The 55,484-nt window shown below is 69.6% G+C and carries 55 protein-coding genes and 2 pseudogenes (2 of these 57 cut by a window edge); 30 read left to right on the forward strand and 27 right to left on the reverse strand.

Going from position 1 to position 55,484, the window contains the following annotated elements; translation table 11 throughout:
* The 4 genes in view from IH68_RS0100480 to IH68_RS0100495 are tightly spaced (each overlapping or abutting the next) and all read right to left on the reverse strand, a layout consistent with a single transcriptional unit that may run on beyond the window.
* A protein-coding gene (locus IH68_RS0100480; RefSeq protein ID WP_030926712.1) for a LacI family DNA-binding transcriptional regulator crosses the window boundary here: on the reverse strand, positions 1 to 194 show its start. The gene continues 838 nt to the left of window position 1, outside the view; 194 of the gene's 1,032 nt are visible here — the first part of the coding sequence; the start codon lies at positions 192 to 194; its stop codon lies beyond the left edge, outside the window.
* Complete coding sequence (locus tag IH68_RS0100485) at positions 191 to 1,096, reverse strand: carbohydrate ABC transporter permease (RefSeq protein WP_030926714.1); 906 nt, start codon at positions 1,094 to 1,096, stop codon at positions 191 to 193. Before IH68_RS0100485 ends, IH68_RS0100480 begins: the two co-directional genes overlap by 4 nt.
* Positions 1,093 to 2,016: a carbohydrate ABC transporter permease gene (locus IH68_RS0100490; protein WP_030926716.1), complete on the reverse strand. Its 924-nt coding sequence runs from the start codon at positions 2,014 to 2,016 to the stop codon at positions 1,093 to 1,095. Before IH68_RS0100490 ends, IH68_RS0100485 begins: the two co-directional genes overlap by 4 nt.
* Complete coding sequence (locus tag IH68_RS0100495) at positions 2,013 to 3,332, reverse strand: ABC transporter substrate-binding protein (RefSeq protein WP_030926718.1); 1,320 nt, start codon at positions 3,330 to 3,332, stop codon at positions 2,013 to 2,015. Before IH68_RS0100495 ends, IH68_RS0100490 begins: the two co-directional genes overlap by 4 nt.
* Before the next feature lie 229 nt (positions 3,333 to 3,561).
* Here IH68_RS0100495 and IH68_RS0100500 point away from each other — a divergent pair, with 229 nt between their 5' ends.
* Complete coding sequence (locus IH68_RS0100500) at positions 3,562 to 5,583, forward strand: beta-galactosidase (protein WP_030926721.1); 2,022 nt, start codon at positions 3,562 to 3,564, stop codon at positions 5,581 to 5,583.
* 130 nt (positions 5,584 to 5,713) lie between these two features.
* Positions 5,714 to 7,282, forward strand: a complete 1,569-nt coding sequence (locus tag IH68_RS0100505; protein ID WP_030926723.1) for a glycosyl hydrolase 53 family protein — start codon at positions 5,714 to 5,716, stop codon at positions 7,280 to 7,282.
* Between the two features lie 60 nt (positions 7,283 to 7,342).
* Here IH68_RS0100505 and IH68_RS0100510 read toward each other — a convergent pair whose 3' ends face one another.
* Positions 7,343 to 8,185, reverse strand: a complete 843-nt coding sequence (locus tag IH68_RS0100510) for a hypothetical protein (protein WP_030926725.1) — start codon at positions 8,183 to 8,185, stop codon at positions 7,343 to 7,345.
* 154 nt (positions 8,186 to 8,339) lie between these two features.
* Between IH68_RS0100510 and IH68_RS0100515 the strand changes: the two genes are divergently transcribed.
* The 6 genes from IH68_RS0100515 (at position 8,340) to IH68_RS0100540 (ending at position 12,426) form a co-directional block, all read left to right on the forward strand.
* The gene (locus tag IH68_RS0100515) at positions 8,340 to 9,302 is read left to right on the forward strand and encodes an SMP-30/gluconolactonase/LRE family protein (RefSeq protein ID WP_030926727.1); all 963 of its coding nucleotides are present in this window, start codon (positions 8,340 to 8,342) and stop codon (positions 9,300 to 9,302) included.
* Between the two features lie 170 nt (positions 9,303 to 9,472).
* The gene (crcB, locus tag IH68_RS0100520) at positions 9,473 to 9,934 is read left to right on the forward strand and encodes a fluoride efflux transporter CrcB (RefSeq protein WP_030926729.1); all 462 of its coding nucleotides are present in this window, start codon (positions 9,473 to 9,475) and stop codon (positions 9,932 to 9,934) included.
* Complete coding sequence (locus IH68_RS0100525) at positions 9,931 to 10,311, forward strand: DUF190 domain-containing protein (protein ID WP_030926731.1); 381 nt, start codon at positions 9,931 to 9,933, stop codon at positions 10,309 to 10,311. Before crcB (IH68_RS0100520) ends, IH68_RS0100525 begins: the two co-directional genes overlap by 4 nt.
* Positions 10,308 to 10,682: a fluoride efflux transporter CrcB gene (crcB, locus tag IH68_RS0100530; RefSeq protein WP_030926733.1), complete on the forward strand. Its 375-nt coding sequence runs from the start codon at positions 10,308 to 10,310 to the stop codon at positions 10,680 to 10,682. The genes IH68_RS0100525 and crcB (IH68_RS0100530) overlap by 4 nt, the downstream gene beginning before the upstream one ends.
* Positions 10,683 to 10,754: 72 nt before the next feature.
* Complete coding sequence (locus IH68_RS0100535; protein WP_030926735.1) at positions 10,755 to 11,591, forward strand: undecaprenyl-diphosphate phosphatase; 837 nt, start codon at positions 10,755 to 10,757, stop codon at positions 11,589 to 11,591.
* Positions 11,592 to 11,769: 178 nt separating this feature from the next.
* Entirely contained in the window at positions 11,770 to 12,426 is a 657-nt protein-coding gene (locus IH68_RS0100540) for an ATP-dependent endonuclease (protein ID WP_030926737.1), read from the forward strand.
* A gap of 133 nt (positions 12,427 to 12,559) precedes the next feature.
* On the opposite strand, the gene IH68_RS0100545 is transcribed toward IH68_RS0100540, so the two are convergent.
* On the reverse strand, positions 12,560 to 13,249 hold the full coding sequence (locus IH68_RS0100545) for a GAF and ANTAR domain-containing protein (protein WP_030926739.1): 690 nt from the start codon (positions 13,247 to 13,249) through the stop codon (positions 12,560 to 12,562).
* A gap of 157 nt (positions 13,250 to 13,406) precedes the next feature.
* Here IH68_RS0100545 and IH68_RS0100550 point away from each other — a divergent pair, with 157 nt between their 5' ends.
* From IH68_RS0100550 to IH68_RS0100570, 5 genes are all read left to right on the forward strand, one after another.
* Positions 13,407 to 14,084 carry a FadR/GntR family transcriptional regulator gene (locus IH68_RS0100550; protein WP_030926741.1) on the forward strand — a complete coding sequence of 226 codons (678 nt, stop codon included), beginning with the start codon at positions 13,407 to 13,409 and terminating at the stop codon, positions 14,082 to 14,084.
* A complete protein-coding gene (locus IH68_RS0100555; protein ID WP_030926743.1) occupies positions 14,081 to 15,535 on the forward strand; it encodes an amino acid permease in 1,455 nt (484 codons plus the stop codon). Before IH68_RS0100550 ends, IH68_RS0100555 begins: the two co-directional genes overlap by 4 nt.
* 31 nt (positions 15,536 to 15,566) lie before the next feature.
* Positions 15,567 to 16,583 carry an asparaginase gene (locus IH68_RS0100560; protein ID WP_030926747.1) on the forward strand — a complete coding sequence of 339 codons (1,017 nt, stop codon included), beginning with the start codon at positions 15,567 to 15,569 and terminating at the stop codon, positions 16,581 to 16,583.
* A 267-nt stretch (positions 16,584 to 16,850) separates the two neighbouring features.
* Positions 16,851 to 18,260 (forward strand): aspartate ammonia-lyase, encoded by a 1,410-nt coding sequence (gene aspA, locus IH68_RS0100565; protein ID WP_030926749.1) that lies wholly within the window; start codon positions 16,851 to 16,853, stop codon positions 18,258 to 18,260.
* Positions 18,261 to 18,305: 45 nt separating this feature from the next.
* On the forward strand, positions 18,306 to 19,235 hold the full coding sequence (locus IH68_RS0100570; RefSeq protein ID WP_030926751.1) for a glutaminase: 930 nt from the start codon (positions 18,306 to 18,308) through the stop codon (positions 19,233 to 19,235).
* An 84-nt stretch (positions 19,236 to 19,319) separates the two neighbouring features.
* Here IH68_RS0100570 and IH68_RS57640 read toward each other — a convergent pair whose 3' ends face one another.
* Entirely contained in the window at positions 19,320 to 19,532 is a 213-nt protein-coding gene (locus IH68_RS57640; protein WP_030926753.1) for a hypothetical protein, read from the reverse strand.
* A gap of 179 nt (positions 19,533 to 19,711) precedes the next feature.
* Here IH68_RS57640 and mptB point away from each other — a divergent pair, with 179 nt between their 5' ends.
* The gene (gene mptB, locus IH68_RS0100580) at positions 19,712 to 21,106 is read left to right on the forward strand and encodes a polyprenol phosphomannose-dependent alpha 1,6 mannosyltransferase MptB (RefSeq protein WP_030926755.1); all 1,395 of its coding nucleotides are present in this window, start codon (positions 19,712 to 19,714) and stop codon (positions 21,104 to 21,106) included.
* Entirely contained in the window at positions 21,103 to 22,449 is a 1,347-nt protein-coding gene (locus IH68_RS57645; RefSeq protein WP_030926757.1) for a glycosyltransferase 87 family protein, read from the forward strand. Before mptB ends, IH68_RS57645 begins: the two co-directional genes overlap by 4 nt.
* Positions 22,450 to 22,532: 83 nt before the next feature.
* Here IH68_RS57645 and IH68_RS52525 read toward each other — a convergent pair.
* The 6 genes and pseudogenes from IH68_RS52525 to IH68_RS0100615 all read right to left on the reverse strand — a co-directional run.
* Positions 22,533 to 23,429, reverse strand: a pseudogene (locus IH68_RS52525) (D-alanyl-D-alanine carboxypeptidase family protein); the annotation flags it as partial.
* A 283-nt stretch (positions 23,430 to 23,712) separates the two neighbouring features.
* Positions 23,713 to 24,615, reverse strand: coding sequence for a geranyl diphosphate 2-C-methyltransferase (locus IH68_RS0100595; RefSeq protein ID WP_030926760.1), 903 nt, complete (start codon positions 24,613 to 24,615; stop codon positions 23,713 to 23,715).
* A 5-nt stretch (positions 24,616 to 24,620) separates the two neighbouring features.
* Positions 24,621 to 25,928 carry a family 2 encapsulin nanocompartment cargo protein terpene cyclase gene (locus IH68_RS0100600; protein ID WP_030926761.1) on the reverse strand — a complete coding sequence of 436 codons (1,308 nt, stop codon included), beginning with the start codon at positions 25,926 to 25,928 and terminating at the stop codon, positions 24,621 to 24,623.
* A gap of 104 nt (positions 25,929 to 26,032) precedes the next feature.
* Positions 26,033 to 27,445, reverse strand: a complete 1,413-nt coding sequence (locus IH68_RS0100605; protein ID WP_030926763.1) for a family 2B encapsulin nanocompartment shell protein — start codon at positions 27,443 to 27,445, stop codon at positions 26,033 to 26,035.
* A gap of 1,239 nt (positions 27,446 to 28,684) precedes the next feature.
* Entirely contained in the window at positions 28,685 to 29,146 is a 462-nt protein-coding gene (locus IH68_RS0100610) for an alpha/beta hydrolase fold domain-containing protein (protein WP_078912252.1), read from the reverse strand.
* Positions 29,147 to 29,218: 72 nt separating this feature from the next.
* Positions 29,219 to 30,097 carry a helix-turn-helix transcriptional regulator gene (locus IH68_RS0100615; protein ID WP_030926768.1) on the reverse strand — a complete coding sequence of 293 codons (879 nt, stop codon included), beginning with the start codon at positions 30,095 to 30,097 and terminating at the stop codon, positions 29,219 to 29,221.
* Positions 30,098 to 30,199: 102 nt separating this feature from the next.
* On the opposite strand from IH68_RS0100615, the gene IH68_RS0100620 reads away from it, so the two are divergent.
* On the forward strand, positions 30,200 to 30,895 hold the full coding sequence (locus tag IH68_RS0100620; protein ID WP_030926770.1) for an SDR family NAD(P)-dependent oxidoreductase: 696 nt from the start codon (positions 30,200 to 30,202) through the stop codon (positions 30,893 to 30,895).
* 133 nt (positions 30,896 to 31,028) lie between these two features.
* Positions 31,029 to 31,523, forward strand: coding sequence for a nucleoside deaminase (locus IH68_RS59640; RefSeq protein WP_078912253.1), 495 nt, complete (start codon positions 31,029 to 31,031; stop codon positions 31,521 to 31,523).
* On the opposite strand, the gene IH68_RS0100625 is transcribed toward IH68_RS59640, so the two are convergent.
* Both IH68_RS0100625 and IH68_RS0100635 read right to left on the reverse strand, forming a co-directional pair.
* Positions 31,489 to 32,295 (reverse strand): SCO6745 family protein, encoded by an 807-nt coding sequence (locus IH68_RS0100625; protein WP_234341137.1) that lies wholly within the window; start codon positions 32,293 to 32,295, stop codon positions 31,489 to 31,491. The genes IH68_RS59640 and IH68_RS0100625 overlap by 35 nt on opposite strands.
* 616 nt (positions 32,296 to 32,911) lie before the next feature.
* Positions 32,912 to 33,910, reverse strand: coding sequence for a 4,5-dihydroxyphthalate decarboxylase (locus tag IH68_RS0100635; RefSeq protein ID WP_030926775.1), 999 nt, complete (start codon positions 33,908 to 33,910; stop codon positions 32,912 to 32,914).
* A 107-nt stretch (positions 33,911 to 34,017) separates the two neighbouring features.
* Here IH68_RS0100635 and IH68_RS0100640 point away from each other — a divergent pair, with 107 nt between their 5' ends.
* Both IH68_RS0100640 and IH68_RS54920 read left to right on the forward strand, forming a co-directional pair.
* Positions 34,018 to 34,878 (forward strand): LysR family transcriptional regulator, encoded by an 861-nt coding sequence (locus tag IH68_RS0100640; protein ID WP_030926777.1) that lies wholly within the window; start codon positions 34,018 to 34,020, stop codon positions 34,876 to 34,878.
* A 101-nt stretch (positions 34,879 to 34,979) separates the two neighbouring features.
* Positions 34,980 to 35,168 carry a hypothetical protein gene (locus IH68_RS54920; protein ID WP_030926779.1) on the forward strand — a complete coding sequence of 63 codons (189 nt, stop codon included), beginning with the start codon at positions 34,980 to 34,982 and terminating at the stop codon, positions 35,166 to 35,168.
* A gap of 2 nt (positions 35,169 to 35,170) precedes the next feature.
* Here the strand turns inward: IH68_RS54920 and IH68_RS52535 are convergent, their stop codons facing one another.
* A complete protein-coding gene (locus tag IH68_RS52535; RefSeq protein ID WP_078912276.1) occupies positions 35,171 to 35,332 on the reverse strand; it encodes an alpha/beta hydrolase in 162 nt (53 codons plus the stop codon).
* A gap of 167 nt (positions 35,333 to 35,499) precedes the next feature.
* Between IH68_RS52535 and IH68_RS49390 the strand changes: the two genes are divergently transcribed.
* From IH68_RS49390 to IH68_RS0100675, 5 genes are all read left to right on the forward strand, one after another.
* A complete protein-coding gene (locus tag IH68_RS49390; RefSeq protein WP_199931821.1) occupies positions 35,500 to 35,805 on the forward strand; it encodes a tetratricopeptide repeat protein in 306 nt (101 codons plus the stop codon).
* A 215-nt stretch (positions 35,806 to 36,020) separates the two neighbouring features.
* Positions 36,021 to 36,959 carry an ABC transporter ATP-binding protein gene (locus tag IH68_RS0100660; protein WP_030926784.1) on the forward strand — a complete coding sequence of 313 codons (939 nt, stop codon included), beginning with the start codon at positions 36,021 to 36,023 and terminating at the stop codon, positions 36,957 to 36,959.
* On the forward strand, positions 36,956 to 37,795 hold the full coding sequence (locus IH68_RS0100665; RefSeq protein WP_030926787.1) for an ABC transporter permease: 840 nt from the start codon (positions 36,956 to 36,958) through the stop codon (positions 37,793 to 37,795). Before IH68_RS0100660 ends, IH68_RS0100665 begins: the two co-directional genes overlap by 4 nt.
* 23 nt (positions 37,796 to 37,818) lie before the next feature.
* Positions 37,819 to 39,096, forward strand: coding sequence for a sensor histidine kinase (locus IH68_RS0100670; protein ID WP_030926789.1), 1,278 nt, complete (start codon positions 37,819 to 37,821; stop codon positions 39,094 to 39,096).
* Complete coding sequence (locus IH68_RS0100675) at positions 39,093 to 39,761, forward strand: response regulator (protein WP_030926791.1); 669 nt, start codon at positions 39,093 to 39,095, stop codon at positions 39,759 to 39,761. Before IH68_RS0100670 ends, IH68_RS0100675 begins: the two co-directional genes overlap by 4 nt.
* Positions 39,762 to 39,819: 58 nt before the next feature.
* Here the strand turns inward: IH68_RS0100675 and IH68_RS0100680 are convergent, their stop codons facing one another.
* The 3 genes from IH68_RS0100680 to IH68_RS0100690 are packed head-to-tail and all read right to left on the reverse strand — an operon-like array spanning position 39,820 to position 42,668.
* Positions 39,820 to 40,911 carry an ABC transporter substrate-binding protein gene (locus IH68_RS0100680; RefSeq protein WP_030926793.1) on the reverse strand — a complete coding sequence of 364 codons (1,092 nt, stop codon included), beginning with the start codon at positions 40,909 to 40,911 and terminating at the stop codon, positions 39,820 to 39,822.
* Between the two features lie 60 nt (positions 40,912 to 40,971).
* Positions 40,972 to 41,853 carry an ABC transporter permease gene (locus IH68_RS0100685; RefSeq protein ID WP_030926795.1) on the reverse strand — a complete coding sequence of 294 codons (882 nt, stop codon included), beginning with the start codon at positions 41,851 to 41,853 and terminating at the stop codon, positions 40,972 to 40,974.
* Complete coding sequence (locus IH68_RS0100690; RefSeq protein WP_037884458.1) at positions 41,850 to 42,668, reverse strand: ABC transporter ATP-binding protein; 819 nt, start codon at positions 42,666 to 42,668, stop codon at positions 41,850 to 41,852. Before IH68_RS0100690 ends, IH68_RS0100685 begins: the two co-directional genes overlap by 4 nt.
* Before the next feature lie 281 nt (positions 42,669 to 42,949).
* On the opposite strand from IH68_RS0100690, the gene IH68_RS0100695 reads away from it, so the two are divergent.
* Together IH68_RS0100695 and IH68_RS0100700 are read left to right on the forward strand one after the other, a co-directional pair.
* Positions 42,950 to 44,620, forward strand: coding sequence for an ATP-binding protein (locus tag IH68_RS0100695; RefSeq protein WP_078912254.1), 1,671 nt, complete (start codon positions 42,950 to 42,952; stop codon positions 44,618 to 44,620).
* Positions 44,617 to 45,306 carry a response regulator gene (locus tag IH68_RS0100700; protein WP_030926802.1) on the forward strand — a complete coding sequence of 230 codons (690 nt, stop codon included), beginning with the start codon at positions 44,617 to 44,619 and terminating at the stop codon, positions 45,304 to 45,306. Before IH68_RS0100695 ends, IH68_RS0100700 begins: the two co-directional genes overlap by 4 nt.
* A 17-nt stretch (positions 45,307 to 45,323) precedes the next feature.
* Here the strand turns inward: IH68_RS0100700 and IH68_RS0100705 are convergent, their stop codons facing one another.
* From IH68_RS0100705 to IH68_RS0100715, 3 genes are read right to left on the reverse strand one after another with little or no spacing between them, the layout of a single operon-like run.
* Complete coding sequence (locus tag IH68_RS0100705) at positions 45,324 to 46,115, reverse strand: thioesterase family protein (protein ID WP_030926805.1); 792 nt, start codon at positions 46,113 to 46,115, stop codon at positions 45,324 to 45,326.
* A gap of 40 nt (positions 46,116 to 46,155) precedes the next feature.
* Positions 46,156 to 46,482, reverse strand: coding sequence for a branched-chain amino acid transporter permease (locus IH68_RS0100710; protein WP_030926808.1), 327 nt, complete (start codon positions 46,480 to 46,482; stop codon positions 46,156 to 46,158).
* Positions 46,475 to 47,218 carry an AzlC family ABC transporter permease gene (locus IH68_RS0100715; RefSeq protein WP_030926809.1) on the reverse strand — a complete coding sequence of 248 codons (744 nt, stop codon included), beginning with the start codon at positions 47,216 to 47,218 and terminating at the stop codon, positions 46,475 to 46,477. The genes IH68_RS0100710 and IH68_RS0100715 overlap by 8 nt, the downstream gene beginning before the upstream one ends.
* Positions 47,219 to 47,292: 74 nt before the next feature.
* Between IH68_RS0100715 and IH68_RS0100720 the strand changes: the two genes are divergently transcribed.
* Entirely contained in the window at positions 47,293 to 47,739 is a 447-nt protein-coding gene (locus IH68_RS0100720) for an Lrp/AsnC family transcriptional regulator (protein WP_199931823.1), read from the forward strand.
* On the opposite strand, the gene IH68_RS0100725 is transcribed toward IH68_RS0100720, so the two are convergent.
* A complete protein-coding gene (locus IH68_RS0100725) occupies positions 47,723 to 48,217 on the reverse strand; it encodes a nuclear transport factor 2 family protein (RefSeq protein ID WP_051833026.1) in 495 nt (164 codons plus the stop codon). The genes IH68_RS0100720 and IH68_RS0100725 overlap by 17 nt on opposite strands.
* A gap of 499 nt (positions 48,218 to 48,716) precedes the next feature.
* Between IH68_RS0100725 and IH68_RS0100735 the strand changes: the two genes are divergently transcribed.
* From IH68_RS0100735 to IH68_RS0100745, 3 genes are all read left to right on the forward strand, one after another.
* Positions 48,717 to 49,532 (forward strand): SDR family NAD(P)-dependent oxidoreductase, encoded by an 816-nt coding sequence (locus tag IH68_RS0100735; protein WP_030926815.1) that lies wholly within the window; start codon positions 48,717 to 48,719, stop codon positions 49,530 to 49,532.
* Positions 49,533 to 49,610: 78 nt separating this feature from the next.
* On the forward strand, positions 49,611 to 50,855 hold the full coding sequence (locus IH68_RS0100740; RefSeq protein ID WP_030926817.1) for a CaiB/BaiF CoA transferase family protein: 1,245 nt from the start codon (positions 49,611 to 49,613) through the stop codon (positions 50,853 to 50,855).
* Between the two features lie 188 nt (positions 50,856 to 51,043).
* Positions 51,044 to 52,096 (forward strand): aldo/keto reductase, encoded by a 1,053-nt coding sequence (locus IH68_RS0100745; protein WP_030926819.1) that lies wholly within the window; start codon positions 51,044 to 51,046, stop codon positions 52,094 to 52,096.
* A 98-nt stretch (positions 52,097 to 52,194) separates the two neighbouring features.
* Here IH68_RS0100745 and IH68_RS0100750 read toward each other — a convergent pair whose 3' ends face one another.
* From IH68_RS0100750 to IH68_RS0100765, 4 genes and pseudogenes are all read right to left on the reverse strand, one after another.
* A complete protein-coding gene (locus IH68_RS0100750; protein ID WP_037884420.1) occupies positions 52,195 to 53,325 on the reverse strand; it encodes a sensor histidine kinase in 1,131 nt (376 codons plus the stop codon).
* Positions 53,318 to 54,004 (reverse strand): response regulator transcription factor, encoded by a 687-nt coding sequence (locus IH68_RS0100755; RefSeq protein WP_030926823.1) that lies wholly within the window; start codon positions 54,002 to 54,004, stop codon positions 53,318 to 53,320. Before IH68_RS0100755 ends, IH68_RS0100750 begins: the two co-directional genes overlap by 8 nt.
* A gap of 220 nt (positions 54,005 to 54,224) precedes the next feature.
* A pseudogene (locus tag IH68_RS0100760) lies at positions 54,225 to 54,620 on the reverse strand (zinc-binding dehydrogenase); the annotation flags it as partial.
* A 303-nt stretch (positions 54,621 to 54,923) separates the two neighbouring features.
* Positions 54,924 to 55,484, reverse strand: partial view of a response regulator gene (locus IH68_RS0100765; RefSeq protein ID WP_030926828.1) — the 3' portion only. The gene runs 87 nt beyond the window's last position; only the last 561 of its 648 coding nucleotides appear in the window; its start codon lies beyond the right edge, outside the window; it ends in the stop codon at positions 54,924 to 54,926.

Consider the following 55,484-nt stretch of genomic DNA (forward strand, 5'->3'; position numbering starts at 1 on the left):
AGCGAACGGGCGTGCCGGTTGACGACGTAACCCGTCTTGCGGATCGCGGCGTTGACCGCCTCCTGGGCGGACGGGCTGACGTAGTGCCCGCCGTTGAGCACTCGCGAGACGGTGCCCCGTGAGACCCCCGCCTCGCGGGCCACGTCGTGGATCGTCGGCGGTCTGCGTCGGCCCCCCGTGTTGCTCATGGTCATGACTTTACGGCCCCGGAGAGCAGATCGAGGCTCCAGAAGCGCTGGATGACCAGGAACAGCGCGATCAGCGGGAGTACCGCGAGGAACGCCCCTGTGATCACCAGGGTGTACAGCGCCGGCTGGTTCGATCCCTGTTCCAGGAGTGTGTACAGGCCGAGCGTGATCGGGAACTTCTCGTCGTCGCTGAGCATGATGTACGGCAGCAGGAAGTTGTTCCAGATCGCCACGAACTGGAACAGGAACACCGTCACCAGGCCGGGCACCATCATCGGCAGCGCGACCCGGGTGAAGATCCGCCACTCGCTTGCCCCGTCCATCCGCCCGGCCTCCACCACATCCCCGGGGACGGCCGCGGCCGCGTAGATGCGGGCGAGGTAGACGCCGTAGGGGGAGAGGATCTGCGGCAGCATCACGGACAGGTAGGAGTCCGTGAGGTCGGCCTTTGCCAGCAGCAGGTACTGCGGGATGGCGAGGATGATCGGCGGCATCAGCACGCCCGCGAGCAGGATGTTGAACATCGTCTCGCGGCCGCGGAAGCGGTAGGTCGCGAGCGCGTAGCCGCTGAAGGACGACACCACCGTGGACAGCAGGGCGCCGAGACCGGCGTACAGGGCGGAGTTGCCCATCCACTTCCAGTACACGCCGTCACGGTAGGCGTTGAGCTGCTTGATGTTGTCGGCGAAGCCGGTGCCCGGCAGGAACGTGAACGTGGAGAACAGCTCACGCCCGGACTTGGTGGACGCGATGATCACCCACGCCACCGGCAGCAGCGTGTAGATCGCGCCGAGCACCAGCGTGATCGTCGGGACCAGTGCGATACGGCGGCGCAGCGGCGGACGGTCCTGGGCGGCACCGGTGGTGCCGGCCGCGGACGGGGCCTTGTGGACGGCAAGAGAACTCATCGTGCTGCCTCCTGCTTCTGACGACGGTTCGCTGCCCGCAGGAAGCCGAAGGACAGGACGAGCGTCGCGAGGGCGATGATCACGGCCTCGGCGGCCGCCTGGTAGATGTCGCCCTTGCGGAACGCGTCCTGGTACACGTTCATCAGCGGACTCCACGTCAGCGGCAGGGAGTTGGTCAGCGGCTTGAGGGTGGTCGGCTCGTTGAACACCTGGAGCGTCGCGATGATCGAGAAGAAGAAGGTCAGCACCAGTGAGGGCGCCACCATCGGAATCTTGATCCTCAGGGCGATCTGCAGCGGCGTGGCGCCGTCCAGCTTCGCCGCCTCGTACACCTCGGCCGGGATGGCCCGCAGCGAGGTGTAGATGACGATCATGTTGAAGCCGGTGCCGCCCCACACCGCGATGTTCGCCATGGCGAGATACAGCGGACCCCCGTCGAGGAGGTTGGGCTGCGGCATGTGCAGCTTCTCGAGCAGGTAGTAGAACGGGCTGACGTCCGGCAGATACAGGAAGCCCCACATCAACGCCGCCACCACGCCGGGGATGGCGTACGGCAGGAAGATCGCGAGCCGGGTGAACGGCGCGAAGCGCACCTTGTCCGAGTCGAGCATCAGCGCGAACAGCAGGGCGAGGCCCAGCATCACCGGCACGACGATGCAGCCGTAGCCGAGGACGCGCAGGGCCCCGTCGATCAGCTCGTTGTCGGTGAGGGCGTCGGTGTAGTTCTCCAGGCCGGCCCAGACCTCCTTGCGGGCGCCCGAACCCAGGCCGAGCCCGGAGACGTGCACTTTGCGGAAGCTGAGGTAGACCGCATAGCCGATGGGCAGGGCGAAGAACAGGGTGAAGAGGGTCGTTGCGGGGAGAAGGAAGGCGTACGGGGCCCCCTTGACCCCGTACGACCTCCGGCGTGCGGTGGTCACTCGGAGACCTCGAAGCCCTGCTTCTTGAGGTCGGCGACCGTGGCGTCCTGCATCTTGGCCAGGGCGGCGGTGAAGTCCGACTTGTTCTTGGCGGCGGCGCCGAAGGCGTCGTTGAAGGTCGTGTAGGCGACGTTCACATTCGGGCCCCAGGCGGAGGGCGCCGTGGTCTTCGCGATCGCGGCGGCCTTGGTGTAGAAGTCCGACTGGTTCGAGAAGTAGGCCGGCGGCTGGGCGAAGGCGCCGCTGGTCTGGGCGTTGGTGGCGGCCGGGTAGATGCCGCTCTCCTTGGCCAGCGCCTGCAGCGCGGAGCCGTCGGTGTTCAGCCAGGCGGCGAACTTGGCGGCGGCCGCCTGGTGGGCGGAGTCCGTGGTGACGGCGGTGGAGGAGCCGCCCCAGCTGCCGGTGACGTTGTCGCCCGCGGACCACTGGGGGAGCGGGGCCATGGCCCACTTGCCCTTGGTCTCGGGCGCGGCCGTGGTCAGCGTGCCCGGCGCCCACACGGCGGAGACCCAGGCGATCTGCTTGCCGGTGTTGAGGGCCTTGTTCCAGGCAGGGGTGTACATCGGCTGGTTGTCGATGGCGCCCTCCTTGACCAGGCCGCCCCAGAAGCCGGCGACCTTCTTGGTGGCCGCGTCGTCGATGCCGACCTTCCACTTGTCGCCGGAGGTCGTCCACCACTTGGCGCCGGCCTGCTGGGCGAGGCCCGCGAAGAGGCCGGAGTCGTTGGCGGAGAAGGTGGTGAGGTCCTTGTCCGGCGCCTTCTTCTTCAGCACGCGGGCCGTCTCGGCGAACTGCTCCCAGGTGGTGGGGACCGTCAGGCCGTACTTCTTGAACAGGTCCTGACGGTAGTAGAACATCATCGGCCCGATGTCCTGCGGGATCGCGTAGACCGCGTCCGTGCCCAGGGTGGTCTGCTGCCACACGCCGTCGGCGAACTTGCTCTTGGTGTCGCCGACGTCCTTCGATATGTCGGCCAGCGCGTCGTTGCTGACCAGCGTCGGCAGCGCCTGGTACTCGGCCTGCACCAGGTCGGGCGCCTTCTTCGCCTTGTGCGCCGTGAGGATCTTGGTGATCAGCGAGTCGCCGGACGCCTGCTTCTTCACCGTGACCGTGATCTGGTCCTTCTTGCCCGGACCCTTGTTCCACAGGTCCACGACCTTGTCCATGCCGGGCGTCCAGGTCCAGTACGTCAGCGAGACCGGACCGGACTCGGTCTTGCTGTCCGAGTCGGACGAGCCGCAGGCGGCGAGGGCGGTGGCGCCGAGGGCGACGGCGATGGTGGATGCCACGAGGCGGGTGCGCTTCGTGTTGGGCATGGATCTCTCCCCTGACCTGGGTCCCCGCCTGGTGCGGAAACCTGCCATGCGAATCACTTGAGCCGGGTCCTCGCCCGTCGCGAGGACCTGAGATGCTCTCTGTGAGCGTTCACAGTAGAGAAACATCCCGGACACTTGTCAATGGTTGTTGCTGTGCGGTTATGTTGGGCTCACACCGCCGCCGCTGTGTGTGCACGTTCCCAAATGATCGATAAAACGGGAGAGATCCATGCCGGAGACCAGCCCCAGGGGCCTCACCAGGCTCGCCTTCGGTGGGGACTACAACCCCGAGCAGTGGCCGGAAAGCGTCTGGGACGAGGACGTACGGCTGATGCGGGAGGCCGGCGTCACCATGGTGAGTGTCGGGATCTTCTCCTGGGCGCTGCTGGAGCCCTCACCAGGGGTGTACGACTTCGACTGGCTCGACCGCCTGCTCGACCTGCTGCACGAGAACGGCATACGCGTCGACCTGGGCACCCCCACCGTGTGCCCGCCGGTCTGGTTCTACCGGGCCCACCCTGAGGCTCTCCCCGTGACCCCCGAGGGCGTGCGCCACGAGTTCGGCTCCCGCGCCGCCATCTGCCACAGCAACGCCGACTACCGCGCGGCCGCCGCCGGCATCACCACCCGGCTCACCGAGCGCTACGGCGACCATCCGGCCCTGGCGATGTGGCACGTGCACAACGAGTACGGCGTCCCCGTCTCGGCCTGCTACTGCGACTCCTGCGCCGCCCACTTCCGCCGCTGGCTGGAGGCGACGTACAGGACCGTCGAAGCCGTCAACGAGGCCTGGGGCACCGCCTTCTGGGGCCAGCGCTACACCGACCTCGAGCAGATCAACCCGCCGCGCGCCACCCCGACCGCCGTCAACCCGGCGCAGGCGCTCGACTACAAGCGCTTCGCCGACGCCACCATGCGTGAGAACTTCCGTATGGAGCGGGACATCCTGCACCGCCTCTCGCCCGGCATCCCGGTCACGACGAACTTCATGACCGCCCTCAGCCAGTGCGACTCCGTCGACTACTGGGCGTGGGGCCGCGAGGTCGACCTCGTCACCAACGACCACTACCTGATCACCGACGGCCGCCGCACCCACGTCAACCTTGCGATGGCCGCCGACCTCACCCGCTCCGTCGCCGGCGGCGCCCCCTGGCTGCTGCTCGAACACTCCACCTCGGGCGTCAACTGGCAGCCCCGCAACCCCGCCAAGGCCCCCGGCCAGATGGCCCGCAACTCCCTCGCCCACGTGGCCCGCGGCTCCGACGGCGCCCTGTTCTTCCAGTGGCGCCAGTCCCGGCGCGGCGCCGAGAAGTTCCACTCGGCGATGCTCCCGCACGGCGGCACGGAGACCCGCGTGTGGCGCGAGGTCGTCGAACTGGGCGCCGCCCTCGACTCGTTGAGCCAGGTCCGCGGCACCCGCACCCGGGCCGACGTCGCCGTCCTGTGGGACTGGCACTCCTGGTGGGCGCAGAACCTCGACTGGCGCCCCAGCGAGGACCACGACGCGCGCGAACGCGCCGACGCCTTCTACGAGACCCTCTACGACCGCCACCTCACGGTCGACTTCGCCCACCCGGAAACCGACTTGTCGGCCTATCCCCTTGTCGTCGTGCCCGCCCTGTATCTGATGACGGAGGCGGCCGGCAACAACCTCAAGGAGTACGTCGAAGGCGGCGGCACGCTTGTCGTCTCGTACTTCTCCGGCATCGTCGACGAGCACGACGCCGTCCACGAGGGCGCCTACCCGGGCGCGCTCAGGGACGTGCTCGGGCTGACGGTCGAGGAGTTCTCGCCGCTGCTGCAGGGCGAAGCGGTGCGTATCAGCGGCCCGGACGGCTCCGAGCTCAGGGGCGACGTGTGGACGGAAATCGTCGTCCCGCGCGGCGCAGAGACCGTGTGGACCTATGCCGACGGCCTGACCGCGGGCCACCCGGCCGTCACCCGCCACCGCCTCGGCGAGGGAACCGCCTGGTACGTCTCCACCCGCCTGGGCGCCGAGGGCCTGGACGCCCTGCTCGGCTGGGCGATCGAGGACGCGCGTGTCACCCCGCGTGCCGACCTGCCCCACGACGTCGAGGTCGTCCGCCGCACCGGCGAGTCGGGCAGCTACCTGTTCGCGGTCAACCACTCCGCGTCGGACGCCAAGGTGCCGCTGGAGACGCACGGCACCGAGCTGCTGACCGGTGAACGCGCCGCGGGCCGCCTCGAAGTCCCCGCCGGAGCCGTCCGGGTCGTACGACTCGACGGCTGAGCCGACTCCCCTCCGTCCGCGTGTGCCACGAGAGCCGCGGGCGGAGGGGCCCTCCCTCCGCACCCACCGGAGGGACCCCCATCCTCAGGGATCTCCCCATCCCCATTCGTCGAAGGGACGACGGACGACGATGTTCCATCCCAGACGTACCCTCAGGACCCTGCTGCTGCCGCTGGTGGCCGGGCTCGCCCTGGTCGCCCTGCCTGCACCCAGCGCGCAGGCGGCGAGCACTCTCACCAACGGCGGCTTCGAGTCCGACGGCACCGGCACCGCGACGCCGGCCGGCTGGTCGACGTACTCGGCAGCCGGCCAGAACTCCGCCTCGTACACCGAGTCCGGTGGCCACAGCGGCAGCTACCGTCTGTCCCACTACTCCGCCTCGGCCTACAAGGTCGAGACGTACCAGTACCTGTCGGGGCTGACCAACGGCACCTACACCCTCACCGCCTGGACCCGCTCCAGCGGCGGGCAGAACTCCGCCTACATAGCCCTGAAGAACTGCGGCAGTTCCGACCAGCGCACCGATCTTCCGGTGTCCACCAGCAGCTGGGTCCGGATCGTCACGTCGATCAATGTGACCAACAACCAGTGCACGATCAGCATCAACAGTGACGCGAACGCGGGCAACTGGATCAATGTTGACGACCTGACCTTCGCATCTGGATCAACTGGATTGTCGATCAAGGGTGCCGACATCTCCTCCCTCGCCAAGAGCGAGGCCCTCGGCGGCGTCTACAGGACCAGCTCCGGCACCACCGGCGATGCGGTCACCATCCTCAAGAACACGGGCATGAACTACGCGCGCCTGAAGGTGTGGGTCAACCCCGCCGACGGCTACAACAACAAGACGCGCGTGCTGGCCATGGCCAAGCGCATCAAGGCGGCCGGCATGAAGCTGCTGGTCGACTTCCACTACTCGGACACCTGGGCCGACCCCGGCGCCCAGGGCAAGCCCGCAGCGTGGTCCGGGCACTCGTACAGTCAACTCAAGACCGACGTGTACAACCACACGTACGACGTGCTCAACGCGCTCAAGGCCCAGGGCACCACCGCCGACATGGTCCAGGTCGGCAACGAGATCAACGCGGGCATGCTGTGGTCCGAGGGCTCCACGGACAACTGGTCGCAGCTCGCCGGCCTGATCAACTCCGGCTACAGCGCCGTCAAGGCCGTCTCCGCCGGCACCCAGGTCGCGCTGCACCTCGCCAACGCCGGTGACGACTCCACGGTCCGCTGGTGGTTCGACAACGCCAACACGTACGGCATCAACTACGACGTGATCGGTCTGTCGTACTACGGCTACTGGCACGGCTCGCTGGCCGCCGCGCAGACCACCCTGGACGACGTGGTCTCCCGCTACGGCAAGCCGGTGTTCATCGCCGAGACGGCCTACCCGTTCCGGCTGGACAGCATGGACTCGCTCACCAACCAGATCGACACCACCGGCGAACTGGTCTCCGGCTACCCGGCCACCCAGGCGGGCCAGCTGGCCTGGATGAACGCCGTCGCGAACATCGTGGAGGCCGTCCCGGGCAACAAGGGTCTCGGCGTCTTCTACTGGGAGGCGACCTGGACCGCGGTCACCGGCAACGGCTGGGACCCGACCGACTCCACCTCCGGCAACGGCTGGGAGAACCAGGCCCTCTTCGACTACGACAACAAGGCCACCTCGGCCACGAGCTGGTTCAGCCACCGCTGAACCTGTGTGGAGGGGGCCCGGTCGCAGGGGAGCGGCCGGGCCCTCGCCCATGTTCCCGCGCTAGGAACGCAGGGCCGAGGGTCCCTGCCCGCGGTCCGTCGGGGTCCGTGCCGTCCGGTCGGGCGGGTCCGGCGGCTCGTCGAGGTGTCCGAGCCACTCGCATATGAGCCGCCCCAGCAGCGCACCGCCGTAGACGACGAACCCGACCCCGACCAGCCAGGACTCCACCACCAGGACGGTGCCGACCGGTCCGTAGCTGATCGCGTTGGTGACCAGGAGGGGGGTGAAGACCAGGTAGGAGAAGCCGCGCAGGCCCACCAGGCCCGCCATCGTGGCGAGCGCACCGGGCAGCAGATACCGCCAGGGCACCTGGCGGTTGAGCAGGAAGTGCGGCGCCCACCAGAAGAACAGCACACCGACCCCCACGCTGAGCAGAATGCGGGGCGGGCCCTCCAGTACGGTCCGGGTCTGCACCTGTGCGTACAGGTACGCCATCAGCATGACCAGCCAGACCGCGTGCCGCCAGAGGTGGTGCCAGGGAGCGGCGGCCGTCCTCCAGATCCGTTCGTAGCCGTTCTGCACGCTGGAGGCGAAGGACATGCCGAAAAACGCGAGCAGCGCCAGGCTCAGCGCGCTGGTGGTGCTGATCACCTTGCGGGTCGGGCCGAACACATGTGCGAGCGCGTCGGCAGACCGGCCATTCAGGGCCATGCCGTCGACCAGCCACAGCGCGAAGCCGCCGTGCCCGAACGGATCCGCCGCGGCCACCACGATCAGCAGTGGCGCCAGCGTGACCAGGGCGAGCGTCGCGAAGCCCATGGCCCGGTGCATCAACTCCAGCTCCGTGCCGCGCCGGTGCAGCTCGGCAAGCCCCAGCCGGTGCCAGGCGGCCAGCCGTGACATGGGGACCACCCCTTCCTCCGGCCGGGGCTACCGGTGGTGATGTCCTGAGTGGCCAGGAACGCGTCCCGGTAAACCTGATCGGGTGACGCGGCACCCGGTGGGCATCCCTACACATGCCAGCATGAACTGTCCCGACCTCGACGAGGAGGTTTTCATGGACCGTCCCAGTGAACTCGTTCCGCTCCGGTACGTCGCCATCGGCGGCCGTGGCCCCGAGGACGTCGTCGCCGACGCCCACGGCCGGGTGCTGACCGGAGTGGAGGACGGCCGCATCCTGCGCATCGACGGACTGGCCGAGCCCTCGGCCGCCCGCGTCGAGGTGCTCGCCGAAACCGGCGGCCGGCCGCTCGGCCTCGAACTTCTCCCGGACGACGCCCTGTTGGTGTGCGACGCCGAACTCGGGCTGCTGCGCGTCGACCTCGGCGAGGGCATCGTGCGCATCCTCGCCGACTCGGTGGCGGGGGAGAGGCTGCGGTTCTGCAGCAATGCGGTCGCCCTGTCCGGCGGCAGTGTCTGCTTCACCGTCTCCAGCCGCCGCTACCCGTTGGACCAGTGGATCGGCGACCTCGTCGAACACACCGGAACCGGCCGCCTGCTGCGCCTCGCCCCGGGCAGCGAGAGCCCCGAAGTCCTGCTGGAAGGGCTCCAGTTCGCGAACGGACTGGCGCTGAGCGCTGATGAATCGTTCCTGGTCGTCGCCGAGACCGGCGCCCGCAGGCTGACCCGCTACTGGCTCACCGGCGAGAAGACCGGACAGAGCGAACCCTTCGTGGAGAACCTGCCGGGCATGCCCGACAACCTCTGGCGGGCCGGCCCGGACGGCCCGGTCTGGGTCTCCCTGGCCGGGCCCCGCGTGCCGCCGCTCGACCTGCTGCACCGTGCCACCCCCGCCGTCCGCAGCGCCGCTGCCCGCATCGCCGTCCGCGCCCCCTTCCGCCCCACGGGCAGCATCGGCGCCCTCGCGGTCGACGACCGAGGGACGATCGTCCACCACCTCATCCGCAGGCGCTCCGGCTACCGCATGGTCACCAGCGTCTGCGAGGCCGCGGGGCGGCTGGTCCTGGGCAGCCTCTGGGAGGGAGGCATCGCCGTGTGCGAGCGACCGGCCCCGAAGTGACCCGGGCGTGGGCCGGGCGCTACCCTGTTGCCCGGCCGCGAGCACCCCTCGCGGCGCGGCGGTGGGGCCCGCCGTACCCGAACCGCGGCAGTGGTGCCGCCAACGGTCCCTACTTGCGAAGGAGCGGCGCCCGCATGCCCCGGGCCCCGGCGAGTAGGAGACGTACGACCATGACAGCCCCGGAAGCCGAGAGCGTCCGCGCCCGCCCCCACACCCCGCGACCGCCCGCCTGGCGCACCCAGGCCCCCGTCGTCGCGGTGGTCGCGCTCGGCGGAGCACTGGGCGCCACCGCCCGCTACGCCCTGTCCCTGTGGTGGCCCACCCAGTCCGGCGGATTCCCCTGGGCGACCTTCTGGACCAACGTCGTCGGCTGCGCCGTGATCGGCGTGTTCATGGTCGTCATCACCGACGTATGGGCCGCCCACCGCCTCGTACGCCCCTTCTTCGGCACCGGCGTGCTCGGCGGCTTCACCACCTTCTCCACCTACGCCGTCGACATCCAGAAGCTGGTCGACGTCGGCCACCCGCGCACCGGGCTGGCCTACCTCGCCGCGACCCTGCTCGCGGCGCTCTCGGCGGTGTGGCTCGCGGTCACCGCGGCCCGCCGCGTCCTGAAGTGGAGGCAGCCATGACGAGGCTGACCGGCAACGCGCTGCGCGTGACCGTCTTCATCGGCGAGAACGACACCTGGCACCACAAGCCCCTCTACTCGGAGATCGTGCACCGCGCCCACGCGGCGGGTCTCGCCGGCGCCAGCGTCTTCCGGGGTATCGAGGGCTTCGGCGCGTCCTCCATGATCCACACCTCGCGGCTGCTGTCGCTGAGCGAGGACCTGCCCGTCGCGATCGTCATCGTCGACACCGAGGACCGCGTCCGCGCCTTCCTGCCGCAGCTCGACGAGCTCGTCGGCGAGGGCCTGGTCATCCTCGACGACTGTGAGGTCATCCGGTATGTCGGCCGCGATGACAGTCCCGGCAAAACGGACATGAAGGGTAAGAAGTCGTTGTGAACTGGCTGCTGGTCGTCGCGGGCGCCATGGTCGGTGCCCCGCTGCGCTACCTCACCGACCGCGCGGTGCAGTCCCGCCACGACTCGGTCTTCCCCTGGGGTACCTTCGCGGTGAACGTCACCGGCTGCCTGATCCTCGGTCTGCTGACCGGCGCGGTGGCCGAGGGGGCCGCCGGTTCCCATCTGCAGCTGCTTCTGGGTACCGGCCTGTGCGGGGCTCTGACCACGTACTCGACCTTCTCCTACGAGACCCTGCGGCTGACCGAGACCGGGGCGGGGCTCTACGCTGCCGCCAACGTCGTCGGGAGCGTGACGGCGGGCCTCGGTGCGGCATTCGCCGGGGTGTCGATCGCCCAGGCCTTGTGGGGGTAGGCGCCGGCCTGTCTCTCGCGCGTAGTAAGACTGTCTACAGCACTGTCGACCAACTCCTCAGAACTGGATCCCATGAGCGTCATCAACGTCGGTCAGGCCGCCGTACTCGGAGTCGTGGAAGGGCTGACCGAGTTCCTTCCCGTCTCCTCCACCGGACATCTGAAGATCACCGAAGGGCTCATGAGCATCCCGGTCGACGACAAGGCCGTCGTCGGCTTCTCGGCCGTCATCCAGGTCGGCGCGATCGCGGCCGTGCTGCTGTATTTCTTCAAGGACATCGTGCGGATCGTCTCCGCCTGGGGCCGTGGCCTGGTCAATAAGGAGGAGCGCTACCACCACGACTACAAGTTCGCCTGGTGGGTGATCTACGCGACCATCCCGATCGTGATCGTGGGCCTGGCCGCCAAGCCGCTCATCGAGGGCCCGCTCGCCTCACTGTGGGTGGTCGCCGCCTCGCTGATCGTCGGCAGTGGCGTGATGTGGGCTGCGGACCAGATGGGCCGGCACAAGCGCGGTGAGGACGACACCACCTTCAAGGACGCGATGCTGGTCGGCGGCTCCCAGATCCTCGCCCTGCTCTTCCCCGGCTTCTCCCGCTCCGGCGCCACCATGTCCACGGCCCTCATCCTCGACCTGGACCGCGTCGCCGCCACCCGCCTCTCCTTCTTCCTCGGCATCCCGGCCCTGACCGGCGCCGGCCTGTACGAGCTCAAGGACGCCCTGGGCACGGGCGTGGGCGCCGCCCCGCTGGCCGTCGGCACGATCGTCTCCTTCGTCGTCGCCTACGCCTCCATCGCCTGGCTGCTGAAGTTCGTCGCCAAGCACTCCTTCAACGCCTTCGTCGTCTACCGGATCATCGTCGGCGTGCTGCTGCTCGGTCTGCTGAGCACGGGTGGCCTCAGCAGCTGACGGCGGTCGCGGACACGGGCGCCTCTCGGGGAGCCGGACAGCGTCGCGGACGAGCCCCTGGTGCGCGGCGATGCCGAGAAGGCGCCGTATCTGCTGATTTCTCGCGGCGTCGCCCCGGAAAACGCGCGTGCGTACGGGATCTCCGCCGTGCCACGATGGCGCGGGGAAGCGAGGTCTCGTGGACGAGATGAGGCGATTTCGCCGGGCGCTGGTCGCGTGGGCGGCCGGGGGAGCGGGGGCGAGTGCGGCCTCCGAAGTGGCGCGACAGCTGGCCGGCGGCGGTGTGCGGACGATCGTGCTCGTCGAGGGGAGCAGCGATCAGGTCGCGCTCGAAGCGCTGGCCGCCCGCCACGGCCGCGACCTCGCTGCGCAGGGCGTTGCGGTGGTGCCGCTCGGAGGAGCGACGAACATCGGGCGTTTCCTGGACGTGTGCGGCCCTGCGGGCCTCGGCCTCCCGCTGGCCGGTCTCTGCGACATCGGCGAGGAGCGGCACTTCCGGCGTCATCTGGAGCGGGTCGGGCTCGGGTCCGGTCTCACCCGCGCCGGTCTTGAGGCACTCGGATTCCACCTGTGCGTCGCCGACCTGGAGGACGAGCTGATCCGCGCGCTCGGGGCCGAAGGCGTGCAGCAGGTGATCGAAGCCCAGGGCGAGACGCGCCCCTTCCACACCTTCCAGGGTCAGCCGGCCCAGCGGAACCGGCCCGTGGAGCACCAGCTGCGGCGTTTCATGGGCACCCACAGCGGCCGCAAGGCGCTCTACGCGCAGGCACTGGTCGAGCACCTGGACCTCGAGCGGGTTCCCCGGCCGCTGGAGCGCCTGCTTGCGCACGTCTGACACTGCTCGGATGCGTGAGCGACGCCTGGCAGGGGACTTGGGGGTGAGACCGGGTTGAGCGGCGTTCCCCTGGGGGGCCGGCCCGGTCAGGCTCCTCTGGTTCAGACAACGAGCCGGGGGAGCCGCTACGTGCTCAGGAGGCGCTGCCCCGCTCGCAGACCCGGCGGGCGACCTCACGCAGTTTGATGTTGTTCTCCTGCGAGAAGCACCGAAGGGTGTCGAATGCCTGCTCCTCGGTGAGGTTGTGGGCGCCCATGAGGATGCCCATGGCCTCGCCGATGAGGTGGCGGGTGGTGACGGCCCGTTCCATCTGGGCCTGCGTGCGGGCGCTGGAGAAGGCGACCGCGGCGTGGGAGGCCAGCAGCCAGCCGGCCAGCTCGCTTGCCTCGGTGAAGGCGCCGGGCTTGCGGGAGTAGACGTTCAGCGCACCGAGCTCTTCGTCCTCGGTGAACAGCAGGAATCCCATCATGCTGCCCACGCCGAGGGCGCGTGCCTGCGGGGCGTAGGCGGGCCAGTGCGGCTGGTCCTGGGTGAAGTCGGCGATGCGGAAGACCCGCTCACCCTCCGCGGTGCGGGCGGCGTCGAAGCACGGCCCTTCGCGCAGCCGCTCCTGCAACTGGTCACTGTCGACGACCAGCTTCTCCGTGGGGGCCAGCGTCTCCACCGTTGTGCCGTGCAGCATCAGAATGCCGGCCGCGTCGCAGCCCTCCACCAGCTCGGTCGCCGAGTGGGTGATCCGTTCCAGGGTGGCATGGACGGAATCCTGGGCGAGGAGATCCCGGGCCATCGACGCCATCTGCTGCGCGAACCGATCCCAGTCCATACCGTCCTCCGCGCTTCGGCCCATCCTGGTCAAGAAGCCGTCTACCCAGCTTCTCCTTCGCCTCCCTTGACAGTTCCCGCTCGTCACCCGCAGGATCACTTCCGTGAACCTGTCAGACAGCAAGACAGCCAGTCAGGGTCCGCGGCGCATCAGCGCCATGGAAGCGGTCCTGGCACACCTGCGCGCCGCCATCGAGAACGGCGAGTACGCCGTGGGGGACAAGCTCCCCTCCGAGGCGGAGCTGTGCCGCACCCTCGAGGTCAGCCGGCCCGTGCTGCGCGAGGCCCTCAGGGCCCTGCAGACGATGGGCCTGACCGTCTCCAAGACGGGCAAGGGCACCTTCGTCGTGGCCAGCACCGTCGAGGACCCCACCTTCGGCGACTACGCGGCCAGCGACCTGCTGGAGGTGCGCCGCCACGTGGAGATCCCGGTCGCAGGCTACGCGGCCGTGCGCCGCACGCCCGAGGACCTCGACCACCTGGCGCACCTGCTGGAGCGCATGGAGCGGGAGACCGACACCACCTCGTGGGTCGCCCTCGACACACTGTTCCACCTCGCTGTCGCCCAGGCCGCCCAGAACCCGGTCTTCCGCCGGGTCATCGAGGAGATCCGCGACGCACTGGCGCGTCAGTCGGCCTTCCTCAACGAGCTGGGCGGACGCCGCGAGCAGTCCAACCGCGAGCACCGGGCGATCGTCGAGGCGCTGATGGACGGTTCCGAACTCGACGCGGTGGACGCCATGGCGCACCACCTCGACCGCGTCGAGACGACCCTCACCGACATCGTGCGCCCCGCGCGCACGGACATCCCCACGGAAGGCGGACCCGAGGCGTGAGCGAGCAGCACCTCAAAGACGAGACGCGCACACCGGCCGCACATGTCGACGCAGGCGATGCGGGCTACAGCAAGTCGCTGAAGTCCCGGCACGTCAACATGATCGCCATCGGCGGCGCGATCGGCACCGGTCTCTTCCTCGGCGCGGGCGGCCGTCTCGCCGACGCCGGCCCGTCCCTGTTCATCGCCTACGCGGTCTGCGGCATCTTCGCCTTCCTGGTCGTGCGCGCCCTCGGCGAACTCGTCCTGTACCGGCCCTCCTCTGGCGCCTTCGTGTCGTACGCCCGGGAGTTCCTGGGGGAGAAGGGCGCGTACACCGCGGGCTGGATGTACTTCCTGAACTGGGCGACCACCGGCATCGCCGACATCACCGCGGTGGCCACCTACACGCACTACTGGGGCATGTTCTCCGACATCCCTCAATGGTTGATCGCATTGATCGCCCTGGCTGTTGTCCTGACGGTCAACCTGATCTCCGTCAAGATCTTCGGTGAGCTGGAGTTCTGGTTCGCCATCGTCAAGGTCAGCGCACTCGTGATCTTCATGTGCATCGGCATCTTCCTGCTGGTCACCCAGCACCCCGTGGACGGCGCCCACCCCGGCCCGTCCCTGATCACCGACAACGGCGGCGTCTTCCCCAACGGCCTGCTGCCCATGCTGCTGATCATCCAGGGCGTCGTCTTCGCCTACGCCTCCGTCGAGCTGGTGGGCGTCGCCGCGGGTGAGACCCAGAACCCCGAGAAGATCATGCCGAAGGCGATCAACTCGATCATGTGGCGCGTCGGGCTCTTCTACGTCGGCTCGGTCGTCCTGCTCTCGATGCTGCTGCCCTGGAACAAGTACAGCGCCGCCGAGAGCCCCTTCGTGACCGTGCTGTCCCACATCGGCATCCCGGCGGCCGGCGGCGTGATGAACCTCGTCGTCCTCACCGCGGCCATGTCCTCGCTCAACTCCGGCCTGTACTCCACCGGCCGCATCCTGCGCTCCATGGCGATGTCCGGATCCGCCCCCAAGTTCACCTCGGTAATGAGCCGCAGCCAGGTCCCGTACGGCGGCATCCTGCTCACCAGCGGTATCTGTGTGCTGGGCGTCGGCCTGAACTTCGTGGTCCCGGCGGACGCCTTCGAGATCGTCCTGAACTTCGCGGCGATCGGCATCCTCTCCACCTGGGGCATGATCATGATCTGTCACCTGCTCTTCTGGCAGAAGACCCAGAAGGGCGAGCTGACCCGCCCCGGCTACCGGCTGCCGGGTTCCCCCTGGACCGAACTCGTGACGCTGGCCTTCCTCGCCTCCGTCCTGGTCCTCATGTACGCCGACGGAGGCGCCGGCCGCACCACCGTGCTGTGCCTGCCATTGATCGTCGGAGCCCTGGTCGGCGGATGGTTCGCCATCCGCGGCCGGGTCGCACGCAAGTCCACCGAGAGCACATCGACCGGAGCCGGCGCGTGAGCCACGCGCCGCTCCCTGACAAGAGGCAGTGATGTTGAGCAGTTCCGTCGCGGTCGCACCCCTGATCCGCGAACCCCTCCACGCCCCCGTCGCCCACCTGATACGCGGCGGGGTCGTGGAGGGCATCCACTACGGTTCCGTCGTCGTCCTCGGCGCCGACGGGAAGGTCCAGCTCCAGCTGGGCGACATCGAGGCCGCCTTCTACCCGCGCTCGGCCCTCAAGCCCGTCCAGGCCGTCGCCATGGTCCGCGCCGGGCTCCCGCTCGACGGCGAACTCCTCTCGCTCACCGCGGCCAGTCACTCCGGCGAGGAACGCCACCTCGCCGGCACCCGGCGCATCCTGGAACTCGCCGGCCTCACCGAGGACCATCTGCGCAACGTGACGGACATGCCGTTCGACCCGGTCGTCCGCGACGAGTGGATCCGTACGGGTCGGCTGCCCTCCCGGCTGGCCCAGAACTGCTCCGGCAAGCACGCGGCCATGCTGTACACCTGCAAGCTCAACGGCTGGTCCCTGGAGGACTACCTCGACCCGGGCCACCCCCTCCAGCAGGCGATCGCGGAGATCGTCGAGGACCTCACCGGGCAGCGGATCGCCCGGGTCACCGTCGACGGGTGCGGTGCCCCCCTCTTCTCCATCTCCCTGCACGGGCTCGCCCGGGCCACCGCCCGTATCACCACGGCGGCCGAGGGCACTCCGGAGGCCCGGGTCGCGAACGCGATGCGCGAGCACGCCGAGATGGCCTCGGGCGCCGGGCGTGACGTCGCCGCCCTGATGCGGGCCGTCCCCGGGCTTCTCGCGAAGGACGGTTTCGAGGGTGTGGAGGTCGCCGCCCTGCCCGACGGCCGGGCGGTCGCCGTCAAGATCTCCGACGGCGCGAACCGGGCCCGGATCCCCGTCACCGCCGCCGCCCTCGCCCGGGCCGGCGTCGACCCCGCCCTCCTCACCCAGTTCTCGGGCGAACCCCTCCTCGGCGGAGGCGAACCGGTCGGCGCGGTCGGCCCGGCCCGTGCGCTGGAGCCCCTCACGGTCCGGGCCTGCGCCTGACACAGGCTCTGACGGTTCCGGTGGCCACCGAGTGTGCGCGGTGGCCACCGGCGGACCAGCCGGAGCTCGTCGTGCGCCGGCCCGGCTCCAAACGCGGCCGGCACGCCGACGACCGGCCCCCGAACCACCGGTCCCGTCACCACCGGGCCGGTGCCTCGACCGGCTCGGGCGGGCGTCACCCCGTACCGCCCGAGCCGGATCCACCCCACCCCCGACGTCGCCCGCCACACCCACCCTCACCACCCTCAGAAAGAGGACCCGCACCTCATGACCGCCGCCACCCGCAGCGAACACGACCTGCTCGGAGACCGCGACGTCCCCGCCGACGCCTACTGGGGTGTCCACACCCTGCGCGCCACGGAGAACTTCCCCATCACGGGCACCCCGATCTCCGCCTACCCGCACCTGATCGACGCCCTCGCCGCCGTCAAGGAGGCCACCGCCCTCGCGAATGAGGAACTCGGCCTGCTGGAGCCGAAGAAGGCCGCCGCCATCGTCGAGGCCTGCCGCGAGATCCGCGAGGGCAAGCTGCACGACCAGTTCGTCGTCGATGTCATCCAGGGCGGCGCGGGCACCTCGACCAACATGAACGCCAACGAGGTCGTCGCCAACCGGGCGCTGGAGCTGCTGGGGTTCGAGAAGGGCCAGTACCACCACCTGCACCCCAATGAGGACGTCAACCTCGGCCAGTCGACCAATGACGTCTACCCGACCGCCGTCAAGATAGCGACGGTCTTCGCGGTCCGTGGACTGCTCAAGGCGATGTCTGTACTGCAGGACGCCTTCGCCCGCAAGGCCGTCGAGTTCCGCAACGTGCTCAAGATGGGCCGTACACAGTTGCAGGACGCGGTGCCGATGACGCTCGGTCAAGAGTTCTCTGCATACGCCGTCATGATTGACGAGGACCGCAACCGTCTTGACGAGGCCGTCCAGTTGATCCATGAGATCAACCTGGGCGCCACGGCAATCGGCACCGGGCTCAATGCCCCCGCCGGATACGCCGAGTCGGCCCGCCGCCACCTCGCCGACATCACCGGCCTGCCGCTGGTCACCGCGGCCAACCTGGTCGAGGCCACCCAGGACTGCGGTGCATTCGTGCAGATGTCCGGCGTGCTCAAGCGGATCGCCGTCAAGCTCTCCAAGAGCTGCAACGACCTGCGGCTGCTGTCCTCGGGGCCGCGCGCGGGCCTCGGCGAGATCAACCTGCCGCCGGTGCAGGCCGGTTCGTCGATCATGCCCGGCAAGGTCAACCCCGTGATCCCCGAGGTCGTCAACCAGGTCGCCTTCGAGGTGATCGGCAACGACGTCACCATCACCATGGCCGCCGAGGCCGGACAGCTCCAGCTCAACGCCTTCGAGCCGATCATCCTGCACTCCTTGTCGGAGTCCATCACCCATCTGCAGAGCGCCTGCCTTACGCTCGCCGAGCGGTGCGTCGACGGCATCACCGCCAACACCGAGGCATTGCGCGCGAGCGTGGAGAACTCCATCGGCCTGGTCACCGCCCTCAACCCGCACATCGGCTACACGGCCGCCACCGACATCGCCAAGGAGGCCCTCGCAACCGGCCGCGGCGTCGCCGAACTCGTCCTGGAGAAGGGCCTGTTGCCCGCCGAACGGCTCGCCGACCTGCTGCGGCCCGAGGTCCTCGCGGGCAGCGCCCCCGCCCTCGCCTGAGCCACGGCCGCGCGCCAGGACCGACCCGGAGGCACAATAGTGATCATGACAACGACGTCGTCCTACGCCTTCCAGCCGGTCCTGGAGCGCATCGCCGAGGAGATCGGGCGCACCCCCGGCCGCGGCCGCCCCGCCGACTACATCCCGGCACTCGCAGCCTGCGACCCGCGCCGCTTCGGCATGGCCGTCGCGGAACTGGACGGCACGGTGTACGGCGTGGGGGACTGGCGCGAGCCGTTCTCCACGCAGTCCCTCACCAAGGTCTTCACCCTCGCCCTCGACCTGGCTCGCGAGGGTGACGAGCTGTGGGAGCACGTGGGCCGCGAACCTTCCGGCAACCCCTTCAACTCCCTGATCCAGCTGGAGTACGAGAACGGCATCCCCCGCAACCCGTTCATCAACGCGGGCGCCCTCGTCGTCACCGACCGGCTGCAGACCCGTACCTCGGACGCGGCGGGCGAACTGCTGACCTTTCTGCGCACCGAGAGCGGCAACCCGGCCCTGGACTTCGACAAGGACGTCGCCGCCTCCGAGGCCGCACACGGAGACCGCAACGCCGCCCTCGCCCATTTCATGGCGTCCTACGGCAACATCGACAACCCGATCCCGGTGCTGCTGGACCAGTACTTCCGCCAGTGCTCCCTCACCGCCTCCTGCGCCGACCTCGCCCTCGCCACCGGCTTCCTGGCCCGCCACGGCATACGTGCCGACGGCAGCCGACTGCTTTCCCAGAGCCAGGCCAAGCAGGTCAACGCGGTGATGCTGACCTGCGGGACGTACGATGCGGCGGGCGACTTCGCCTACCGGGTGGGCCTGCCCGGCAAGAGCGGCGTCGGCGGCGGCATCATCGCGGTCGTTCCCGGCCGCTGCACCCTGTGCGTGTGGAGCCCCGGGCTCGACGAGCGCGGCAACTCGGTGGCGGGCGTCGCGGCACTGGACCGCTTCACGACGCTGACCGGCCTGTCGGTGTTCTGAACCGGCGGCTCGGCCCGTCGGCGATCTCCACCTCTCGTACGAGTCGTTCCAGGTTCCCGGCGACACCGAGCAGACGCTGTGCGTCTACAACGTGGAACCCGGCTCCGACACCGCCCAGGCACTACAGCTCCTGAGCAACTGGACCGCACCCGAGATCACCACCCCGCCCACCCGCTGACGACTCCGGCCCGCCGGTGGACGCCGGATGCCGTCGCCCGAGCCGTGGCCCCCGTGCCTCTCGCCGTACATCTCCAGGCCGCTGACCTTGGCGTACGCGGAGCTGTGCGGCACGGTCATCACGTGCGTTCTGGAGCCGGCGGAGGTCGGACACCCCGATGCAGGGGAGACCGGCCGGCTGCGGAGAAGTCATCGCTGCGGCCGTGCGCTCACGTGCCGGTCACACGCAGGCCCCCGCCCGGAAGGCAGCGCGTCAAGTTCCGGCCACCCGGCGTTGACACGCTTCCCGAGTGTTGGCCATGGCTTTCCCCGTCGATCTTCGCCGCTGTCAGGTTCTGGGCCTGGCCGGCACCGCCTTCCTCGCCCTCGGAGGTGAGACGGCCGGCGCCCTGCCCGTGCGGGATCTGCTGGCCCCGGCGACCGCCCGCGCGGCCCTGGGCCTGGTCGGCGTGTACTTCGGTGTCGTGCTGCTGATAGCCGCCTGGGTACTGCTCGGGCGGCTCGTGCGCAGCGCCGATGCGCCCACCCCGCGCGAACTGCTGCTCGTGCTCGCCGTCTGGGCGGCCCCGCTGCTGCTCGCCCCGCCGCTGTTCAGCCGGGACGTCTACAGCTACCTCGCCCAGGGCGCCATGGTCGACGCCCACATGGACGTCTACGCCTACGGGCCCGCCCAGCTCGGCGGCCCGCTCGCCGACGAGGTCGCCCCGCTGTGGCAGCACACCGGTGCCCCCTATGGCCCGGTGTTCCTCGCCGTCGCCTCCGCGCTGTCCGGACTGACCCGCGGTGAACTGCCCGCCGGGCTGGTCGGGATGCGGCTGGTCGCACTGCTCGGCGTGGCGCTGATGGCGGCCGCGCTGCCCCGGCTCGCCCGGCACAGCGGCGCCGATCCGGCCGCCGCGCTCTGGCTCGGCGCCCTCAACCCGCTGGTGCTGCTCCACCTGGTCGCCGGCGCCCACAACGACGCCATCATGCTCGGCCTGCTCGGCGTCGGCCTGGTCGCGGCACTGGGCCGGTGGCCGGCCCTCGGAGCCGTTCTCGTCACCCTCGCGGCCCTGGTCAAGGCGCCCGCGGTGCTCGGACTCGCCGCGGTCGTCGTCCTCCAGGTGCGGGCCGGGCACCGTCCGGCGAAGGCCGTCGTGGTGACCGCCCTTGCCGCCGCGGCCACCACGGCCGCCGCAACAGCCCTCGCCGGCACGGGATACGGCTGGATAGGCGCCCTCGACACCCCCGTCTCCCCGCACAACTGGGCGTTGACCAGCCTCCTCGGCCGGGCCACCGGAGCCATGCTGGAACACCTCGGCAGCGACCTCGCGCCCCTCGCCCTGCCGGTCTGGCACCTGCTGGGCCTCGCGATCACCGCGCTGGTGATAGCGGCCATATGGTGGCGACTGCGCCCCCGCCCGGTCTACGCGCTCGGCCTGAGCCTGGCCGCCGTTGCCGCCTTCGGCCCGGCGATCCGCCCCTGGTACGCCCTGTGGGGACTGTTCCTCATCGCCGCCGCGGCCCCCACCGCCTCGGTACGGCACCGGGTGGCGGCCGTGACGGGTGTGCTCGCGCTCGCCACCCTGCCCAGCGGCGGCCCGGTCGACAGCGGGCAGCTGATGCTGGCCGTCTCCGGCGGGGCGCTGGCGGTGGTCGTCCTGTGGCAGGTCCACCAGGCGGCCCAGGCACCCGCGTTGGGGGAAACCGTATGACCCTGCCCCGCACCGACCGCGGCCGACTGCTCCTCGTCCTCGCCCTTGCCGCCGCCGTCACCGCCTTCACCGCGACCGTGCCGCTGCTGCGTGGATGGTTCGATCTGCGCGTCTACTACGGCGCCGTCAACAGCTGGATCCACCACGGCGGACGGATCTACGACTACCAGGTGCCGGGGACGACGTACGGCTTCACCTACCCGCCTTTCGCCGCCGTCAGCATGCTGCCCATGGCCCTCGTCGGCCTGAGCACGGCGATCGCCGGATCCCTGCTGCTCAACCTGGCGGCCCTGGCGTGGGTCCTGCACATCCTGACCGAGGGGGCATGGCGCCGCTACGGCTGGTTCGGATGCGCGCTGGGCGCCTGCCTGCTCGCCCTGTTCGAACCGCTCCGCGACACCTTCAGCTTCGGCCAGGTCAACGTCCTCCTCCTGGCCCTCGTCCTCACGGACGCCTGGCTGCTCACCACGGGGCGGGAGCGCTGGGCGGGTATCGGCATCGGCCTGGCGGCCGCGGTCAAACTCACCCCCGCACTCTTCATCGGCCTGCTCCTGCTCGCCGGCCGCCGGCGTGCCGCGGCGGTCGCGACGGCCGTCACCGCGGCGGCGACGGCGCTCGCCGCATGGGTGGCCCCCGGCGCCTCCCGTTTCTACTGGACCGAGGCGCTGTGGGACACCAACAGGGTGGGCCGCCTCGACTACGTCTCCAACCAGTCGCTGCAGGGCATCCTGGCGCGGCTCGGCGTGGCGGACCGCGCGTTCTGGGCCGTGGCGGTCCTGGTGGTCCTCGGCATCTGGGCCTGGCGCACCCGCCGGGCCGTCGCCTCGGCCGACTGGCCGGCCGCCTTCGCCCTCACCGGCCTGACCGCCTGCCTGGTCAGCCCCATCACCTGGGTGCACCACCTGGTATGGCTGCTGCCGTCCTTCGCCGTACTGATCCGCGCCGGGCACCCGCGCGTGGCGGGCGCCCTGTACGCGGTGCTGTGCACCAGCGTGGTGTGGCTGTGGTTCCACGACGCGTCCGGCGTCGACGGCTTCCTCGGCAGCAACATCTACACGTGGATCACCCTGGGACTGCTGCTGTGGCTGCCGGTAGGTCAACTCCGCGCCGACAGCCCGCCCTTGCGCCGTAGCACCAGCGCCACCGCCCCCGCGCCGAGTGCGACGGCACCCGAGATGACGCCTGCCGTCGGCCACCCCGAACCGCCGTCCGGCGCGACGGCCACGGGCGTGGCGCGCGGCCCCGGCCGGGGTCTGTCCAGCAGCGCGTCCAGCGAGCCCACCGGTTCGACCCGCCCCGCGGCCTCGAACCCCCAGTCGAGCAGTTCGCGCGCCTCCTCGTAGACGGCGAAGCCACCGCCCGCCTGAGGGTTCATCACGGTGACCACGAGGGTGCGTCCGCCGCGGCGGGCGGCGGCGACGAGGGTGTTGCCCGCGTCGCTGGTGTAGCCGTTCTTGACCCCGATCAGCCCCGAGTACGGCTGCACACCGTCCGCCCCGGTCAGCAGCCGATTGGTGTTCTCGATCTCGTACGACCAGCCGCGCCCGCCCGGAAACCTCGCCACGGCCGTACCGCAGTACTGCGCGAAGTCCGGATTGCGCAGCCCCGCCCGGCCGAACACCGCCAAGTCGTACGCCGACGACACCTGGCCCGGTGTGTCGTACCCGTCGGGCGACCGCACCTGCGTGTCGAGGGCTCCCAGCGAACGCGCCCTGGTCTGCATCTGCTCTGCTGTCGTCTGCCAGCCGCCGTTCAGCGAGGCCAGCACGTGCACGGCGTCGTTCCCGGAGTTGAGGAAGACCCCGCGCCACAGATCGGCAATCCGGTACGTCCGCCCCTCGGCGACGCCGACCCTGCTGCTGCCCTCACCGATGTCCTCCAGTTCCTCCTCCCGCACCGTGTGTCGGGCGTTCGCCGGGAGCGTGGGCAGCACGGTCAGCGCGAACAGGGTCTTGAGCGTGCTGGCAGGCGGCAGCTTGCGATGCGCGTCGTGCGCGGCCAGCACGTCCCCGCTGCGGGCGTCCGCCACCAGCCAGGACAACGCGGAAACGTCCGGAACCTCAGGCGCCCCGTGATGGGCCCGCACCTGAGTGCCCTCGCGGTACAGGAACGAGGGATCCGGCAGCGCCGCACGCGGCACACCGGGCGGGGTGGGCTCCGCACCGACGGCGACCGCGACCGGCGTGAACGCCAGGACGCCGGCCGTACACAGCGCACAGGCGGTGACGGCTGCCCTGAATGAAAAGTGGGTGATCACATGATCAACGTAGGAATCGATGGATCGTGCGGGGCGGTGACCGGGCCGGGGGCGGGTTGCTAGCACCCGGATGCCGCAGTGCGGGGGTGTGTCCCGGCAGTACGGGTCGGTCGGGTCAGCGACATCCTGGGCCTGCTCTGCACTGCTGCAGACCGGGGCGGACGCGTCGACGGTGGCGGCGCACTTCCCCTGGTTCCCTCGATTTCCCGGGAGTTCCCGCGCACCTCTCCGGGCATCGGCTGTGTGCCTCGACGCCTTCAGGCAACCGACTTCAGGCTCTGGCAGAACCCAAGTCAATGACCGGGGAGGGCCCGTTCCGTCAGGGGCGGGCCCTCCCCGGTGGCAGAAGTCAGACTCGGTCGGCGGCGATGAGGAGGTACTGGAAGGAACCGTCCTTGTAGGAGTTGATGAACGCGTCCTCAATTCCCGTGACCAGCGACGACGTGGCCCGCAGCTCCCAGTAGGGCAGAGTGTCGGGGGTGAGGTCGACGACGGCCTGCGGCACGAGGCGATTGTCGGCCATGGCACGCAGGTACTCCCGGCGCGAGTGGATGTTGCACTCGAAGTGCGCGTTGATCTGGGAGACCCACTTCGAAGGCTGGCCGTACCGCGGGTTCCAGCAGCCGGTGATGGTCACGTAGCGACCGCCGACGTGGAGGATGCGGGAGTGTTCCGCGAAGAGGTCCTGCAGGTCGACGTACATGCTCGACTCGTTGTTCCACGAAGCCGCGGTCTGCCCCGTCTCGAAGGGCATGGAGAGCATGTTGCAGACCCGGGCGCGCACGTGGTCCTGGATGCGGAGTTCGTGGGCACGCCGGTTGGCGAAGTCGGCCTGCTTGGCCGACAGCGTGACACCTTCGACCTTGCATCCGAAGCGTTGGTGCGCCATCACCATCGACCCGCCGCGCCCGCATCCGGCGTCCACCAGGGTGTCGTCACGCCCGATGTCGCCGAGGTGCCCCAGGAGGAAATCGGCCTGCGCCGACTCCAGTCGGTGGAGCTCGGCGATCAGCTTCTTCTCGCTCTCGCTGTCCTCGGCGTCGCCGAGTGCGGAGTGGTCGACTTCACCGATGCCGTAGTGATGGTGGTAGAGACCGTCGACATCGCCGAGACGCAGGTTCACGGGCCTGGCCTCCCCGTCCCAGTAGCGGGCGATGTCTCCCTGGTAGGGAGTCGCCGGGCCGGGGATGAGCAGAGGGGCGTCGGTGGCGGTGAGTTCGGTGCTGGTCGTGCTGGTCACAGATGAGTCCATTCTTCCTACCAGAAGTCGGGCAGGCTGTAGCGATAGGTGTTGGTCTGGTGCCAGTGGTGGTTTCCGTCGACCCAGGCGGCCACGCCTCGCAGGAAGCGCTGCACGCTCGGGACGGGGCAATCGACGGCCAGAGCCGCGGCGTTGCTCTCGAAGTCGTGCATGAGGTCGTTGTGGACCTCGATCGACTTGAGATAGGCGTCCCGGTCGGAGAGGCCCTCGCGTTCGGCGATCACGACGGGCAGGTTCAGATGCCGCCCGGGAGCGTCGAGTTCCTTGGTGTACGAGTACAGGTCGTTCACGATGGTCGTCGCGTTCCCCGCGAGCGCGATGACCTTCTGCATGGCGGTCTGGGCATGCAGGTCCGACGGCAGTTCGTAGCCGCCGATGGTGTCGGTGATGGTCGGGCAGGGGCGGAAGTTGTTGAACTGGCGCATCGCCAGGTACTCCCACACCTCGGGTACGTGGTCCATCTGGGCCCAGGCGGCTTCGGCGAGGTACCCCATGTGAAGCCGGGCCATGTCGTGCCGGAATCGGTCGGTCTGGGAGGGGCTGGCTACTTGGCCGAAGTACTCCATGGCGGATCGGTAGGCGCGCCGAGGGGCGTCCGCATGGAGCGACTTCGCCCAGGGCGCCTGGTACTCCTCCGTCGTGTAGAAGGGGTCGAGTGCGGTGTGCGCCAGCAGAAGGCGTTCGCCGAGGCCTACGGGCGAGCCCCCGTGGTCCTCGCAGTAGCAGTCGTCCACCGCGTTCTCGGCCACCATCAGACGCGTGGCGATCATCAGGTGGTCGATGGTGGGTGCGTCCGGATGGCAGCCGACCATGTAGCGGCCCACGGAGAAGCCGTCGAACTGCTCCTCCCAGTCCTTGGGATACAGGGAGACCTCGTCCAGTGCCCAGGACTTGATCCTGCGGCTGACCTCTTCGACCCGCACCGGGTCGGGCTCGGCCACCTGGTGGTAGTAGAGGCCCGGGATTGTTCTGGCCTGCGCCGCAGTTGTCGACTGCCCGACAGGCGTCGGCGACTCTCGCGGGATCAGGCGCAGGCTCGCCGTGCCCAGGCCGCTGGGGCCGCGCAGGATCCGTTCCAGGTCGGGGAGCGGTGTCGGCACCACGGCTGTCGGGTCAGCGGGAAGCGGCGGTGCCGGCACGGAAACCGCGGGCGGTGCGGGCACGGACGGCGCACAAAGTGGGCCGCCGGTGACAGTCTTGATGTCGCAGGCACGGGCCGCGGCTTCAGCGAGGATGTGCGCCCCGAAGCGGGCAGCGGCCGCCGGCAGGCTCGACTGCGGAGGTGTCGGCTCAGGCGCGGGCATCGATGGCTCCTTCGTGGGGTGGGCGGCTGGCCCGGGGCCTTCCAGGTGTGCGCGACCGACCCGGATGGTCCGGGGCTCGCACCATGCTGTGCAGGCCGAGCCCGCTACCTGGGCCAGCGGGCGATCTGCACGTTCTCCAGCATGCCGACCGCGTCCGGCACGAGGATGGCGGCGGAGTAATAGGTGCTGACGAGGTACGAGGTGATGGCCTGCTCGTTGATGCCCATGAAGCGGACCGACAGGCCCGGTTCGTACTCGTCCGGCAGACCTGTCTGATGAAGACCGATGACACCTTGGTTGTCCTCGCCGGTACGCATGCAGAGGATCGAGCTGGTCCGCTCCTTAGTGATGGGGATCTTGTTGCAGGGAAGGATGGGAACCCCGCGCCAGGCCGGGACCTGCTGACCACCCAGGTCGACGTGGTCCGGATAGAGCCCGCGGGCGTTGAACTCACGCCCGATCGCCGCGATGGTCTTCGGGTGCGCGAGGAAGAACTTGGATCCGCGACGGCGGCAGAGCAGCTCGTCCAGGTCGTCCGGGGTCGGCGGGCCGGAGTGCGTCTGGAAGCGCTGCTTGAAGTCGGCGTTGTGGAGCAGGCCGAACTCCTTGTTGTTGACCAGCTCGTGCTCCTGGCGCTCGCGCAACGCCTCGATGGTGAGCCTGAGTTGCTCCTTGGTCTGGTTCATCGGTTCGTTGTAGAGGTCGGCGACCCTCGTATGGATCCGCAGAATGGTCTGCGCGACCGAGAGTTCGTACTCGCGCGGATTCAGTTCGTAGTCGACGAACGCGCCGGGCAGGTCATGCTCGCCGGTGTGGCCGGCTGACATCGCGATCTCCGCCTCGCCGCGGTGGTTCTGCCGTTGGCGGGGAAGCGACGTGAACCGTTCGATGTGGTCCCGCAGGCCCGGCGCCGTGGACAGCACGGCCTCGAAGTCGGCGCGAGACAGGGTGAGCAGGGTGCCCGAGGTCTCGGCGGTGGCGGTGTGCTCCCAAGGGGCGTTCCCGTCCAGCAGGGCGTGGTCCCCGAACCGGTCACCATCTGCGAGTACGTCCAGAGCGACCTCGTCGCCGTACTCACCGACGGAGGTCTGGCTGATGCGGCCGTGGGCGATCAGATGGAGCTGATCCGCGGGCGCACCGCGTACCACCAGCGTCTCGCCGGCCTGGAAGTCGCGCTGGACACACCGATCGGCGAGGGCAGTGAGTACCTCTACGTCGTCGAAGCCGCGCAGCAGGGCCAGTTCACCGAGCTCACGGGGGATCACCCGGACGTCGGCGCCGTCCTGGATGAACTCCACGCGCCCGTCGCCGACGGTGTAGGTCAGACGACGGTTCACCCGGTAGACCCCGCCCTTGGTCTCCACCCAGGGGAGCATCCGCAGCAGCCAGCGGGAGGTGATCTCCTGCATCTGCGGGGCGGACTTGGTGGTGGTGGCGAGGTTGCGGGCGGCCGCCGTGCCGAGGCTGGTTTGCCGGGGTGGCTCCAGCCGCGCCTCCGGGCTTGAGTCAACAGTCATCGGGCTAGCTCTCCTTGTTCAGGGCCGGTGATGGCACGCATGTGGGCGCCATCGGGCAACTGGAGCAAAACGGGGCATTTGACGTGGAATCAGTCCAGATTCAGGTGAACACTAATGGCCGCTTCGCCCCGTGGGCCAAGGAAAGTGGGTGACATTAACTCGATGCGATGATCGCGACCGCGCGATGTTTGCCCGGGTACCGACGGGATTCCGCCCCGATTGAGCGGCGCGTCCCGACGAGTGGCCGGCCGGCTTCCACAACGGGGGATCGGACGAGTCGAGCGGCCGCGGAAGTGTCGTATACCCAGGCCGCCTTGGGCGATCGGGCCAGTCGGGGGCGCCCGCCCCCTGCCGCCACCGTCCGCAGATGTCACGGTCGGCACCTTGCATCTCGGCATCGGAAAGGCGACAGGACTCGGCCGGGGCGCAGTGGTCCGGCTGCGGCGACGGATCGATAATGCGCTGCCGTGTGCTTCTGTCCGCTCCTCTGCACGTTCTTGAGGACTCGTTGAGCTGCTCGTTGAGGTGCTCCTCCTGGAACACGACCCGATGCAGTCGGACACCGGGGTGCACCCCCACGTCCTTGGTGCCCCGGCGTCGCCTCCGGGCCCTCGCGCCGACTTGCAGGCAGAGCACCCCGAAGGCCGGACCGACCACGCTCCTGTATGTCGGCGCCTGGCCGCGGCGGCGCCGCTCCGTCGACCAGGCCCCGCGCTGCAGCACCTCGACGGTGTGAGGGAGCCGGTCCGAGGTGAAGCTGCGGCGAATCATCTGCTGGGTCTCGGGGCGGGCAGCAGGCGGACCGTGGCGGGGGTGGCCCCCCCGAGTCGGACTGGGTGGACAAGTGGAACTGAGCCGGGCCAAGTGCGCACGGGCACACGGCCGTAGTCCGGCGTTCCTCGCGTTACAGCCCCTGTCGGCCAACTCCTGGTTGGTCAGGGCGGCTTCGGGCCCACGGGGTCCTAGGCGCGCCGGCGGCGTACACCCACGCCCCGGTCGAGAAGGTTACCGACGATGCTGGCGTGCGGGCGGCGGTGACGCTGAGCATGCGATCGGTACCGGCCAGTCGGCCCGCCAACTGCCTCCGGGAGCGCGCCCGGGAAACACTGCCGGGCACTGCGGGGACTCCCGCAGTTCGAGGCCGTCCCGGGTCGCATCGGAGTGCCCCGCTTGGGCGACCGTCCTCGTAGCGGCCATCAACACGTTTGCGTTTGACACTCCGTTACTGAGAGATGTCCTTCACGATGCGGGTGGCTGCGGCCGGCCTTCGGGCGTGGGGGGCAGTGGGTAGACGTGCACGGCGCCCGGGCAGACCGTCACGTCGAGTGTCGTCACCTCGGCGGCGGCGCGGTTGCGCATGCGGCACACGTCCGGGTAGAAGATGTCGCGGGTGCCGATGAACACCGACACCGGTGCGAGGCCGTTCAGCGGGCCATTGATCGGGCTCAGGCGCGCGTCGGCCGGATCATCACCACCCGCCCAGGCGTGGCCCATCTCGACGAGGCCGGCAGGGGACAACCACGGGTCATGCCGTGCGACGGACTGCACCGCGGGTTGGCTGAGCGTGAGATCGAGCCAGGGGGAGCTCAGATCGATCCGGCGGGGCTGCGGTAGACCTGCCGCCGGTAGTTGTTGGGCGATGCCGAGCGCGAGACCGCCGCCGGCTGAGTCGCCGGCGAGGGTCACCGCTGCGGCGGGCAAGCGAACCTGGCGTGGGGCGGGTCCACGATGGCCTGACCTCCGGCGGCTGAACGGGGTCCGGCCGCCCGACTGCTACGACGTGGAGAACAGACCCGGCCCCGGAGATGAGGGGCCGTCGGCGCGGACGCCGTTCGTGACCCGCAGGAACTCCAGCTTTTCGGCATCGGCGGATCCTGCTGCCACCGTGTAGACGATGAGGCGGACGTCGCAGCCCGGGACGGTGAGTACGTCGCAGTCGCAGGTCACCTCGCCGACCTGAGGGTGCACGATGGTCTTGCGGGCCGAGACGTGCACACCGACCGCCCCCTCGTCCCACAGGCGGGTGAACTCCGCGCTGGCGGAACGGAGTTCCTCGACAAGGTCGGCCAGGCCGCGGTCGTGGGGGTAGTCGACGAGAGCGGTGCGCAGATCGGCGACGAGGGTGGCCTTCAGGGTGTCGCCCTCCTGGATCACGGGCCAGGCCGCGAGCCCTGAGGGGCCTGTGGCGAAGACCGACCGCACCAGGCTCCGCTCGGTGGGTGTGCGTGCGCTGGGGTCGCCCAGCAGCGCGGCCCAGGCGGGAGTCCAGGACAGCAGGGTCCAGTCGGCGCTGAACACGCCCACGGGGAATTCCCCTAGGCGTGCCAGCATCCGTTGGACCCCGGCCGGAACATGCGTGGAGATCGTCCCCTCGTGCGGGGGGAGGAGGCCGGCCAGCCGGTAGGCGTAATCGCGCTCCGCGGGCTGCAGCTGCAGGGCCCTGGCCAGGCTCGCGACCACCTGCGCAGAGGGGCTGGTGGCGCGCCCCTGCTCCAGGCGCACCACATAGTCGACCGACAGCCCTGCGAGTTCGGCCAATTCCTCGCGCCGCAACCCCACTGCACGTCGACCGGCCTGCGAGGTCCGCCCGACATCGAGGGGAGAAAGCCGGTCGCGCCAGCGGCGCAGTGCAGTGCCAAGGGTCTCGTCCACCCGACCATTGTGTCCGCCGGACAGCCGCTGTGCCTGGTACGGGCAGTCCTACCGTCGCACAGAGCACTGGTTGTCATCGCGCCGCGGGCCGAGGGTGAATGCATGACGACAACATTCATCACTGGAGCCAACAAATCCCTCGGGTACGAGACCGCCCGCCGCTTGATCGAGGCCGGTCACACCGTCGTCGTCGGCGCTCGTGATCCAGAGCGTGGCCAGGCGGCCGCCGACGCACTCGGTGCCCGTTTCGTACAGATCGACGTGACCGACGACGAGTCGGTCGTCGCGGCCGCCGCCGACATCGCGGCCCGCGAGGGCGCCATCGACGTCCTGATCAACAACGCGGGTGTCTTCGGGCCGCACCGCCCCGCCGAGCAGCTCACGGCCGCCGACGCGTCCGCGGTGTTCGAGGTCAATGTCGTGGGGATCGTCCGGGTGACGCACGCTTTCCTGCCCCTGCTGCGCAAGTCCGCGCACCCGGTGATCGTCAATGTCTCCAGCGGCATGGGGTCGTTCGCCGCCACCCACGACGCCGAGCGCGTCGAGTCGAGGAACCTCGCGCCGCTCTACACGGCGTCGAAGGCCGCTGTGTCCATGCTGACCACGCAGTACGCGAAGTCCTGGCCCGACGTGAAGGTGAACGCGGCCGACCCGGGCTACACCGCGACCGACTTCAACGCGCACAGCGGCCCGCAGACCGTGACCGAGGGGACCGACGCGATCGTCGAACTCGCCACCGTCGGAGCGGACGGACCGACCGGAACCTTCCGCGACCGTCACGGTGCGCTGGCCTGGTGATCCACCTCTGAACACGGAGGACGCCCGGTACGGAGGAGGCTGTCACTGGAACATCGTTTCAGGTTTGACCTGCCGGGATGTGAGCCCTCTCGGGTGCCGGGACGACATTCCATGGTGAAAAACTGACAGCCTCGTGAGCCTGCGCGGGGGTGCCCGGGCGCCTAAGAAGGGCAACCATCTGTTCGGCGCGCTGCTGACCGACTCCGCTGGAGATGTCCTGCCCACGACCCAGAACACGGTGCTGACAGAACGCGACCTCACTGGTCACGCGGAGACCAACCTGGTGCGGTTGGCTTCGCGCACGCTGGAACCGAGTCAGCTCCTCGAGGCCGCCGTGTACGCCAGCCCCGAACCGTGTGCGATGTGCTCCGGCGCCGTCTACTGGAGCGGTGTCCGCCGAGTCGTGTACGCGCTCGCGGCCACGGAGCCTGAATGTCCTCGCGGGAGCGGATCCGAACGAACCGCTGCTCCACTTGCCGTGCGATGGACCTTCATGATCAGAGAAGGCACAGGACACCGACGACCCTGCGCAGGACGCGGGTGTCATCGCCTGGGATCGGGTCGCACGACGGATCTGCAGCAATGTCTGCGTGTCACTGCGAGCCTGTGGCCGCCAGGGCCGCGGTGATGGGTTCGAGCTCGGTGATCAGTTCGTCGAGTTCGGCGGGGGACAGGGCGGCGTAGGGCGGGGTGGCGAGTTCGTCGGTGAGGGTTTCGATGCGTTGTTTGGTCGCGCGGCCGGCGTCGGTGAAGTGGTCGTCGGTGTCGATGAGTCCGCGTTCGCGCAGGCCGTCCATGACCGCGGCCAGGCGCTCCTTGGGCAGGTGATGGATGCGTCCGAACGACTGTGGGGGGTGGATGCCCATCTCCAGAGCGGAGAGCACGTGGGCCTCCGTGCCGCCGATGCGGGCGCCGACGAGAGCGGCGATGTGCCCGTCGCCGCGGTGCTCGCGCAGCATGGTCGCGGAGTGCCACAGTCGGGCGACGGGGTCGCTGGGTACCTCAAGGGTGCGCATGCCGGCGTACATCACCCGGCCTTCGGTGGGGGCGCTCGCCGCGGCCTTGGTGGTCAGGTCTGCGGCGCGCACCAGGCCCGGGGAGTCGGACAGTTCGTCGCCGAGGATGCGCCGCAGGGAGGCCGCACTGCCCCGCTCCCGCGCGGCCACGGAGGCCTCGGGCGGGATGGTCTCCCAGGCGCTGGGGATGTGCCGTGCGGCTTCCCCGTCGGCGAAGTTGTAGAAGGCTGCGTGTACGACTTGGGCCGGCACTCGTCCCAGTGGTGCGGCGCGGCTGGCGAAGTAGCCGTCCCAGTAGGTGCGGTGGCCGAGTGCGGCCAGTTCCTCGTTGCACTCATCGGCCATGAACGTGACCAGGCAGATCGGCTCCAGGAGCTCGAACATGCGACGGGCGATGTGAGTCATCGGATGCAAGCACGTCTTGCCCATCGGGTTCTCCCTTTGTGAGGTGTGCCGGCTTGGACCGTCCGGCACACCGGAACTCATCGGCGACCGAAAGGGAAGGAGTGCAGAAGGGTCGGCGTCCGGGCTTCGGTCCGTTTTCACGATGGCGCGGCGCGATGTTGAAGACCGTCACGCCGGTGACGATGAGCGTGAGGGCGGCGCTCACGCCTGGGGTGATGGGCTCCTCGAAGGGAGGAACGGCGATGAGAGTTGTCAGGACGGGGCTGATCGCGCCGGCTGTCGCAGCGAGGTTGCTGCCGAGTGCGCGCACCGCGTGGGCGTAGCTCAGGGTCGAGAGCAGCCCCGTACCGATGCCTGGAGGCACGTGCCGCTGATACCAGCAGGAGCGTCTTGCCGATCGTTTTCCTGGCCTCCATGGCGGCGTGGGCGTCGGCCGCACGCTCCAGTGGGAAGGTCTGACTCCGACGCACCGTGTCATACAGACGAGGCGCGTGATCGCCTTCACGGAATGCGCGCCAGGACCGTCATTTGGGACCATTGAGGCGCCTCGAATCGGCCTCAGTTTGTGGAGATCGCTGCTCGTGAAGGATGGCGGTTACGTGTCGAGCAATTCCGCGGCGAAGACGTCCTCGATCCTCCACTGCCGGCTGGTCAGGCCTTGCTGGTAGTGATAGCGCAGGCAGGTGTCGAGGGCGGCGCGGTTGGCCGCGATGCCGTAGGGCCACCAGTCCTCGGGGAACTCTTCACCGTTGCGATCCACCAGGGCGTTCATCCAGGGAATCATGGTCTGGACCTGGTAGAGCCTGCGGCTTTGGCGGTAGCGTTCGGCAGCGGCGTCTTTCGCCCGGGAGAAGGCACGGTAGACGCCGTGCGCGAATTCAGGATGGTCCCGCAGCAGTTCTTGCCGCATGACGATGGTGTGCATCATCGGGAAGACGCCGGTTCGCCGGTAGTAGTCGCGTTCCAGCAGCTCGAAGTCGGGGAACAGCCGGGTGACGTTCGGGGATCCGTCGAGCACGCACTGCGGGACGTTCGCCGAGAACAGCGCATCGATCTCACCGGCGTCGAGCATCGCGCTCAGTGTCTTTCCCCCGGGTGCGATGCGCACGTCGACTTCGGCCGGGTGCGGATGGGGGATGAAGCCGAAGGGGGGCGCGGGGTGTTCGAGGCCGCCGATCAGCCAACGGCTCTCCTCGGGGTTGAAGCCGTACTCGTCCATCAGGATTCCTTTGGCCCACACACCGGAGTCCTGACCGTAGACGCCGAACTCGCCGATGGTCCTGCCCGCGAGATCGCTCGGTTCCCTGATCCCGCCGTGGGCATTGACGAAGATGCACGAGTGACGGAACTCGCGGTTCGGGAAGACCGGCAACGCTACGTACGGCAGGCCGGTCTCCAGCAGCCGCAGGTAGAACGTGAGACCGAGTTCGGAGACGTCGAACTCGTTTCCGCGGATCAGTCGGTCGAACAGCTCCGGCAGGTTCGCTGCGGTTTCCATCGTGACGTCGATGCCGTCGGTGCTTACGGTTCCGTCGAACAGGGCCCGCGTCGTGTCGTACGGGAAGCACCCGACCGTGAGGGCAGGGGCGGCCATGAATACTCCTTTTCGTCGGCTCTGCTGTTTCCATCGTTGGACGTCGCACTGTCGGCTGTCCAAGACCCTTTGGGAACCTCCGATACCGCACGGGTATCGTGTTTGAGGTGGACCTTCGCTCGCTGCGGTATTTCGTCGCCGTCGCCGAGGAGTGTCATATCGGCCGGGCGGCGAACCGCCTGCACATGACACAGCCGCCACTGAGCCGCGCGATCCGGCAGCTTGAGGACGAACTCGGCGTCCTGCTGTTCGAGCGCACTCCCAAGGGCGTCACTCTCACGCCCGCTGGCGAGGTTCTGTACGGCGAAACGGGGGCGTTGTTGGGGCGAGTGGACGGGCTCCGCAGGCGAGTGGCCGCTGCGGCGGGCACAGCGCCCCTCGCCGTTGGGACGCTGGCGGACGCGGCCGAACAGGTCGGTGGCCGACTGGTCTCGCTCTTCCGGGCCCGCTATCCGCACATCCACGTCACCATCCACGAAGCCGACCTCGGCGACCCGACAGCCGGACTCCGCGCGGGACTGGTGGACGTGGCCATCACCCGAACTCCCTTCGACGACACCGGCATCAGCACCCACGTCCTGCGCTCGGTACCCGTCGGCGTAGTCATGCGCGGCGATGATCCGCTCGCCGCCCATGCCTCTCTCTCGTCGACCGACCTCGCCGGCCGCCGATGGGTGCGGCTGCCGGAGGGCGCCGATGCGGCGTGGACGTCGTACTGGACCGGCGGTGGAGACAACGACAACGACGCATCGCCGGTCATGCGAACGATCCAGGAGTGCTTGCAAGCGGTCCTGTGGAACAACACATCGGCTCTCGCTCCCATCGACCAACCGATGCCCGACGGCCTGGTCGTCGTCCCGCTCAGTGACCGCCCGCCCAGCGAACTCGTCGTGGCCTGGCCAAGGACAGCACGCAGCCCACTGGTACGTGGCTTCACCCAAGTCGCAGAGCACTGCTGGCACACGTGAAACAGGCATCGATTGCTCGTGGAGTGAGAGTGCCGCTGCCCGCAGAGGGAACTCATGGTCAGCCGGGGTTCGGCAGGAGCGCGAGCTGTTCGAGGACGTCTGTGATCCCGCTGGTCCAGGACCAGCTGCTGCGCCTGCGCCGGGCCATCGACGGGGCGGCACCGGGCACCGTCGTCCCGTCACCGCCACCGACCTCGCCGCACCACTCGACCTACCCGCCTGGTGCCACCTGTCCGGACACCAGCGCCTCGGGCCCGTCTCCGCCGCCGATCGCGCCGTACGATCCCTGAACTCAGTTACCGCACGTGACGTCGGTCCTCGGCAGGTGCCCGTCCGTGAGATGGGCGTCGACCGTGCGGGTGACGCAGGCGGGGGCGCCGGGGAAGGCGTAGACGGCGTGACCGCGGCCGCCGCGGACGTACACCAGGCGTTCGCCGTGCAGGGCACGGTGCATGGCAATCGCTGATCAAAGACGTCTCGTCAGTGGAAGTTCCCGGCTTCCGCCAAGAGCGCGGAGGCAGCCTCAGCACGGTCGTCGTCCAAGGGGGAGGGGCAGGGCATGCAAGGGCAGGACTGGAGCGGTCGTACGCGCTGGCGAAATCCGTCGAGGACCGGCTGACGATGTCCTGTGCGATCCGTCATCTCGGCTTCGCCGACAAGGACGCAGGCCATTTCGATCAGGCCCGCGAGCGGTTGACCGAATCGGTGATGCTGCGCCGGGAGATCGGCTTCCGGCCCGGCGAAGCGGCGGGCCTGGTGGCGCTGGCCTACCTCGCGGCCGAGACCGGTGACCCCTCGACGGCGCTGCGTCACCTCGACGAGGCTCAGTCGGTCGCCGAGAGCTGCGGCGCCAAGGCCGTGTCGGGGTGGATCGAGGAAGCCCGCACGCACATCCGCTCCTGGGTTCTGGCGGGAAGCTGCTGGTGACAGCCACTCGCGGGCGCCTCGTGGCACGGTTGCGCCCACGCGGAGCTCCTCAGCCGCTGCGGCCTGCGGCCGGATGACAGCCGCGTAGTACCGCGGTACCACGTGCACCGCCCGGGTCGGCCTCCCGGTACCACGGGATCGGGCGGATCGGCTCCTAGCGTTGCCGGTGAGGCGTCGGAAGCGACGGACGCCGTAGGCCGACAGAGGGAACGCGCATGATCGACGCACGGCAGTTGACCAAGAGGTACGGCGAGAAGACGGCCGTCGACGGGCTGGACTTCGTCGTGAAGCCGGGCACGGTGACCGGTTTTCTGGGGCCCAACGGCGCGGGGAAGTCCACAACGATGCGGATGATCGTCGGGCTTGACGCCCCGACGAGCGGTTCCGTCACCGTCAACGGTCACCACTACGCCCGCCACCGGGCCCCGCTCCAGGAGGTCGGAGCCCTGCTGGAGGCGAAGTCGATTCACCCCGGCCGCTCGGCGTACAACCACCTCCGGGCTCTCGCGCTGACCCACGGCATTCCGCGCGGCAGGGTCGACGAGGTCATCGACCTCGCCGGCCTTGCCAGTGTGGCGAAGAAGCGGGCCGGTGCCTTCTCCCTCGGGATGGGTCAGCGGCTGGGCATCGCGGCGGCGCTGCTGGGCGATCCGCAGACCGTGATGTTGGACGAGCCGGTCAACGGGCTGGACCCGGAGGGCGTGCTGTGGATCCGCAATCTGCTCAAGGCGCTCGCCGGCGAGGGCCGCACGGTGTTCGTCTCTTCGCATCTGATGAGCGAGATGGCGCTGGTGGCGGATCATCTGATCATCGTGGGGCGGGGGCGGCTGCTGGCCGACACGACCGTGGGGGAGCTGATCCGCGAGGCGGGCGGCGACACGGTGACGGTCGCGACCCAGGACCCGGCGCGACTGCGGGACGTACTGGCGGGGCCCGGCGTCGACATCACGGGACGCGTCGGCTCCGAGGAACTGCAGGTGACCGGGCTGACTGCCCGTCAGATCGGGCTCACGGCGGCCGAGCACGGGATCCCGCTGTTCGAGCTGAGCGCACGGACGGTGTCGCTGGAAGAGGCATTCATGGACCTGACCAGGGAGGCCGTGGAGTACCACGGATCCACCACCGGGATCGAGACTCTCGGGAGGCCGGCATGAGCACCCTCACCGCTACCGTCGAGGAACCCCGCACCGCCCCCGACCGCCCCGCCTACCGGGTGACCGGAAGGCGCGTGCTGTCCTCGGAGTGGGCCAAGCTCTGGTCCCTGCGCTCGACCTGGATCACCCTGGGTCTCGGCCTGCTGTTCCTGGTGGCGTTCGGACTGATCGCCGCCAGCCGCTACAAGTCCGGGATCGACTCCGGCCACATCGACCGGGACTTCGCCGATTCGACGGCCGTGAGTCTGTCCCTGTTCGGCACGAACTTCGCCCAGCTGGCCCTCGGCGTCCTCGGCGTGCTGGTCACGGCGGGGGAGTACTCGACCGGCATGATCCGCTCCACGCTCGCGGCGGTGCCCCGCAGGCTGCCCGTGCTGTGGTCCAAGGCGGCCGTGTTCGGGCTGGTCGCGCTGGCGGTGGGGACGCTGGGCGCGTTCGTCGCCTTCGGGTTCGGCAGCGGCATCGTCTCGGGCACGCCCGCGGCCATGAGCCTCTCGCACGCGGGCGTGCTGCGCAGTCTGCTGGGCGCCGGGCTGTACCTCGGCCTGGTCGGGGTGATCGGCACGGCGCTGGGCGCGCTGCTGCGCTCGGTGGCCGGCGGGATCTCGGTGCTGGTGGCCACCTTCATGCTGATCCCGGGACTGATCTCGCTGCTGCCGAGCTCCTGGCAGGACAACATCAGCCCCTACCTGCCGTCCAACGCAGGAGAGTCGATGTTCGCCCTGACCCACGACTCGACGACCCTGTCCCCCGGCGCCGGCCTGCTGGTCTTCCTGTGCTGGACCGTCCTGGCGCTGGGCGGCGCGGCCTACCGGCTCGCGCGCAGCGACGTCTGACGCACCATGGACAGGTGACGTCCGTGACCACCGATGACATCAGCGGGATGGGACCGCTGGTCGCCCGCCTGTCCCGGGGTGGCCAGCGGCTCAGGCAGGCCGACCGGAACCGTCCGTGGGTGCTGGACACCGCGGTCGTGGTCCTGGTCTTCCTGATGTTCTGCCTGCCCGACCTGATCCACGACGGGGCCGGCGACGGCGACGGCCCGCGCCGCTTCCGGCTCGCCTTCACCCACCTGCCCTTCGCAGGCATGCTGGCACTGCAGGCCGGACTGGTCCTGCCCCTGCTGTGGCGGCGGCGCAGGCCCCTGGCGGCCTTCGGCGTCATCGCCGCGGTGTTCGTCCTGCAGTGGTCCCTGAACGCGGTGCTGCGCGCGGACATCGCCCTCTTCATCGCCCTCTACAGCCTGGCCCTGCACGGGCGGCTGAAGCAGCTGCCGTGGGCCTGCGCCACCATGGCGGGCGCCATGGTGCTGGTCGCCGTACGGGTGTCCGCGGCCATGTCCGTCTGGGACGCGCTGTTCTTCCTGCTGAGCACCACGACCGCGGCCCTCGCGCTCGGCCTGATGGTCCGCATCCGCCGGGCCCAGCTGGCCGGACTGCGGGAGCGCGCCGCCCGGCTGGAGATCGAGCGGGACCAGCGCAGCAGGCTGGCCACGGCCACCGAACGCACCCGTGTCGCCCGCGAGATGCACGACATCGTCGGCCACAACCTGTCCGTCATCATCACGCTCGCCGACGCCGGCGCCTACGCCACCGACCTCGCCCCCGAACGCGGCAAGGAGGCCCTCCAGCTCATCGGCGACACCGGACGCCAGGCCCTCGGTGAGCTGCGGCGCGTACTTGGTGTGCTGCGCGAGCCGGCGGACGGACCTTCGGCCGGGCCCGAACTCAGCCCGCAGCCCGGCATGGCGGACATCGACGCCCTGTGCGCCAAGGTGCGCGCCGCCGGACTGGAGGTCGTCTACCGGACCTCCGGCGACGTGGACGCCCTGGACAGCGGGGTGCAGCTGACGGCGTATCGCATCGTCCAGGAAGCCCTCACCAACACCCTCAAACACGCCGACGCCGACACCCGGGTACATCTGGCGATCATCGAGGCCGACACCCGGCTGACCATCCGGGTCCAGGACACCGGACCGGCGACGCCGCCGGGACCGCACGAAGAAGGGCACGGACTGGTGGGCATGCGGGAGAGGGCGGCGCTCTACGGCGGAACCGTCAGCGCGGGACCGGCGGGCGGCGGAGGCTGGAGCGTCGAGGCCGTCCTCGACCTCACGCCCCAAGGCGGTGTCCGGTGACCACGGTGCTCGTCGTGGACGACCAGCCGCTGCAGCGCTACGGCTTCCGCATCCTCCTGGACTCCGTCCCCGAGACCGAGGTCGTCGGGGAGGCCGCCCACGGCGCCGAAGCCGTCCGCAAGGCGGCCGAACTGCGCCCGGACGTCGTCCTGATGGACATCCGGATGCCCGGCATGGACGGCATCGAGGCCACCCGCCGCATCGTCGCCGCCGGCGAGCGTTCGCGCGTCCTCGTGCTCACCACCTTCGACCTCGACGAGTACGTCCACGCCGCCCTGCGCGCCGGTGCCAGCGGCTTCCTCCTCAAGGACGCGCGCCCCGAGGAACTCCTCGCGGGCATCCGTGCCGTCGCGATCGGCGACGCGGTGATCGCGCCCGCGCTCACCCGCCGCCTCCTGGACGAGTTCACCCAGTACGTCCCCGCGCACCGAGGCGACCTCGCCGAGGACAGGAGGCTCAGCTCCCTGACCGACCGCGAGCGCGAGATCCTCGTCGCCGTCGGCAAGGGCTGGACCAACGGCGAGATCGCCACGCACTTCGTCCTGTCCGAGTCCACCGTCAAGACCCATGTGGGCCGCGTCCTCGCCAAGATCGGTGCCCGGGACCGCATCCAGGCCGTGATCTTCGCCTACGACCTGGGCCTCGCCCGGCCCAGCACGGGCTGAACGAGCCCGGGGCCGCCCGGGCGACAGTCGCCCGGGCGGCCCCGTGAGTGGTGCGGGCTCAGCCGTTCGCGCCGGCCGGGGCCGTCGTGGTCTTGAAGCCCTCGGTCTTGTTGGCCTGGACGGCGAAGTCGTTGGTGAACGTCTTGCTGAGGTCCACCGATCCCTTCACGTTGCCGACCAGCTTCTCCGTCGCCAAGGAGGTCTTCGGGCCGCCGGCCGGCATGATGCCGTCCGGGAGGAACTGACCCTTGTCCTCGGTCAGGGCCTTGATGTAGTCGGCCTTGGTCACCAGCTGGTTCGACACGAAGGAGGCCGGCAGCTTGTTCGCGATGTCGGCCGCACTGTGGGTGTTGATCCAGTGCATGGTGGCGACGAGCGCGTCGACGACCTTCTGCACCGTGTCCTTGTGCGAGTTCACCCAGTCGGTGCGGGCGAGCACGCTGGCCGCGGGGAAGGCGCCGCCCATCGCCGCCGTGGCGCCCTGCGTGGTGGCCAGGTCGACCGCGGACGCACCGACGCCCTTCTTCTCGATCGCGGCGACCGTCGGCTGCGTCGTCATGACGCACGCGACCTTGCCGTTCTGCAGTGCGGCTATGGCGGTCGAGCCCGCACCGACCCCGATCCGGTGGAAGTCGCTCGTCTTGAGCCCCTTCTTGGCGGCCAGGAACTGGGTGAGGGTGTCGGTGCCCGAGCCGAGGTCGGTGACGCCCAGGGTCTTCCCCTTGAAGTCGGCGGCGGAGTGGATCCCCGACTTGCCGGTGCACATCTCACGCTCGCCCGGCGCGCCGGACAGCTGCACGACGTCCTCGACCGCCTTGCCCTTCGCCTGGAACTCGATCGTGTGGTTGTACCAGGCGCCCGCCATGTCTACCTGCCCCGAGGCCATGGCCTCCTCGGCGCCGACACCGCCGTCCTGCTCGGTGCTCAGCTGCACGTCGACGCCGTACTTCTTGTAGAAGCCGAGGCTCTGGGCGAGCTGGTACGGCAGGTAGATCTGCTTGTCGAGGCCGCCGGCCATGAGCTTGACGGTCGGCGTTCCGGAGCCGCTGCTCGCGGTGCTGCTGCCGGAGTTGTTCGAACAGGCGGTGACGGCGCCGAGGGCGAGAACGGTGAGGAGGGACGCGGCGACGGCGACGGGTCGTCCGGACATGGCTGGTCACATTCCTTTGCTGAGGTGGAAGAGGCGCGGTGCGCAGGGGAGGGATGTGGGTCAGATGGTGTTGTTGGCCTCTGACGGGGCCGGCGGGCGCCAGGACAGCAGCCGGTGCTCGAGCTTGCCGATCAGCCATTCCGCGCCGAGCACGATCACCGAGATGACGAGCATCGTGGCGAACACGCCGTTGGGGTCGAAGTTGTTCTGCGCGGTCTTGATGACCAGCCCCAGGCCGCTCTGCGCGCCGAGCACCTCGCCGACCAGGGCGCCGACGATGGCGAAGCCGAAGGCGCTGTGCAGGCTGGCGATGATCCAGGTGAGCGCGGAGGGCACGATGACGTGCCGGGTGATCTGCATCTGCGAGGCGCCCAGCACCCTGGTGTTGGCGAGGATGTTGGGGTCCACCTCGCGGACGCCCTGGAAGGCGTTGAAGAAGACGATGAAGAACACCAGCACCGCGGCGAGCAGGATCTTCGGCAGCACACCGATGCCGAACGCGACGATGAAGATCGAGCCGAGGACGATGCGCGGGATCGCGTTGACCATCTTGATGTAGGGACCGAGCACGTCGGAGAGGTAGCGGCTCTGGCCGAGCGCCACACCGAAGATCACTCCGGTGACGGCCCCCAGGGCGAAGCCGGCAAGTGCCTCCTGGAGTGTGGTCCAGATGTTGGCGTAGAAAGACCCGAACTCGGTGCCGTGGCGGATGAGGTCGACCAGCCGCTGGGCAATCCCGGACGGCTGCCCGAAGAAGAACTTGTCGACGATCCCCCAGGTGGTGAAGGCCTGCCAGCCGCCGATGACGAGGACGGCGAGACCGATGCGGCCCGCCCACACGAGCGAGGTGCGCCGGCGGACGGCGCTTTTGGCCGCGGCCTTGGCCGAGACCGTTGTGCGGTCCTGGACCGGGGCGGCGGAAGCGGTGGACGTCGTACTCATGCCGTACCTCCTGCGGTGCGTGCGTAGGCGCGCTCCACCTCCTCGCGCAGCGAGTCCCAGATCTGGTGCTGAAGTTCGATGAAGCGGGGCTGGAAGCGGATCTCCTGGACCGAGCCGCGCGGGCGGGGCAGGTCGATGTCGAAGACCGCCTTGACCGAGCCGGGGCTGGATGTCATGACGACGACCCGGTCGGCGAGTGCCACGGCCTCGTCGAGGTCGTGGGTGATGAAGATGACCGACGGCCGGATCTGCTCCCACAGGGCGAGCAGTTCGGTCGACATGATCGCCTTGGTCTGCACGTCGAGCGCGCCGAACGGCTCGTCCATGATCAGGATCCTGGGTTCGTTGATCAGCGCCGCAGCCATGGCCACGCGCTTGCGCATGCCGCCGGAGAGCTGGTGCGGATAGCGGTCCTCGAACCCGGACAGACCCACCCGGCGCAGCCAGTCGCGCGCCGAGGCCTGGGCCTTCTGCTTGGGCACTCCGCGGAAGACCGGGCCCATCAGGACGTTGCCGAGAACCGTCTTCCAGGGCAGCAGCGCATCGCTCTGGAACATGAAGCTGACGCCGTGGGTGACGCCGTCCACCTCACGTCCGCCCACCTTGACCGAACCCTCACTGGGCCGGTCGAGCCCGGAAACCAGGCTCAGGGTCGTCGACTTGCCGCAGCCGGTCGGGCCGACCACCGCACAGAACTGGCCGGGCTCCACGGTGAACGAAACATCCTGCAGTGCCGTGAACACCTCACCCGCAGGAGTCAGAAAGCGTTTGGTGAGCCCTGAAATCTCGACTCGCGCGCTGTTGTCGGGGCCGATTTTCTCGGCTACGGACCCTGGCGCGGCATCGTTTCGCGAAGCCATCTGAGGCCGTCTCCTTCCTAACCTCGGAGATCGAGGAAGGCAGACGCTAAAAGGACACCGGGGGTTACGTCGCTGTTTCAGACGTATCCCGCGTTAGCCGTATTGCCAGGGGTTCTGCTCGTTCTGCTCAGCATGCGGGGGGTGGGCAGAAACTCGCCAGTGGGTCACAATCACGCCACCACGGGTACGGCGAAGGGGCCGGGCCCGGCAGCACGACAAGGGCTGAGGCACCTGTGATGCCCATCCGTTTCCGTATCCGGATCGGCCGTGCCGGGAAGGGGAGGCTCTCCGCGCGGATTCTGGCCAACCAGCTGGCCATCCTGACCCTCACCGGAGTCATCGGCTTCATCCTGTTCGCGTTCGCCCAGCGTGCCGAGATCGACCGTGCCTACGAGGGCCGGGCCCTGGACATCGCCCAGACCACGGCAGCCGATCCGCAGATCCGGCAGGCCATGGCACACGGGGGCGGCGACGGCATCGTGCAGAGGGTCGCCGAGCGGTTCCGCAAGGCGTCGGGCGCGTCCTATGTGGTCGTGCTCGACCTGAAGGGCGTGCGCCACTCGCACCCGGACCCGACGCTGATCGGCGAGCCGACGGGCGACCAGATCGTGGTCCTCGACGGCAAGTCGCACGTCGGCACCGACCAGGGCGCCACCGGGCGCTCCGCCAACGGCAAGGCCCCGCTGAAAGCGCCCGACGGCAGGCTGGTCGGCGAGGTGTCCGCGGGCATCCCCGAGCACTATGTGCTGGGCGAGCTCTGGCGCGAGCTGCCCACCTTCGCCCTGTACTCCGCGATCGCCGTCGCGCTCGGCTCGGCCGCCGCATTCCTGCTGGCCAGGCGGCTGAAGCGGACGACGTTCGGCCTGGAACTGGAGGAGATCGCGGGGCTGCTGCAGGACCGTGAGGCGATGCTGCACGGCATCCGCGAGGGCGTCGTCGCCTTCGACCCCGACGGCCGGATCACCGTCGTCAACGACGAGGCCCGCACCCTGCTCGGCCTCGGCACGGCGCTCGGCAGCACGCTCGAGGAGGTGCTGCCCTCCGGGCGGCTGCGCCGCGCCCTGGACGGCACCCTGACCGGCGCCGACCTCAACGTGCTGACCGACGACCACTGCCTGGCGGTCAACCGGATGCCGGTGACACTGCACGGCCGTGAACTGGGCGCGGTGGTCACCGTCCGGGACCGCACCGAGCTGATCGGGCTGCTGCGCGAACTGGACTCCGTACGCGGGCTGACCGACGCCCTGCGCGCCCAGCAGCACGAGTTCACCAACCGCATGCACACCCTGGCCGGGCTGCTGGACATCGGCGACCACGACGCCGCCTACGCCTACGCCGTCGAGTCGGCCGGCGCCGACCAGGCGCTGACCGAGTCCGTACGCGAACGGATCGGCAACCCGCTGCTCGTCGGACTCATCGTCGCCAAGACCACGGTGGCCGCGGAACGCGGGGTGAAGCTGGAACTCAGCGACGACTCCGCGCTCGGTGACGACCCGCCGCATCTGCGCCGGCTGCTGACCATCGTCGGCAACCTGCTGGACAACGCGATCGACGCGGCGGCCGGCGGACCGCCCCCGGCGGGCGGCCGCGAGGTGCAGCTCACGCTCATCGAAGCCGTCGACCAGGTGATGGTGCGGGTCGCCGACAGCGGGTCGGGGATTCCGCCGGGCGCCGCCGAGTCGATCTTCGAGGACGGCTGGTCGACCCGGCCCGACCGGGGCACCGCCCGGCGCGGCCTCGGCCTGGCCCTGGTCCACCGGCTGGCCGCGCGGCACGGCGGAGCCATCACGGTCAGCGAGGGCCCGGGCGCGGTCTTCACCGTCGTACTGCCGCTGCCGGACGCCACACCCGTACCACGAGACGCACAGTTCACGACGGCCTCGCCGACCGGAGGTGACCGCGGATGATCAGGATTGTGGTGGTGGACGACGACTTCCGCGTCAGCGACATCCACTGCGACTACGCCTCCCGCGTCGAGGGCTTCGAGGTGGTCGGCCGGGCCGCGACGGTGGCCGAGACGCTGGACGCGGTGCACACCCTCCACCCCGATCTGCTGCTGCTCGACGTCTTCCTGCCGGACGGCAGCGGCCTGGATGTGCTGCGGCAGCTCAGTGGGGACGCGGGCGGCGCCCGGCCCGACGCGATCATGATCACTGCCGACCGGGACATCACCTCGGTGCGGACCGCCATGAAGCTCGGTGCCGTGGGCTATCTGGTCAAGCCGTTCGGGGCCGCCGACCTGGCCGAGCGGCTGACCGCCTACCGCGAGCTCCAGCACCGGGTCGACGCCCTGGGCCTCGCCCCGCGCACCGACCAGGCCGACGTCGACGCCCTCTTCAGCGCCGCCCGACCACCGGCCGTGCCCCGGGTTCCGGCCAAGGGTCACTCCGCACCCACCCTGGCCCTTCTGCACCAGGTCCTGCGCACCGCTCAGGAGTCCCTGTCCGCGGCCCAGGCCGCCGAACTCACCGGAGTCTCCCGCGCCACGGCCCAGCGCTACCTCTCGTACCTCGTACGGGAGGGCATGGTCCGGCTCGAACTTCGCTACGGAACCACCGGCCGTCCCGAACACCTCTACCGGATCGTCCATTGAGCCGGCGCCCGGCCCACTCATGCCCCGGGGATCGGCCTGACCGTGAGGATCTGCTGGGCGTGTCCGACCGGGCCGTCGACGTCGTGCAGGACGGTGCCGGTGAGTCCCTGACCGGACGGGCCGAAGATGACCGTGGTGTCCAATCCGGTCCAGGGGCCTCGCGGTTGGCGGTGCAGATGGACGGTCAGGTCGACGTTGGGGAACATCCACGCGGTGGGCGGCTGCCGGGCCGCGATGCCGTTGGCGGTGTCGACCAGGGCGAGATACGACGCGAGCGGTGTGACCGGAACGCCGGCGACCAGGTCCAGGGGTGTGGAGATCCACGCGGCCGTACGGCCCGGCCGGGGCGGTGCGACCGGGCGGACCTCCACGGAGTCGATGTAGCCGCCGGGCCAGTCGTCGGACATCCGCCACGGCGTGAGGGACACGGGCGGGGCGAGACGGTCCGCGGGGCCGCCCGCGACCGCGCTCGTGTCGAGGGCGGCCAGGTACCAGGCGCGGGCCCGCACGACCGGGCGGCCGGCGATCCGTACGACGGCTTCGAGGAGCTCGATGGTCCGGCCGGGGCGGACGCTCTCCACCTCGATCTCGCACTCGTCGAGGGCGAGCCGGCCCAGGATGTCGTAGCTGATCCGGGAGAGCACCAGCCCGTCGTCCGGGCGGCCGGCCCGGTGGCGGTCGAGGGCGTGGACCACGAGCCCGCCCAGCGGACTGAAGTGCTGCTCGTCCGGCGCCCACGCTCCGCCCGCATGCGTCGTCGGCTTGTAGCGGTGGTCGGCGACGGGCTCGTAGTAGCTGTCGGGGCTCAACGGGTGTTTCTCCTCGGGGAGTTCGTGGGGTACGGCGGGTTCAGAGAGAGTTGAGCAGCACGATGTACACGGCCGTGCCGGCGCCGACGCTGAGGATGGTGCGACGGCCGAAGGCCAGATGCACGCCGATGGTGACGGCGACGGCGAGCAGCGCGTACCAGGTGCCGTGCGCGTCGTTCGTGATCGTGCCGTGCAGTGCGGTCACGGCCAGGATGGCGAGGATGCCGACCGGCATCCACACCGCCAGCCGCTGCACGATCGCCGAGCCGCGCAGCCGGCCCAGCACGGCGAAGGGCACGGCCCGCAGGGCGAGCGTGATGCTGAAGACGATCGCCAGCACAGCGATGAGATACGAGGTGCTAGGCACCGGCGGCCTCCTGGACGTTGCGCCGGGCGCTGACGGCATGGCGGGCCAGCAGCAGGCCAACGAACAACAGCAGCGCGGTGAACATGGCCATGCCCGGGGTGACGACCAGGGCGACGGTGGCGCTCGCACCTGCAAGCAGCAGGGACGGCAGCTCCTTGCGGGAGCGGAACGCGTCCAGCGTCAGCACGGTGAACAACGCGCACAGCGCGAACTCCAGGCCCTTGACGGGTGCCGGGAGCGCCGCGCCCAGGGCGACGCCGACCAGTCCGCCGCCGACCCAGTACGTCTCGCAGGCGATCTGCATGGCCAGCAGCCGGGGCGCCGACCGCTCCTGCTCGGGCAGGGAGGCGCTGACGGCGTACGCCTCGTCGATCATGGCGTAGACGGCGTACGCCTTGGCCACCGGGTGCTTGACCAGGTGGAGCGGGAACGAGAAGGCGTAGAAGACATGCCGGAAGTTGACCACGAGCACGGTCAGGGCGACCGCGGCGAGCGGCGTGACACTGGCCATCATGCCCACCAGCAGCAGTTCCAGTGAGCCGGCGAACGCGGCCAGGGACAGGGCGGGGGCGAGCCACCAGGGCAGTCCGGCCTGGATGATCAACAGGCCGAGGGCTATGCCCAGGGGGAAGATGCCGAGGCCCGCGGAGAAGGAGTCGCGGACGCCCAGGGCCGGCTGCGTCCGGCGAGCGGCCGGCGCCGGGGCGGCGGTGCGGGGGAGTACGTCTTGTTCCACGGGTCCATCGTCTCGTAGAACCCGTGGCATGTGATTGCGAATATTGCTCGGCTGGGCTGCTTATGTGCAATGTTATGTCTGTGGATGCGATCGACAAGGCAATCATTGCCGAGCTGGAGCGGGACGGGCGGCTGACCAACGTGGAGCTGGCCCAGCGGGTCGGGCTGACGACCGGGCCGTGTCTGCGCCGGGTCCAGCGGCTGGAGGCCGACGGCGTCATCCGGGGCTACCGGGCCGTGGTCGACCCGGCGTCCGTGGGGCGTTCGTTCGAGGTCCTGCTCGACCTGAGCCTCGAGGCGCAGGACGCGGAGACGGTCGAGCGCTTCGAGGAGACCCTGGCGCAGGCTGAGGAAGTGCTGGAGTTGCGGAGGCTGTTCGGCAGCCCCGACTATTTCGTCCGCGTGGCCGTCGCCGATCTGCCCGCCTACGAGGCCTTCCTCAGCCGGCGGGTCATGACCATCCCCCGGATCAAGAACGTGACGTCGCATTTCACGATGAAGACAGTCAAGCCGGGCCCGTAGCGGAGGACGGCTCAACGGTGGTTGGTGCCGGCACCTGTGGAGGCGGGCCCTGGGTCCACACCACCCGCAGTGTCGAGGCGGAGATCCGCCAACCCTCGGCCGTCCTGACCAGTTCGGCGTCGGCATGGCCCGCGGAGATGAAGACGCTGCCGGTGCCGTCCGCCAGGACGTGGGTGCTCAGCTGCGCGCCACGGGTGGTGGCCCGCTCACCGTCGATCTCGATGACGGCGTTGGTGCCCAGATGCACGGTTCGGTCGAACAGCGCCATGCCCTGCCGGACGCGGGCCAGCAGAGCAGCGCGACCACGGACGGTGCCGATGGGCATCTCCGCCGTGATGTCTTCGGTGTGGAACGCGCGGGCCCATTCCTCGTCGAAAACCCCCGCGTCCAGGGAACGCAGATAGCGGTCCAACAGATCGGTGATCTCGGCGCGGTCGGTCAGGGCCTGCAACTGTCGCTGCATCTCTTCGATGTCCATGCCTGAAGGCTCCACCCTCAAGCGCAGTTGAGGTCAACGTGTCTGATGGGATGCCGTGATGACGATGAGTCCTTCTCCTCAAAGGTGGGCGCGTGCCGAGCGGCTCGATGCCGCCCGCATGGTGGACGCCCTTCGCGCGCAGGCCGGCGTCCGTTTGACTCTCGAAGGAGCCTGCCCGGGTGGACAGGTCGGTGCCGCCTACGTGCGCTGGACGGACGGTCACCGGTCCGTTCTGAAGTGGCGGCCCCACAGCCGGGCTGACGAGATGCGGGCCGGACCGCTTGCTGTGACCGAGGCGCTGCGGCTGGCGGGCTGTCCGGCTCCGGCCACCGAACACACATGAGCCTTCGCATGGTCGACTGGGCCATCAGGCACTTCACCCCCAGCGACGTGGAGCACTGGCTGGACCTGGCCGAACAACGCGTGAGCTGAGGTTCAGGAGCGGGTCTGCGTAAGATCATGCAGTCCTGTTTTGTGTCGATGAGGAGGGCCAACGGCCATGGCTGACAAGCGCGTTGTGGTGGTCACCGGCGGAGGAACCGGCATCGGCGCCGCAACCGCCCGGCTGCTGCGGGCCGGCGGACACGAGGTCGTCATCGGTGGACGACGGCCCGAGCCGCTGCAGCGGGTCGCCGACGAGACCGGTGCCCTGCCGCACGTCGCCGATCTCACGGATGCGACCGCCGTGGGTGAGCTCGTCGAGGCCACGGTCTCGCGCTACGGCAGGCTCGACGGACTGGTCCTCAACGCGGGCGTCGGACGCAGCGGTGCGGTGGGGGATCTCTCGGACGAGACATGGGAGTTGGTGATGCGCACCAACCTGACGGGCCCCTTCCTGCTGCTGCGCGCCGCACTCCCGCACCTGCTGGAGACCCGCGGTTCGGTCGTTGCCGTCGCCTCCGTTGCGGCGTTGCGCAACGGGGTCGGCAACGCCGCGTACGCCACCTCCAAGGCCGCTCTGCTTCAGCTGTGCCGCTCGCTGGCCGTCGACTACGGCGGCCAGGGGCTGCGCGCCAACACGGTGTGCCCCACCTGGGTACGCACCGAGATGGCTGATCGTCGTATGGCCCGCTTCGCCGAGGAATCCGGACTGGGCAACGGCGTGGACGAGGCCTACGAAGAGGCGACGAAGCTGGTGCCCGCGGGGCGGCCCGGCGACCCGTCCGAGGTCGCCGAGGCGATCGCCTGGCTGCTGTCGCCCGCCGCGTCGTTCGTCAACGGTGCGGTGCTCACGGTGGACGGCGGAGTCTCGGCACGCGACGCGGGAACCCTGGCGTTCGACTTCAGCGTCGAGCGCCGCGACGGGGGTCGATGAGTCGGACGGCCGGTGCGCCGGAGTACGGCTCCCGTGGAGCGTGGTTCGCGTGAGCGGGACGATCAGTGAGGAGGGTGCGTGAGCACTCAGGACAACGCGCCGGACGGACGGTCCGGCGTTCTCGGCGGGGCCGGGCGCGGCGCGCTGGAGGGTCTGCGCATCGCCGACTTCTCCCGGGTCCTCGCGGGGCCCTACGCCACCATGCTGCTCGCCGATCTCGGCGCCGACGTGGTGAAGGTGGAGCGGCCGGGCACGGGGGACGACACCCGGGCCTGGCAGCCCCCGACGGACCAGGACGGCACGTCGACGTACTTCCTGAGCGTCAACCGCAACAAGAAATCCGTCACCCTGGACCTCACGACCGAGGCCGGCCTCGAGCAGGCCCGTGCCCTGGTCGCCGAGTCCGACGTCCTGGTGGAGAACTTCCGTCCCGGCACGATGGAACGGCTCGGGCTCGGCCATCGCGAACTCCTCGCCCGGCACCCGGAGTTGGTCTACTGCTCGATCAGCGGCTTCGGGGCCGGTGCCGGCGCGACGATCCCCGGATACGACCTGCTCGTGCAGGCCGTCGGCGGTCTGATGAGCGTGACCGGGGACGCGGCCGGGGAGCCGACGAAGGCGGGCGTGGCACTGGTCGACGTGATCACCGGCCTGCACGCCACGCTCGGCATCCTGGCCGCCCTCCGGCACCGGGACGCCACCGGGGAAGGACAGCGGGTCGAGGTCAATCTGCTCGGCTCGCTGCTGTCGGCCATGGTCAACCAGGCGTCGGCGTTCGCCGTCGCCGGTGTGGTTCCGGGCCGCCTGGGCAACGCGCATCCGAGCATCGCGCCGTACGAGACCTTCCCGACCGCCGACCGTCCCCTCGCGATCGCGGTGGGCAACGACCGGCAGTTCGCGGCGCTCGCCGAGATCGTCGGGGACTCCGGTCTCGCCCTCGACGAACGCTTCCGCACCAATGCCGACCGGGTCGGTCATCGCACCGAGCTGAGGGACATTCTGAGTGAACGGCTGCACGCGGCCGGCGCAGACCACTGGTCGTCGGTCCTGCTGGCCGCGGGCGTGCCCGCCGGACCGGTCAACACCCTTGACGAGGCCTTCGACTTCGCCCGGAAACTCGGTCTTCCGGGCATCGTCGACATTCCCCCCGCACCCGCTCACGGAGCCGAGGGCACACCCGCCCGTCAGATCGCGAACCCCATCGCACTGAGCGGGACACCCGCCCAGTACCGACTGCCGCCACCACACCTGGGGCAGCACAATGAGGAAATTCTCGACCGCCCTGCCGCGCAGGCCTCCACGGCGGACGAATCGGCCACCTGACCGTTCCCGGCACAGACACCCACTCGGCCCGCGACGGCCACGACTTCTTGATCCGTCACCGGGGGCACCCGCATATTCCACCTCGTGACCTGTTTGTGACCAACGGTCAGGTCGCCCTTGCGGTCAAGTGCACTCCAAGTCCTAGAGTCACGCTTCCGACCCGCCCCCGCCTGCGACGGAGCACCCCCATGCGCTATCGAGTCCTCGGCAAGACCGGCATCGAGGTCAGCACACACTGCCTCGGCACGATGATGTTCGGCGCCGTCGGCAACCCCGACCACGAGGAAAGCGCCCGCATCATCCATGCGGCGCTCGACGCCGGCATCAACTTCGTGGACACCGCCGACATGTACTCGGCCGGCGAATGCGAAGAGATCGTCGGCAAGGCTCTCAAGGGCAGACGCGACGACGTCGTGCTCGCCACGAAGGTGCACTTTCCGCTCGGGGAGGGACGCAACCGCAGCGGCAATTCGCGCCGCTGGATCCTCAAGGCCGTCGAGGACAGCCTGCGACGCCTGGACACCGACTGGATCGACCTCTACCAGGTGCACCGCCCCGACCACACCACCGACATCGAGGAGACGCTGTCCGTCCTCACCGACCTGGTGAGGGCAGGCAAGATCCGGGCATTCGGCTGCTCCACGTTCCCCGCCGAGGACCTCGTAGAGGCTCACCATGTGGCGGAGCGGCGCGGGCTGATGCGGCTGCGTACGGAGCAGCCGCCGTACTCGCTCCTCGCGCGCGGCATCGAACGGGCCGCGCTGCCCACCGCGCAGCGCCTGGGCATGGGCGTGCTGACCTGGTCGCCGCTGGCCTCGGGATTCCTGTCCGGCGCCTACCGCGCGGGCCGGCCCGTCGACCTCACGACCGGTCGCGCCAGACTGACCCCGCACCGCTTCGACCCCGACGCCCCGGGCAACCCGGCGAAGTTCGCGGCCGTCGAGCAACTCGTCGCCCTCGCCGAGGAGATGGGCCGCCCCCTGCCGGAACTGGCCGTAGCCTTCCCGCTGGTTCATCCGGCCGTCACGTCGGTGATCATCGGTCCGCGCACCATGGACCAGCTCACCTCGCTGCTCAAGGGGGCCGACCTGCTGCTCGACGACGCGGTGCTCGACCGTATCGACGAGATCGTGGCGCCCGGCACCGATCTCTACAAGGCCGACGGCGTGTGGCAGCCGCCGTCGCTCACTGAGAGCGCACTGCGCAGGCGCCCGGCCGGGGAGCGGGCGGCCGCGGACTGAGCCTGTCGTTCGAGGGCCGGGGCATGCCTTTGTCTGGGCGGCTCCCGAGTGCATGCAGTAGGGAGTGGTCGGGCACTGCCTGACCGCCGCGCAGCGATCTAGTGGGCCCCGCCCGCGGACGACGACTGCGGCGTGCCCGGAAGTCGAATCGTGACGACGAGGCCGCCGCTGGGGCGGGGTGTGAGGTCGAGGGTTCCGTCGTGTGCCCGGACGATGCTGTGCACGATGGCCAGGCCGAGGCCGACGCCGGCATGTTCGTCGGTGCGCACGCGTTCCGTTGCGCGCTGGAAGGGTTCGGTGAGGGTCGGTACCAGCTCCGGCGGGAGCGCAGGGCCCGTGTTCTCGACCCGCAGCACGCTCGCGTCCTGCTGCGGTTCGGTGTGGACCGTCACGGTGCCCCCGGCGGGGAGGTTGTGGACGATGGCGTTCTGGACGAGGTTCGTCACCATCCGCAGGAGGAGCGCCGAGGAGCCGACGGTCTGCGTCGCCTCGCCGGTGACGTCGAGGTTGGTCCCGCGCTTTTCGGCGAGAGGAAGCAGCGTTTCTGCGGCTTCTTCGGCCAGGAGGGAGAGATCGACGGGCTCGCGGGTGAAGCTCCTGCCGTCGGCGCGGCTGAGCAGCAGGAGGGACTCGGTGAGGTGGATCGCCCGCGAGTTGACGGTGTGCAGGCGCTCGATCAGTTCGCCCTGGTCCCGCGTGGGGTCGTTGCGGGCGGCGTCGAGGAGTGTCTGGGAGATCGCCAGCGGGGTGCGCAGTTCGTGGGAGGCGTTCGCGGCGAACCTCTGCTGCTCGCCGACGTGGGACTCGAGTTGTTCGAGCATGGTGTCGAACGCGTCGGCGAGTTCGCGGAACTCGTCTTCGCGGCCTTCCATGTGGACCCGGTGGGACAGCGATCCGCTCGCGGCCAACCGTGCCGCGTCCGCGATCCGTGTCAGTGGTACGAGCATCCGGCCGGCGAGGATCCAGCCTCCCAGGAGACCGATGACGAGGAGGAAGGCCAGTGCCGTGGCCGCGGCGGGGACGAAGCCCCGCAGGGCATCGGAGCGGTCGAAGCCGGTGATGATCACGACGCCGACTTTGTGCTGGATGGCTTTGGGGTCGTCGGTCCGGAGCCAGCGCAGCACGAACACCCACACCACGGCCAGCAGGAGAGCACCGGCGAAGAGGAGGAATCCGGCGTAGCTGAGGGTCAGTTTCAGTCGGGCGCTGAGCCCTGGGCGTCTATTCATGAGGGCCGCCAGGGTGGGTGGCGGTGTCGATGCGGTAGCCGACGCCCGGCACCGTGGCGATGAGCCATGGTTCGCCGAGTCGTTTGCGCAGGGCGGAGACGGTGATGCGGACGGCGTTGGTGAAGGGGTCGGCGTTGTTGTCCCAGGCCCGCTCGAGTAGCTCTTCGGCGCTGACGACACCGCCTTCGGCGGCGACGAGGACTTCGAGCACCGCGAACTGTTTGCGGGTGAGCCCGATGTAGCGTCCGTCGCGGAAGACCTCCCGGCGGAAGGGGTCCAGCCGCAGGCCCGCGATCTCGCGGACCGGGGGCCGGGCATGCGCGCGTCTGCGGTCGAGCGCCCGCAGCCGCATGACGAGCTCCCGCAGCTCGAACGGCTTCGTGAGGTAGTCGTCGGCGCCGAGCGCGAACCCGGAAGCCTTGTCGTCGATCCGGTCGGCAGCGGTGAGCATGAGGATCGGGATACCGCTGCCGGAAGCGACGATGCGCCGGGCGACCTCGTCGCCGGACGGGCCCGGGATGTCCCGGTCGAGCACCGCGAGGTCGTAGGAGTTGACGCTGAGCAGCTCCAGGGCGGAGTCTCCGTCGCCGGCGATGTCGGCGGCGATGGCCTCCAGCCGCAGACCGTCACGGACGGCTTCGGCCAGGTAGGGCTCGTCCTCCACGATCAGCACACGCATGTGCGCAGCCTAAGCAGCGCAACATATCGCCGACGTATGCAAAGACGTGCGCACACGGGTCAGACGTCCCGGCCCGCCGGTGCCGGCGCGGGGCGAGCCCGGTCCGACGGAGCTTCTGCCGTGGTGCGCCACGGCACGGACGCCGGCGCCGACAGCACTCCGGCACCCGCACCCCCGCATCAAGGAACCGGCGCGAGTCGGCATTACCCGGGACCGCCGGCTACGGCAGGACCTGGATCTTCCGGCCCTTGCCGGCCTGGAACTGCTGCAACGCCCCGACGTAGTCCGCCAGCGGCAGCCGGTCGCTGATGAACACGTCGGGGTCGAGCACTCCGGCGGCGAACAGCTCGGCGGCGCGCTCGTAGCTGTGCAGGACCGCCATCGAGCCGGTGATGGTGATCTCCTCGCTGTAGATGCGGTACGGGTCGATCGTCGCCCGGGCCGCATAGTCGGCGACACCGAACTGGAGGTACGTACCGCCCTTGCCGACCCTGCCCAGGGCGTTCTGGATGGCGCGGGCGTTGCCGGTGGCGTCGATGACCACGTCCCAGCCGCGCGGGCGTTCGATCGCGTCGGCCGTGGTCGCCGCATGGCTGCAGCCCAGGGTGCGGGCCGTGTCCTGCCCTGGCGTTCTTCGGCATTCACCGCGCTCACCTCGCTTTTGGTACCGGTTCGGGCAAGGCGTGCCCGGTCGCGCCGCATATTTATGTCAACGGCCTTTTCGGGTTTACCGGCCCGCAATGGGCAGGAATCTGCCCGATAATGCCCGGTGAGATGGCTTGGAAGTGCAGTTCAGGGGCTGAATTACCTCTTGTGTTTCCCGCTTTGGTGCCGGATACCGCTGCTCCGGTGCCCGATCCGGGCCATGGCGGAGCGTGACAGGCAGCGAAATGCTCTAGGGGCGCAGCGGCGGCGGTCCTCATGTGAGTTCCAGCAGACCCCGGCGGACGGCCTCGGCGACCGCGGCCGCCCTGTTGTCGACGCCGAGCTTCCGGTAGATGCGCACCAGGTGTGTCTTGACGGTCGCCTCTGCCAGGTACAGAGCATCCGCGATGGAGCGGTTGCTGTGCCCGTCGGCCATCAGCCGGACGACCTCTCTCTCCCGTTGCGTCAACTCCGGTGCGGGGCTGACAACCTGCCCGACGAGGTCGCCGACCACGTCCGCCGCGAGGCCCAGACCGCCCTCGGCGGCACTGCGCACGGCCCGGAACAGGTCCTCGGGCGGCCCCGCCTTGAGGACGTAACCGCGCGCGCCGGCCTCCAACGCGCGCACGACGTCGGCCCGTCCGGAATAACTCGTCAGCATCACCACAGGCATGCCCGGAGCCTCGTCGGCCAGCCGGCGGATGGCCTCGACCCCGTCGATGCCAGAGGTCGTCCCAGCGAAACGCAGATCCATCAGCACCACGTCGGGTACCAGCTCGAGGGCCAGCCGCACAGCCTCCTCCCCGCTGCCTGCCTCCGCGATCACGTCAAGATC

Source organism: Streptomyces sp. NRRL S-646 (assembly GCF_000720765.1).
Taxonomy (GTDB): domain Bacteria; phylum Actinomycetota; class Actinomycetes; order Streptomycetales; family Streptomycetaceae; genus Streptomyces.

Excerpts from the sequence above, each read along its gene's own strand:
- IH68_RS0100725 (WP_051833026.1), bottom strand. The coding sequence starts at position 48,217 with ATGGACATCGAAGAGATGCAGCGACAGTTGCAGGCCCTGACCGACCGC.
- IH68_RS0100595 (WP_030926760.1), bottom strand. The coding sequence starts at position 24,615 with ATGGACTCATCTGTGACCAGCACGACCAGCACCGAACTCACCGCCACC.
- IH68_RS0100755 (WP_030926823.1), bottom strand. The coding sequence starts at position 54,004 with ATGCGTGTGCTGATCGTGGAGGACGAGCCCTACCTGGCCGAAGCCGTC.
- mptB (WP_030926755.1), top strand. The coding sequence starts at position 19,712 with ATGGCTTTCCCCGTCGATCTTCGCCGCTGTCAGGTTCTGGGCCTGGCC.
- IH68_RS52535 (WP_078912276.1), bottom strand. The coding sequence starts at position 35,332 with ATGCACCGTGCCCTGCACGGCGAACGCCTGGTGTACGTCCGCGGCGGC.
- IH68_RS0100525 (WP_030926731.1), top strand. The coding sequence starts at position 9,931 with ATGACGAGGCTGACCGGCAACGCGCTGCGCGTGACCGTCTTCATCGGC.
- crcB (WP_030926729.1), top strand. The coding sequence starts at position 9,473 with ATGACAGCCCCGGAAGCCGAGAGCGTCCGCGCCCGCCCCCACACCCCG.
- IH68_RS0100605 (WP_030926763.1), bottom strand. The coding sequence starts at position 27,445 with ATGACTGTTGACTCAAGCCCGGAGGCGCGGCTGGAGCCACCCCGGCAA.
- IH68_RS0100620 (WP_030926770.1), top strand. The coding sequence starts at position 30,200 with ATGACGACAACATTCATCACTGGAGCCAACAAATCCCTCGGGTACGAG.
- IH68_RS0100685 (WP_030926795.1), bottom strand. The coding sequence starts at position 41,853 with ATGAGTACGACGTCCACCGCTTCCGCCGCCCCGGTCCAGGACCGCACA.
- IH68_RS0100515 (WP_030926727.1), top strand. The coding sequence starts at position 8,340 with ATGGACCGTCCCAGTGAACTCGTTCCGCTCCGGTACGTCGCCATCGGC.
- aspA (WP_030926749.1), top strand. The coding sequence starts at position 16,851 with ATGACCGCCGCCACCCGCAGCGAACACGACCTGCTCGGAGACCGCGAC.
- IH68_RS0100510 (WP_030926725.1), bottom strand. The coding sequence starts at position 8,185 with ATGTCACGGCTGGCCGCCTGGCACCGGCTGGGGCTTGCCGAGCTGCAC.
- IH68_RS0100750 (WP_037884420.1), bottom strand. The coding sequence starts at position 53,325 with ATGAATAGACGCCCAGGGCTCAGCGCCCGACTGAAACTGACCCTCAGC.
- IH68_RS0100535 (WP_030926735.1), top strand. The coding sequence starts at position 10,755 with ATGAGCGTCATCAACGTCGGTCAGGCCGCCGTACTCGGAGTCGTGGAA.
- IH68_RS0100505 (WP_030926723.1), top strand. The coding sequence starts at position 5,714 with ATGTTCCATCCCAGACGTACCCTCAGGACCCTGCTGCTGCCGCTGGTG.
- IH68_RS0100600 (WP_030926761.1), bottom strand. The coding sequence starts at position 25,928 with ATGCCCGCGCCTGAGCCGACACCTCCGCAGTCGAGCCTGCCGGCGGCC.
- IH68_RS0100625 (WP_234341137.1), bottom strand. The coding sequence starts at position 32,295 with ATGTTCGAGCTCCTGGAGCCGATCTGCCTGGTCACGTTCATGGCCGAT.
- IH68_RS0100570 (WP_030926751.1), top strand. The coding sequence starts at position 18,306 with ATGACAACGACGTCGTCCTACGCCTTCCAGCCGGTCCTGGAGCGCATC.
- IH68_RS0100680 (WP_030926793.1), bottom strand. The coding sequence starts at position 40,911 with ATGTCCGGACGACCCGTCGCCGTCGCCGCGTCCCTCCTCACCGTTCTC.
- IH68_RS0100500 (WP_030926721.1), top strand. The coding sequence starts at position 3,562 with ATGCCGGAGACCAGCCCCAGGGGCCTCACCAGGCTCGCCTTCGGTGGG.
- IH68_RS57640 (WP_030926753.1), bottom strand. The coding sequence starts at position 19,532 with ATGACCGTGCCGCACAGCTCCGCGTACGCCAAGGTCAGCGGCCTGGAG.
- IH68_RS0100700 (WP_030926802.1), top strand. The coding sequence starts at position 44,617 with ATGATCAGGATTGTGGTGGTGGACGACGACTTCCGCGTCAGCGACATC.
- IH68_RS0100735 (WP_030926815.1), top strand. The coding sequence starts at position 48,717 with ATGGCTGACAAGCGCGTTGTGGTGGTCACCGGCGGAGGAACCGGCATC.
- IH68_RS0100665 (WP_030926787.1), top strand. The coding sequence starts at position 36,956 with ATGAGCACCCTCACCGCTACCGTCGAGGAACCCCGCACCGCCCCCGAC.
- IH68_RS0100695 (WP_078912254.1), top strand. The coding sequence starts at position 42,950 with ATGCCCATCCGTTTCCGTATCCGGATCGGCCGTGCCGGGAAGGGGAGG.
- IH68_RS0100660 (WP_030926784.1), top strand. The coding sequence starts at position 36,021 with ATGATCGACGCACGGCAGTTGACCAAGAGGTACGGCGAGAAGACGGCC.
- IH68_RS0100485 (WP_030926714.1), bottom strand. The coding sequence starts at position 1,096 with ATGAGTTCTCTTGCCGTCCACAAGGCCCCGTCCGCGGCCGGCACCACC.
- IH68_RS0100560 (WP_030926747.1), top strand. The coding sequence starts at position 15,567 with ATGTTGAGCAGTTCCGTCGCGGTCGCACCCCTGATCCGCGAACCCCTC.
- IH68_RS57645 (WP_030926757.1), top strand. The coding sequence starts at position 21,103 with ATGACCCTGCCCCGCACCGACCGCGGCCGACTGCTCCTCGTCCTCGCC.
- IH68_RS0100495 (WP_030926718.1), bottom strand. The coding sequence starts at position 3,332 with ATGCCCAACACGAAGCGCACCCGCCTCGTGGCATCCACCATCGCCGTC.
- IH68_RS49390 (WP_199931821.1), top strand. The coding sequence starts at position 35,500 with ATGTCCTGTGCGATCCGTCATCTCGGCTTCGCCGACAAGGACGCAGGC.
- IH68_RS0100545 (WP_030926739.1), bottom strand. The coding sequence starts at position 13,249 with ATGGACTGGGATCGGTTCGCGCAGCAGATGGCGTCGATGGCCCGGGAT.
- IH68_RS0100745 (WP_030926819.1), top strand. The coding sequence starts at position 51,044 with ATGCGCTATCGAGTCCTCGGCAAGACCGGCATCGAGGTCAGCACACAC.
- IH68_RS0100635 (WP_030926775.1), bottom strand. The coding sequence starts at position 33,910 with ATGGCCGCCCCTGCCCTCACGGTCGGGTGCTTCCCGTACGACACGACG.
- IH68_RS0100550 (WP_030926741.1), top strand. The coding sequence starts at position 13,407 with ATGGAAGCGGTCCTGGCACACCTGCGCGCCGCCATCGAGAACGGCGAG.
- IH68_RS0100720 (WP_199931823.1), top strand. The coding sequence starts at position 47,293 with ATGTCTGTGGATGCGATCGACAAGGCAATCATTGCCGAGCTGGAGCGG.